Origin of the sequence: Streptomyces sp. NPDC092370 (assembly GCF_044755265.1) — a bacterium.
In the GTDB taxonomy this organism is placed as follows: Bacteria; Actinomycetota; Actinomycetes; order Streptomycetales; family Streptomycetaceae; genus Streptomyces.
Genome location: NZ_JBIVQO010000007.1, coordinates 373,207 through 430,877 on the forward strand (window position 1 = coordinate 373,207; position 57,671 = coordinate 430,877).

The 57,671-nt window shown below is 71.6% G+C and carries 45 protein-coding genes and 5 pseudogenes (2 of these 50 only partly in view); 32 read left to right on the top strand and 18 right to left on the bottom strand.

The window, feature by feature from the left end; translation table 11 throughout:
- Positions 1–48: the end of an NAD(P)-dependent oxidoreductase gene (locus ACIQHQ_RS23160; RefSeq protein WP_402614353.1), read on the top strand. It extends 843 nt beyond the left edge of the window; 48 of the gene's 891 nt are visible here — the last part of the coding sequence; the start codon falls outside the window, past its left edge; its stop codon occupies positions 46–48.
- A 215-nt stretch (positions 49–263) separates the two neighbouring features.
- Here ACIQHQ_RS23160 and ACIQHQ_RS23165 read toward each other — a convergent pair whose 3' ends face one another.
- Positions 264–797: an ATP-binding protein gene (locus ACIQHQ_RS23165; RefSeq protein ID WP_402614355.1), complete on the bottom strand. Its 534-nt coding sequence runs from the start codon at positions 795–797 to the stop codon at positions 264–266.
- 183 nt (positions 798–980) lie between these two features.
- Positions 981–1,304, bottom strand: a complete 324-nt coding sequence (locus ACIQHQ_RS23170; RefSeq protein WP_402614358.1) for a hypothetical protein — start codon at positions 1,302–1,304, stop codon at positions 981–983.
- Between the two features lie 508 nt (positions 1,305–1,812).
- Between ACIQHQ_RS23170 and ACIQHQ_RS23175 the strand changes: the two genes are divergently transcribed.
- Positions 1,813–2,937 carry a PLP-dependent cysteine synthase family protein gene (locus ACIQHQ_RS23175; protein WP_402614360.1) on the top strand — a complete coding sequence of 375 codons (1,125 nt, stop codon included), beginning with the start codon at positions 1,813–1,815 and terminating at the stop codon, positions 2,935–2,937.
- 10 nt (positions 2,938–2,947) lie between these two features.
- Here the strand turns inward: ACIQHQ_RS23175 and ACIQHQ_RS23180 are convergent.
- Together ACIQHQ_RS23180 and ACIQHQ_RS23185 are read right to left on the bottom strand one after the other, a co-directional pair.
- Positions 2,948–3,414 (bottom strand): annotated as a pseudogene (locus tag ACIQHQ_RS23180) (SRPBCC family protein).
- A 64-nt stretch (positions 3,415–3,478) separates the two neighbouring features.
- On the bottom strand, positions 3,479–4,309 hold the full coding sequence (locus ACIQHQ_RS23185) for a DeoR/GlpR family DNA-binding transcription regulator (protein WP_402614363.1): 831 nt from the start codon (positions 4,307–4,309) through the stop codon (positions 3,479–3,481).
- 288 nt (positions 4,310–4,597) lie between these two features.
- Here ACIQHQ_RS23185 and ACIQHQ_RS23190 point away from each other — a divergent pair, with 288 nt between their 5' ends.
- On the top strand, positions 4,598–6,946 hold the full coding sequence (locus ACIQHQ_RS23190) for a hypothetical protein (protein ID WP_402614366.1): 2,349 nt from the start codon (positions 4,598–4,600) through the stop codon (positions 6,944–6,946).
- 7 nt (positions 6,947–6,953) lie between these two features.
- On the opposite strand, the gene ACIQHQ_RS23195 is transcribed toward ACIQHQ_RS23190, so the two are convergent.
- The 4 genes from ACIQHQ_RS23195 to ACIQHQ_RS23210 form a co-directional block, all read right to left on the bottom strand.
- Positions 6,954–9,389, bottom strand: a complete 2,436-nt coding sequence (locus ACIQHQ_RS23195; RefSeq protein WP_402614368.1) for a right-handed parallel beta-helix repeat-containing protein — start codon at positions 9,387–9,389, stop codon at positions 6,954–6,956.
- A 228-nt stretch (positions 9,390–9,617) separates the two neighbouring features.
- Positions 9,618–10,223, bottom strand: a complete 606-nt coding sequence (locus ACIQHQ_RS23200) for a hypothetical protein (protein ID WP_402614371.1) — start codon at positions 10,221–10,223, stop codon at positions 9,618–9,620.
- 110 nt (positions 10,224–10,333) lie between these two features.
- The gene (locus tag ACIQHQ_RS23205) at positions 10,334–11,215 is read right to left on the bottom strand and encodes an MOSC domain-containing protein (RefSeq protein ID WP_402614374.1); all 882 of its coding nucleotides are present in this window, start codon (positions 11,213–11,215) and stop codon (positions 10,334–10,336) included.
- 45 nt (positions 11,216–11,260) lie between these two features.
- Complete coding sequence (locus ACIQHQ_RS23210) at positions 11,261–11,689, bottom strand: DUF6643 family protein (protein ID WP_402614377.1); 429 nt, start codon at positions 11,687–11,689, stop codon at positions 11,261–11,263.
- A gap of 295 nt (positions 11,690–11,984) precedes the next feature.
- On the opposite strand from ACIQHQ_RS23210, the gene ACIQHQ_RS23215 reads away from it, so the two are divergent.
- The gene (locus ACIQHQ_RS23215; RefSeq protein WP_402614546.1) at positions 11,985–13,268 is read left to right on the top strand and encodes a TerD family protein; all 1,284 of its coding nucleotides are present in this window, start codon (positions 11,985–11,987) and stop codon (positions 13,266–13,268) included.
- Positions 13,269–13,284: 16 nt separating this feature from the next.
- On the opposite strand, the gene ACIQHQ_RS23220 is transcribed toward ACIQHQ_RS23215, so the two are convergent.
- Entirely contained in the window at positions 13,285–14,475 is a 1,191-nt protein-coding gene (locus tag ACIQHQ_RS23220; RefSeq protein WP_402614380.1) for a glycosyltransferase, read from the bottom strand.
- Positions 14,476–14,514: 39 nt separating this feature from the next.
- Here ACIQHQ_RS23220 and ACIQHQ_RS23225 point away from each other — a divergent pair, with 39 nt between their 5' ends.
- Entirely contained in the window at positions 14,515–15,300 is a 786-nt protein-coding gene (locus tag ACIQHQ_RS23225) for a glutamate racemase (RefSeq protein WP_402614383.1), read from the top strand.
- 114 nt (positions 15,301–15,414) lie between these two features.
- Entirely contained in the window at positions 15,415–15,969 is a 555-nt protein-coding gene (locus ACIQHQ_RS23230; protein ID WP_402614386.1) for a hypothetical protein, read from the top strand.
- A gap of 186 nt (positions 15,970–16,155) precedes the next feature.
- Here the strand turns inward: ACIQHQ_RS23230 and ACIQHQ_RS23235 are convergent, their stop codons facing one another.
- Positions 16,156–17,223 (bottom strand): O-antigen ligase family protein, encoded by a 1,068-nt coding sequence (locus ACIQHQ_RS23235; protein WP_402614389.1) that lies wholly within the window; start codon positions 17,221–17,223, stop codon positions 16,156–16,158.
- Between the two features lie 212 nt (positions 17,224–17,435).
- Between ACIQHQ_RS23235 and lnt the strand changes: the two genes are divergently transcribed.
- From lnt to ACIQHQ_RS23255, 4 genes are all read left to right on the top strand, one after another.
- Complete coding sequence (gene lnt / locus ACIQHQ_RS23240) at positions 17,436–19,052, top strand: apolipoprotein N-acyltransferase (RefSeq protein WP_402614392.1); 1,617 nt, start codon at positions 17,436–17,438, stop codon at positions 19,050–19,052.
- A 68-nt stretch (positions 19,053–19,120) separates the two neighbouring features.
- Positions 19,121–19,600 carry an NUDIX hydrolase gene (locus ACIQHQ_RS23245; protein WP_402614395.1) on the top strand — a complete coding sequence of 160 codons (480 nt, stop codon included), beginning with the start codon at positions 19,121–19,123 and terminating at the stop codon, positions 19,598–19,600.
- A gap of 54 nt (positions 19,601–19,654) precedes the next feature.
- Positions 19,655–20,455, top strand: a complete 801-nt coding sequence (locus tag ACIQHQ_RS23250; protein ID WP_402614398.1) for a 3-hydroxybutyrate dehydrogenase — start codon at positions 19,655–19,657, stop codon at positions 20,453–20,455.
- Between the two features lie 75 nt (positions 20,456–20,530).
- Entirely contained in the window at positions 20,531–22,435 is a 1,905-nt protein-coding gene (locus tag ACIQHQ_RS23255) for a helix-turn-helix domain-containing protein (protein WP_402614401.1), read from the top strand.
- Positions 22,436–22,481: 46 nt separating this feature from the next.
- Here ACIQHQ_RS23255 and ACIQHQ_RS23260 read toward each other — a convergent pair.
- Positions 22,482–22,788, bottom strand: a pseudogene (locus ACIQHQ_RS23260) (MFS transporter); the annotation flags it as partial.
- Positions 22,789–23,009: 221 nt separating this feature from the next.
- Between ACIQHQ_RS23260 and ACIQHQ_RS23265 the strand changes: the two are divergent.
- The 7 genes and pseudogenes from ACIQHQ_RS23265 (at position 23,010) to ACIQHQ_RS23295 (ending at position 29,314) form a co-directional block, all read left to right on the top strand.
- Positions 23,010–24,095, top strand: a complete 1,086-nt coding sequence (locus tag ACIQHQ_RS23265; protein ID WP_402614404.1) for an S-(hydroxymethyl)mycothiol dehydrogenase — start codon at positions 23,010–23,012, stop codon at positions 24,093–24,095.
- Positions 24,095–24,730, top strand: a complete 636-nt coding sequence (locus ACIQHQ_RS23270; RefSeq protein ID WP_402614407.1) for an MBL fold metallo-hydrolase — start codon at positions 24,095–24,097, stop codon at positions 24,728–24,730. Before ACIQHQ_RS23265 ends, ACIQHQ_RS23270 begins: the two co-directional genes overlap by 1 nt.
- A 102-nt stretch (positions 24,731–24,832) precedes the next feature.
- Positions 24,833–25,327: pseudogene (locus ACIQHQ_RS23275) on the top strand (chorismate-binding protein).
- A gap of 120 nt (positions 25,328–25,447) precedes the next feature.
- Entirely contained in the window at positions 25,448–26,359 is a 912-nt protein-coding gene (gene folP, locus ACIQHQ_RS23280; RefSeq protein ID WP_402614410.1) for a dihydropteroate synthase, read from the top strand.
- A gap of 169 nt (positions 26,360–26,528) precedes the next feature.
- Positions 26,529–26,891, top strand: coding sequence for a bifunctional 3-phenylpropionate/cinnamic acid dioxygenase ferredoxin subunit (locus ACIQHQ_RS23285; protein WP_402614412.1), 363 nt, complete (start codon positions 26,529–26,531; stop codon positions 26,889–26,891).
- Positions 26,888–28,051 (top strand): NAD(P)/FAD-dependent oxidoreductase, encoded by a 1,164-nt coding sequence (locus tag ACIQHQ_RS23290; RefSeq protein WP_402614416.1) that lies wholly within the window; start codon positions 26,888–26,890, stop codon positions 28,049–28,051. The genes ACIQHQ_RS23285 and ACIQHQ_RS23290 overlap by 4 nt, the downstream gene beginning before the upstream one ends.
- 132 nt (positions 28,052–28,183) lie before the next feature.
- Complete coding sequence (locus tag ACIQHQ_RS23295) at positions 28,184–29,314, top strand: aromatic ring-hydroxylating dioxygenase subunit alpha (RefSeq protein WP_402614419.1); 1,131 nt, start codon at positions 28,184–28,186, stop codon at positions 29,312–29,314.
- Positions 29,315–29,378: 64 nt separating this feature from the next.
- Here ACIQHQ_RS23295 and ACIQHQ_RS23300 read toward each other — a convergent pair whose 3' ends face one another.
- Positions 29,379–30,125, bottom strand: a complete 747-nt coding sequence (locus tag ACIQHQ_RS23300) for an IclR family transcriptional regulator (protein WP_402614549.1) — start codon at positions 30,123–30,125, stop codon at positions 29,379–29,381.
- Positions 30,126–30,334: 209 nt separating this feature from the next.
- On the opposite strand from ACIQHQ_RS23300, the gene betA reads away from it, so the two are divergent.
- From betA to ACIQHQ_RS23355, 11 genes are all read left to right on the top strand, one after another.
- Positions 30,335–31,993: a choline dehydrogenase gene (gene betA, locus ACIQHQ_RS23305; RefSeq protein ID WP_402614422.1), complete on the top strand. Its 1,659-nt coding sequence runs from the start codon at positions 30,335–30,337 to the stop codon at positions 31,991–31,993.
- A gap of 197 nt (positions 31,994–32,190) precedes the next feature.
- The gene (locus ACIQHQ_RS23310; protein WP_402614425.1) at positions 32,191–33,660 is read left to right on the top strand and encodes an aldehyde dehydrogenase family protein; all 1,470 of its coding nucleotides are present in this window, start codon (positions 32,191–32,193) and stop codon (positions 33,658–33,660) included.
- Between the two features lie 20 nt (positions 33,661–33,680).
- A complete protein-coding gene (locus tag ACIQHQ_RS23315; RefSeq protein ID WP_402614427.1) occupies positions 33,681–34,769 on the top strand; it encodes a glycine betaine/L-proline ABC transporter ATP-binding protein in 1,089 nt (362 codons plus the stop codon).
- The gene (locus tag ACIQHQ_RS23320; RefSeq protein WP_402614430.1) at positions 34,769–36,769 is read left to right on the top strand and encodes an ABC transporter permease; all 2,001 of its coding nucleotides are present in this window, start codon (positions 34,769–34,771) and stop codon (positions 36,767–36,769) included. The genes ACIQHQ_RS23315 and ACIQHQ_RS23320 overlap by 1 nt, the downstream gene beginning before the upstream one ends.
- A gap of 13 nt (positions 36,770–36,782) precedes the next feature.
- Positions 36,783–37,745 carry an ABC transporter substrate-binding protein gene (locus tag ACIQHQ_RS23325; protein ID WP_402614433.1) on the top strand — a complete coding sequence of 321 codons (963 nt, stop codon included), beginning with the start codon at positions 36,783–36,785 and terminating at the stop codon, positions 37,743–37,745.
- A gap of 226 nt (positions 37,746–37,971) precedes the next feature.
- Positions 37,972–40,410, top strand: a complete 2,439-nt coding sequence (locus ACIQHQ_RS23330) for an FAD-dependent oxidoreductase (protein WP_402614436.1) — start codon at positions 37,972–37,974, stop codon at positions 40,408–40,410.
- 114 nt (positions 40,411–40,524) lie between these two features.
- A complete protein-coding gene (locus tag ACIQHQ_RS23335; protein WP_402614439.1) occupies positions 40,525–41,385 on the top strand; it encodes a bifunctional methylenetetrahydrofolate dehydrogenase/methenyltetrahydrofolate cyclohydrolase in 861 nt (286 codons plus the stop codon).
- Positions 41,382–42,665, top strand: coding sequence for a serine hydroxymethyltransferase (gene glyA / locus ACIQHQ_RS23340; RefSeq protein WP_402614442.1), 1,284 nt, complete (start codon positions 41,382–41,384; stop codon positions 42,663–42,665). Before ACIQHQ_RS23335 ends, glyA begins: the two co-directional genes overlap by 4 nt.
- The gene (locus ACIQHQ_RS23345; RefSeq protein WP_402614444.1) at positions 42,662–43,894 is read left to right on the top strand and encodes a sarcosine oxidase subunit beta family protein; all 1,233 of its coding nucleotides are present in this window, start codon (positions 42,662–42,664) and stop codon (positions 43,892–43,894) included. The genes glyA and ACIQHQ_RS23345 overlap by 4 nt, the downstream gene beginning before the upstream one ends.
- Positions 43,895–43,914: 20 nt before the next feature.
- Complete coding sequence (locus tag ACIQHQ_RS23350; RefSeq protein WP_402614447.1) at positions 43,915–47,217, top strand: sarcosine oxidase subunit alpha family protein; 3,303 nt, start codon at positions 43,915–43,917, stop codon at positions 47,215–47,217.
- Positions 47,210–47,815, top strand: a complete 606-nt coding sequence (locus tag ACIQHQ_RS23355) for a sarcosine oxidase subunit gamma (RefSeq protein WP_402614449.1) — start codon at positions 47,210–47,212, stop codon at positions 47,813–47,815. The genes ACIQHQ_RS23350 and ACIQHQ_RS23355 overlap by 8 nt, the downstream gene beginning before the upstream one ends.
- 106 nt (positions 47,816–47,921) lie before the next feature.
- On the opposite strand, the gene ACIQHQ_RS23360 is transcribed toward ACIQHQ_RS23355, so the two are convergent.
- Positions 47,922–48,713 carry an IclR family transcriptional regulator gene (locus ACIQHQ_RS23360; protein WP_402614451.1) on the bottom strand — a complete coding sequence of 264 codons (792 nt, stop codon included), beginning with the start codon at positions 48,711–48,713 and terminating at the stop codon, positions 47,922–47,924.
- Between the two features lie 55 nt (positions 48,714–48,768).
- Complete coding sequence (gene purU / locus ACIQHQ_RS23365) at positions 48,769–49,641, bottom strand: formyltetrahydrofolate deformylase (RefSeq protein ID WP_402614455.1); 873 nt, start codon at positions 49,639–49,641, stop codon at positions 48,769–48,771.
- Positions 49,642–49,832: 191 nt separating this feature from the next.
- Between purU and ACIQHQ_RS23370 the strand changes: the two genes are divergently transcribed.
- Complete coding sequence (locus ACIQHQ_RS23370; protein ID WP_402614458.1) at positions 49,833–50,975, top strand: aromatic ring-hydroxylating dioxygenase subunit alpha; 1,143 nt, start codon at positions 49,833–49,835, stop codon at positions 50,973–50,975.
- Positions 50,976–50,978: 3 nt separating this feature from the next.
- A pseudogene (locus ACIQHQ_RS23375) lies at positions 50,979–53,271 on the top strand (FdhF/YdeP family oxidoreductase).
- A 79-nt stretch (positions 53,272–53,350) separates the two neighbouring features.
- On the opposite strand, the pseudogene ACIQHQ_RS23380 reads toward ACIQHQ_RS23375, so the two are convergent.
- Positions 53,351–53,798, bottom strand: a pseudogene (locus tag ACIQHQ_RS23380) (glycosyltransferase); the annotation flags it as partial.
- A 71-nt stretch (positions 53,799–53,869) separates the two neighbouring features.
- Complete coding sequence (locus ACIQHQ_RS23385; protein WP_402614460.1) at positions 53,870–55,252, bottom strand: L-serine ammonia-lyase; 1,383 nt, start codon at positions 55,250–55,252, stop codon at positions 53,870–53,872.
- Between the two features lie 232 nt (positions 55,253–55,484).
- On the opposite strand from ACIQHQ_RS23385, the gene ACIQHQ_RS23390 reads away from it, so the two are divergent.
- A complete protein-coding gene (locus tag ACIQHQ_RS23390) occupies positions 55,485–55,676 on the top strand; it encodes a hypothetical protein (RefSeq protein ID WP_402614463.1) in 192 nt (63 codons plus the stop codon).
- A 67-nt stretch (positions 55,677–55,743) separates the two neighbouring features.
- On the opposite strand, the gene ACIQHQ_RS23395 is transcribed toward ACIQHQ_RS23390, so the two are convergent.
- Positions 55,744–56,586, bottom strand: a complete 843-nt coding sequence (locus ACIQHQ_RS23395) for a class I SAM-dependent methyltransferase (protein ID WP_402614466.1) — start codon at positions 56,584–56,586, stop codon at positions 55,744–55,746.
- Between the two features lie 128 nt (positions 56,587–56,714).
- Between ACIQHQ_RS23395 and ACIQHQ_RS23400 the strand changes: the two genes are divergently transcribed.
- Entirely contained in the window at positions 56,715–57,329 is a 615-nt protein-coding gene (locus tag ACIQHQ_RS23400; RefSeq protein WP_402614468.1) for a TetR/AcrR family transcriptional regulator, read from the top strand.
- Positions 57,330–57,345: 16 nt separating this feature from the next.
- Here the strand turns inward: ACIQHQ_RS23400 and ACIQHQ_RS23405 are convergent, their stop codons facing one another.
- Positions 57,346–57,671: the 3' portion of a helix-turn-helix transcriptional regulator gene (locus ACIQHQ_RS23405; protein ID WP_402614470.1), read on the bottom strand. It continues 4 nt past the right edge of the window; the window shows 326 of its 330 coding nt (coding positions 5–330); its start codon lies beyond the right edge, outside the window; its stop codon occupies positions 57,346–57,348.

A 57,671-nucleotide genomic window follows, 5' to 3' on the forward strand; every position in this document is an offset into this window, starting at 1 on the left:
ATGGTGGCGGCCTACTTCGCCAGCTTCGGCGAGAAGCCCCACTCCTAGGAGGTTCCCCAGATCGTGAAGCCCTCGGGCTCCGGCAATTGGCCGTCGTGGCCCTCGTCGGGCTCACGGCCGGTCCTCGCGGGACTGCGCCCGGCCCGGCGCGCGGCACGCCGGGACGTGCTGCGCGCCGTCGCCACGGAGTGACGTGCGCCCCGGGGACGCACCCGGTGGCGCAGATGCCCGGAACCTACGGAGGGACGGTGGTCACCGCCCGGTCAACCGGCAACGGCGGACCGGGCGGGAGCATGGTCGGGCAGGAGCCCGTCGGTGGAAGCCCCGACCTCGGCGAACCTGCGCGCGGGCTTCTCCTGGACCGTGCGCCGCGACCGGAGCGACGGCGCCGTCACCACGGGAGGGGACGTCGGCAGCGTGAACCACACGACCTTGCCGGACTCGCCGTCCGGCCGGACGCCCCAGCTCTCGCTCATGGCGGCCACCATCGCGAGCCCGCGCCCGCAGGTCGCCAGCGGATCGGCGTCGTCGACCACGGGCATCCGTGGATCGCCGTCGCGCACCGAGACGGTGAGCCGGTCGAGCAGCAGCTCTATCTCCACGGTGCACGTCTTGTCGGGCCGGGCGTGCCGGTGGACGTTGGACAACAGCTCCGTCACGCCGAGCGAGGCCCGGTCGATCAGGGGGTCGAGATGCCAGTAGCGCAACTGCGCAGATACGATTCTGCGGACCTGGCCGATCCGCGACGGCAGGGCTTGGAGCTCCACCGTGCAGTGCCTGCTTGGGTAGCTGATCACGGCTGCGACTCCCCGACGTGAGGTCCGGAAGAACACGGAGTTCGGATCCAGCAGGGCGCCTGCGTGACGCTGCCGCCTGCTGTCGTGGCCGGCGGGCTGGTTCGCAGCGTTATCGCCGGTAAACCCAGAGTGACGTGAGACCAGGGTGGCGCAGGGGATGAGGTACCGCAACTCGCGGACATCTCAGTCGCCACGCCCCGACGCCCGGCGCACGGCTTCGATGAAACGCCGCGCGGCCGGCGGGCCCGGCTCCCCCGGGGCGGGGTCGTGGTCGCCCAGGGTGAGCAGGTACCGATTGCCGTTGAGATCCGCCGTGGCTCGGTCATCGGGGCCGAACCATGGCCTGGAGGCGCGTACGGCCTGTACCGGCGCGCTGTCGATCTCACTGCCGTAGCTGGTCAGCAGCTCGAGTCGGCCGTCACTGATCCGGACCTGCCCGGCCCGGGTGAGTGACCGCAGCCGCTTCCCTATCCGCACACCCGTGGCCCTGAACTCCGGCTCTCCCATGCCACCCGCCCCCTGGTGCGTCTCGGTGTACCGGCCCGCCGCGCGCGATGCCCGGTACGCGCTCGTGTCCTGATCCAGTGTGCCCCCTCCGGAACCCGCGGTCCCCTCGAGGGTGGTACGTCCTGCCCGGCCCGAACCTCGGCCCGGCCGTACGGTGTTGACCGTCGAACCCCCGCCGCGGGGGCGAGGTGCCCGTGCCCGGAAGGCGGCTCCGGACGGTGCGTCGTGCCCCCGGAGGTCACCCGCCGGGGCCTTGGTCCCGCCGTGCAGTCTGCCCCTGCCCGGCGGCGAGCACCAGTGCCCGCGAGCCCCTCGCCGGGGGCGCCCGCAGCACGCCCGCCCATGCGCCCCCCGGTCTGCGCGCCCCCTTGCACCGGCCCTGCCCCTGGGGGCGCTTTGGGGGGCTCAAAGATACGTTTATGCAGGTGAGAAGCGTGCACAAGGTGTCTATGATCGGAGGTGTCGGCCGCGCGGCGCGTCGACGGCGCGCAGCGTTAGGAGCCCCCTCGTGAGCACTCCCCAGCAGACCCGGACCGGCGTGACCCTCGACGTCGACCACAGCGATGCCGCCTACCGGGCGTGGCTCAAAGAAGCCGTCCGCAGAGTCCAGGCCGACGCCAACCGCTCGGCCGACACACATCTGCTCCGGTTCCCCCTGCCCGAGCGGTGGGGCATCGATCTGTACCTGAAGGACGAGTCGACCCACCCCACCGGCAGCCTCAAGCACCGCCTCGCCCGCTCCCTCTTCCTCTATGGCCTCTGCAATGGCTGGATCCGGCCGGACCGCCCCGTCATCGAGGCCTCCAGCGGCTCGACGGCCGTCTCCGAGGCGTACTTCGCGAAGCTGATCGGCGTGCCCTTCATCGCCGTCATGCCGCGCACGACGAGCGCCGAGAAGATCCGCCTCATCGAGTTCCACTCAGGCCGATGTCACTTCGTGGACGACCCCCGCACGATGTACGAGGAGTCGGCCCGCCTCGCGGCCGAGACCGGCGGCCACTACATGGACCAGTTCACCTACGCCGAGCGGGCCACGGACTGGCGCGGGAACAACAACATCGCCGAATCCATCTTCCGCCAGCTGCGCCTGGAGCGGTTCCCCGAACCGGCGTGGATCGTCGCCACGGCGGGCACCGGCGGCACCTCCGCGACCCTCGCGCGCTACGTCCACTACATGCAGTGCGACACCCGCGTCTGCGTGGCCGACCCCGAGAACTCGTGCTTCTTCGAGGGCTGGACCACCGGCGATCCGGACGTCACCTGCGACTGCGGCTCCCGTATCGAGGGCATCGGCCGGCCCCGGATGGAACCGAGCTTCGTGCCCGGCGCCATCGACCGGATGATGAAGGTCCCCGACGCGGCCAGCGTCGCCGCCGTACGGGCCCTGGAGGGCGCCATCGGCCGCAAGGCGGGCGGCTCGACCGGTACGGGGCTGTGGAGCGCGCTGAAGATCGTCGCGGAGATGGTGTCCGAGGGGCGGCAGGGCAGCGTCGTGACCCTGCTGTGCGACCCGGGGGACCGGTATCTCGACAAGTACTACTCGGACGCCTGGCTGGCGGCCCAGGGGCTGGACATCGAGCCGTACACGGCCGCGATCGACTCGTTGCTGAAGACGGGCGTCTGGCGCGACTGAGTCCGGGCCATCAGGAGCCCAGCCGCCGGTCCAGTGCCGTCATGGCGTCCCGGAACGCGCGCGCCTGGCCCCCACGCACCGCTCTCCACGGCCAGCCGGCAGGCCGCAGTCCCGTCGCTGGCGAACGTCCACCGCACCCCGGGTGCCGCCGACCGGCGTGAGCCGCCTTCCTCGGCCATCGCCCGCATGCCCGGCACGTTGGTGACGTCGACGCGATGGGCGTACACCTCGGGCGCCTCCGCCGCGGTGGTCGACTCGCGGAACCGGAATCCGCCGGTGAGCGTGATGTCGCGCCCCCGTGCCCGCGTCGACCGGGCGGGCGGCCGTCACCTGTGGGAACCACTCGGTCCAGCCGGGCACGCTCGCGAGCGCGTCGTAGACCTGTTCCACCGGAGCCAGGACCCCTCGGGCGCAAACGTACCGAACGGGCGCGATCCCGACGAAGTCGAGCCCCACCGGGCGCAGTCGGCGAGCCATGGGCGAAGCCCTCCTGGACGGGAGCGGTCGAGACCGTGGAGCGTCCCCCCTGGCCGGCGCCCCGTCAGGTGTCTGTATCGCCCTCGGGCTCCCCGGCCACCACCAGGCGCCGCAGGTGCTCGGCGACCACCCCGCGCGCCTCCTCCGGAAGACCGGCGTCCGTGACCAGCGTGTCGATCCGCTCCAGCGAGGCGAACGAACTCAGGCCCACCTTGCCCCACTTGGTGTGGTCCGCGACCACGACCACACGACGCGCGGACTGGACGAGCCGCCGGTTCGTCTCGGCCTCCGCGAGGTTCGGCGTCGACAGGCCGGCCTCGACCGATATGCCGTGCACCCCGAGGAACAGCAGATCGAAGTGGAGCGCCGCGATCGCCTGGTCGGCCACCGGGCCCACCAGCGAGTCGGAGGGCGTGCGCACCCCGCCCGTCAGTACGACCGTGGCCGCACCCTGCCGCGGGCCCGAGGTGCGCTGTGCCGCGTGGAACACGTCGGCGACCCGCACCGAGTTGGTGACCACCGTGAGGTCCGGGACGTCCAGCAGCTGGTGCGCCAGCGCGAAGGTCGTCGTTCCGCCCGACAGGGCGATCGCCGCGCCCGGCGCGACCAGTTTGGCCGCGGCGCGCGCGATGTCCTCCTTGGCGGTCAGCTCCAGGCCGGACTTGGCCTCGAAGCCCGGTTCGTGCGTACTCGCCTCGACCACCGGCACCGCGCCGCCGTGCACCTTCTCCAGCACGCCCTGGCGGGCGAGCGCGTCGAGGTCGCGGCGGACCGTCATGTCCGACACGCCGAGCTTGCGGGTCAGCTCGTTGACCCGGACACCGCCCCGGCGGCGGACCTCGTCGAGGATCAGGGATCTCCGCTGCTCCGCGAGGAGGTTCTGATTCTCGCTCACGTACGCTCCGGTCCTTTCGCCTCAATGCCGTCCGACACATCCCGCACCGGCTTCGACTGGGACATTCTTCCTGGCTCCGGTGCGAGGACGTCCCATCCTCGCATGTCGAGGAGTGGGGCACGCCACCGACTGCTCGTCGCGCACACGTCACCGGTGCCTCATGCGTCGCCGCGGTTCATCACGGATCGGTGAGATTCCGTGACAGGAGGTGTGCGCCGCCGCGGAAGTGGAGATCCTTGTGCCCGCACGGACGGAGCCGACGGCGTGTCACGGGGGAAGTGCGTATCAGTGGAACGTACGCGGGAACATGCGTCGACCGGCGGACCGGACGGTCCCGCCGCGCGGCCCGGCGAAACCGGGACCGCACTGGAACTCCTGGTCCACGGCGTGGGCGGCACCACACCGCAGGAGATGCTCAACGATCCGCGCACGGTGCGGATCACCGGCGACGACATCGCGGCCGTCTTCCGGCGTGCCGACGACGTCGACGCCGAGCACAGCCCCGACGAGCGCCGCCGCGACGGACCGGTGCCCGAGGCGTACGTCTGGTGCAACCTCACCTCGGGCAACGGCACCCGCGCCCTGTGGTTGCTGCTGCTGCCCTTCATGGTCGTCAACCTCGCCCACTGGATGCGCCCCACCGCCCACGGCCGCCGCCGCACCGTGCGCCTGTACGGCCTCCTGGTGCGGCTCGCCGGGCTCACACTGACGGTGCTGCTCGTCGCCGCGGCCTGCGAGGTCGCCCTCGACCTGGCGGCCTGGCAGTGCGCGGGCACCACCGCCTGCGCCGACCGCCACACCTGGCTGGGCTTCCTCTCGCCCACCGTCTCGGACGGCGGCTGGTGGAGCGCCCCGGGCCGCAGGCTCGCCCTCGCCGCGGCCGTCCCCACCGCCCTGACCGTCCTGCTGTGGTACCTGTCCCGACGGACGTGGAGCGACTACGAGTCCCAGCAGCCCATCGAGCGCGCCCCCGAGCCCGAAGGGGACGGCGGCCCGACGGCACTCGGCCGGCCCGGGTTCTGGTACGGACGCCGGCTGGTGGCGCGCCTGCGTGCCGCGCACACCGCCGCCGGCCTGATCACGGTCGCCGCCGCGGTCGGCAGCGCCGCCGCCCGCCACGACCGCCGGCCCGGCGGCCCCGCCGTCCTCGACACCCTGGGGCTGATCCTGGAAGCGGCCCTCGCGGCCTGCGCGGTGGCCGTGGTGTGGGTGGTGTGCCGCCGGGGGCGCAGCGAGAAACGGCTGGACCGGGAGCTCGACGAGCGCTTCGTACGACGTCTGCCGCTCGCCGCGCTCGTCCTGCTCGCCCTCGCCCTGCTGTACGCCGGATGGGAGCGCCCCGGGTGGGCGTCGCACGGCAGGCTGCCGGGTGACGCGACCTTCGGCGGGATCGCCCTGATCCAGGGTTTGCTCGTGATCGTCCTCGGTGTCGTCGCCCACGTTCTGCACCGCACCGACCCCGACCGGCGGGCGGTGCTGCGGGGCCTGGGCGGACCGGCCGTGGCGATGCTGGCCTGCGCACTGGGCGGGGTGATGTCCGGCGGCGTGTCCCAGCGCGTGTCCGACTGGCTGGACGGCACCGGAGCGTCGATCGAGGGCCCGCCGGTCCTGCTGACCTGGCAGGCGTCCGTGATCCCGCCGTTGCTCGTCGTCCTGCTGGGGCTCATCGGCTGGCTTGGCCATCGTGCCTGGCAACTCGCCCGGGCCGAGCGGATCGCCGTGGCACTCGACTACCCGGACGAGGACCTGGACCCCGCCCGCACCCGCCGTATCGCCTACACCCGGGCGATGGCCGCGCTCACCGACCGGGGACCCCGCATCATCGCCGTCACCTCCGGTGTCACGCTGCTGCTCGGCGCCGGAGCCCTGGTGGGTGCCCTGGTCACCGACGAAACCCCGGGCAAGGCCGCGCAGGGCACCTACCCCGTCGTCCACGGCGCCGCCGAGACCGCCCAGGCGCTCGGCTCCTGGCTCATCGGGCTCGGCTTCATACTCTTCGTCACCTGGGGCCGGCGCGCCTACAAGGACGCCGCGGCCCGCCGCACCATCGGCATCCTGTGGGACGTCGGCACCTTCTGGCCGCGCGCCTCCCACCCCTTCGCCCCGCCCTGCTACGCCGAGCGCGCGGTGCCCGACCTGACCTGGCGGATAGCGACCTGGACCCGTGTCACCGGCGGACGGCTGGTCCTCTCCGGCCACTCGCAGGGCAGCGTGCTCGCCGCCGCCGCAGCCTGGCAACTCGCCCCGTCCGCCCGCAAACGGGTCGCACTGCTCACCTACGGCTCACCTCTGGAGCGCCTCTACGGCCGCTGGTTCCCGGCCCACTTCGGACCCGCCGCGCTCAGCTCCCTGCACCGGGACGTCGACTGCTGGCGGAACCTGTACCGGCTGACCGATCCCATCGGCGGCCCGGTGCGTCTGCCCGGCGACCGCGGCCCCCAGGTCGACCACGCCCCCCTGATGGACCCGCTCGCCTACGGCCGCACCGATCTCCTGCCGCTGCCCGCGCCGATCCTCGGTCACTCCGACTACCAGGCCGATCCGGCCTTCGCCGAGGAACGCCGCAAGCTGCTGGCCCGGCTGCGGCCGGACGTCCCCGAGGTGCCCCGTCCCCGGCCCGAGCCGCCCGCCGCCTGAGGGGGTTTCAGAGGAGCTCGGGCAGATCCTCGGCGTAGAGCAGCGTCAGGTCGTCCGTGCTCGGCTCCGCGACCTGGGCGACCCGGCTCGCGTGCCGCTCGACCATGGCCTCGAAGGTCTGCCGCGCGGTACGGCCGTTGCCGAACGCCGGGCCCTTGGGGAGCACCGTGAAGTACTTCCGCAGGGCCTCCGCCGCGCCCGGCGCGAGCCGGTACTCGTGCTCCTCGGCCTGCTGCTCCACGATCCGCAGCAGGTCGTCGGGGCCGTAGTCGCTGAAGGTGATGGTGCGTGAGAAGCGGGAGGCCACCCCAGGGTTGACCGACAGGAAGCGCTCCATCTCCGCCGTATAGCCCGCGACGATCACCACGACCGCGTCCCGATGGTCCTCCATCAGCTTCACCAGGGTGTCGATGGCCTCCTTACCGAAGTCGCGGCCCGCGTCCTGCGGGGACAGCGCGTAGGCCTCGTCGATGAACAGCACGCCGCCGCGCGCCTTCTCGAAGGCCTCCTGGGTGCGGATCGCCGTCGAGCCGATGTGCTCGCCGACCAGGTCGACACGGGACACCTCGACCAGATGGCCCTTCTCCAGCACGCCGAGAGAGGCGAGGATCTCGCCGTAGAGCCGCGCGACGGTCGTCTTGCCGGTGCCGGGGGAGCCCGTGAAGACCAGGTGCCGCTTGACGGAAGCCGCCTTCAGACCCGCCTGCTGCCGGCGCCGGCCGACCTCGATCATGTCCGTGAGGGCGCGCACCTCGCGCTTGACGCTCTCCAGGCCCACCAGGGCGTCCAGTTCACCCAGGACATCCTTGGAGGAGCGGGCCGGTTGCCCGGGCTCGGCGACCGGCGCCGGGGGCTCCGGTTCGGCGCGCTGCCCCGGGACCGCGCCCAGCAGGCCCGGGGAGTGGCTCACCGTCTCCAAGGCCGTCTCCCGCGCCGCGGGCGTGCGCGGCCCACCGCTCTCGTCGCTCGTGCAGTCCTCGACCAGCGGGCTCGCTTTGGACGCCGCGTCCGCACCGCCGTCCGCGAACTCGTAGCCCCCGCGCGCGCACCGCTCCGTACGGCACTTCCGCAACGTCGTACGGCTGCCGTCGATCACATGGAAGCCGTAGCCGCCACTGCCCGTGACCCGGCAGTTCAGGAAGCTGCCTCGGCCACCGGCCGACACGTAGACACCGGCCTCCGCCGGGGAGTCGATCGTGCAGCGCTCCACCGTGGGATCGGCGCCCTTGGTGACGATCACGCCGGTCTGGGTGCCGTCCACCGTGCAGTTGCTGAGCGTGCCGCCGCTGCCGTGATCGCGGAACCAGGCACCCGTCGCCGCGTCCCGGATCCGGCAGTCGTCGAGCTGCGCGGTCGCGCCGTCGCTCACCGACACGGCCGTGTTGCGCACCTGTGAGAGGTCGGTGTCGACGACGTCCGCGCGCGAACCGCGGTCCAGGACGAACAGCGCGTCCGGCACGTCGTGCACCCGGCACGAGTCGAGCACCACCGTCGCCCCGTCGCTCACCCACACCGCCGGGTAGTCGCCCGTGCTGTCGAAGATCTCACACTGGTTGGCGTCCACGCGCGTGCCCGGGTCCCACACCGACAGGCCGTTGCGCCCGAACTGCCGCACCGTGGTGCGGGTCAGCGTGAGAACGGAACGGGAGCGCAGGTCGACCGCGTTCTCCGGAATGTCGTGGATGCGGCAGTCGGCGAGCGTCAGTACGGCGTCCGTGTCGAGCGTGATCCCGTCGGCCGTCGTGCGGTGCACATCGCAGTCGGTGAGGTGCGCGGTGGCCCGCCCGGTGATCTGCACACCGCTGCCCCGCACTTCGTAGATCTCGCAGCCCACCGCTTCCAGCGCCGAGTTCTCCCCGGTCGCCGACAGGCCCGAGCCCGAGGTGTGGTGGATCCGGCAGCGCTCCAGGCGGGGGTGGGCACCGCCACGCACCGCCACGCCCGCCTGGCCGGCCGCGACGACCTCGCACTCCTCGAACACCCCGCCCGCGCCGTCGAGTACGGCGATGCCGATGCCCGCCGGGTTGTCGACCGCGCAGCGCCGCACCGTGGGCCGTGCGCTCCCGCGGACCTCGATCCCGGCCGCCGAGCGGGTCACGACCCGCACGTCCCGCAGCTCCGGGGTGCCCTCCTCCACCAGCACGGCGGGTGCGGCCGCGTCCTGGCCCTCCACATGGAGGTCCTGCACCACCGCCGAGGCACGCACGGTCAGCGGCACTCCGTCCACGGGCGCGATCCGCACGGAACCGGGGGAGCCCTCGGGACCCCGCAGGGTCACCGCGCGCTGCAGGACGAGGTTCTCCCGGTAGGTGCCGGGGGCGACGGTGAGGACGTCTCCGTCGGCCGCGGCCTCCAGGGCGGCGGCAAGCGATGCGTACTCACCCGTGCGGCGCCGCCACCGTGACGTGCCGGTGTGCGTCACCTGGACCGTGCCCTGTGCCATGGTGTAGCTGTGCCCCCACCTCGGTCGTACTGATGGCTCGTCCGCCCTCGGGGCGCTACGGCCGGGGTCGCGACCGCGACCGAGCCCGGCCATGGGGGCCCGGGCGCGCACGCGGCACCGACACCGGCGCGTCCCTGGGGCTCGCTCGCGCGCGGGTTGTGCCGAACGGTTCGGCCGGACCACCGTAGCGTGCGCGCGGGTGGTGGGTTGACCAGAGCCGGAAGGCCGTCAGCTGCCGGCGCCCGTCCTGCCCCAGTCCGGGCCCGCCCTGTCCCATGCCTGGTCCCAACGGGCGTACCGGCGGCGGACCATGCGCCAGACGATCAGCCGTCTGCCGCCCTCGATGAGGCCGCCCGTCGCCAGGGCCGCGCCGAAGCCGGCGAGGACCGCGTGCGTCGAGGCCGTCGCGGAGTCGAGCGGGCGGGTCACCATCCGGCCGTGCCGGTCGGTCCATATGCGGAACTCGTCGCCCTGCCGCGGGTCCTTCAGGCTCACCAGGACGGGCCCCTGGTGCGGGGAGCCGTCCGGCGCGGTCCAGTCGGCGAGGACGCGGTTGCGCAGATCTCGGCCCGACGAGGTCTCCGGGTCGGCGTCCAGCGGGGAGCGGTCCAACTTGCGCACCACGGTGGCCGTCACCGGATGCCGTGCCTCGTGCTGTGCCCGGACGGAGCGCTGCAGCGCGTCCTGCGCGGCTCCTCCGACGAGGGAGCCCACCACCGGGGCGGCCAGCAGGATCAGCAGCAGGGCGGCCAGAGCCACCCAGGCTTCGGCCAGGTCGGTGGCGCGGCGCAGTGGATTGCGCCGCCAGCGCCAGAGTCCGCTGATCGCTCGCACCGCCTGCACCCCCTTCCGCGCTCCGTGATACCTCCCGGCGGAGCCGTCCGCGCGCGGACCTCTCGAAGAGAGAGCGACATCACCTCTCCCCAGCGCCTCTCACGCATTTCTCACACAAGCCCAACGCCCGGGTCGGCGGCGCGGTTCCCGCGGCGGTCGGAGCGCTGTTCGAGGACCCTGACCGGGTCACCCACCCGGATCGTGCCCCGGGTGAGGGGTACCAGGTTCTGCCCGAAGACCAGCTTGCCGCCGAGCCGTCGGTGGCGCCCCAGGCTGAACAGGGGCTCGCGGCCGCGCTCTCCGGTGACCTGGTCGGTGGTGGTGACCACGCACCGGCCGCAGGGCTTGGCCACGCGGAAGTGCACCTCCCCGACGGCGAGACGCGACCAGTCGTCCTCGGCCCACGCGGGGGTGCCCGCCACGACCAGGTTCGGCCGGAAGCGGTTCATGGGCAGCGGGCCCTCGTCGGCGTACTCGCCCCGCGCGATGAGGGAGTTGAGGGCGTCGAGCGAGGCCGTCGTGGTGAGCAGCAGCGGAAAACCGTCGGCGAAGGAGACGGTCTCACCAGGCCGCGCGAACTCCGGTGCGACGGGCCGGCGCGTGGCCGGCTCGTCCATGTACGCCAGGCGCGCGTCGATGCCGAGGAAGGAGCTGACCCAGGCGTGCGCGGCCTCGTCCTCGGCCGGGACGGCCTCGACCTTGTCGCGGAAGATCTCCACCGTCACGGTGACGAGGGGCCGGGGGACGGGCACCGTCAGCGGCAGCATGCCGGGCGCGGACAGCCGGACGGCGCCACCGGGCAGCAGCTCGGCGGCGGCGAGCGCGAGGCGCGGCAGCAGGCGTTGTGTGACGACCTTTCCCCCGTCGTCGATCAGCACCCAACGCCGGTCACCGGCCAGCCCCCAGGGCTCCACGACGGCCTCCCGGGGCGCCGGGCCCCGGACCGCCTTGACCGGATGGAGGTGAAGCGAGTGCAGGTGCGCGTTCCCCATGGGGCCATCGTGCCAGCCGGCGCCGACAGCCCCCCGGGGGGCGGCTCAGTACCCGCGGTACTGCTGGCTGTTGTACGGGTCCTGGTAGGCGGCCGGGGCCGGCCGGGGAGCCGCGGGGCGCATCGCCTCGTAGCCGGCGGGGGCCGCCGGACGCGGCTGCTGCGGCTGAGGGCCGGGGTAGCCGCGCGGAGCGGTGGCCTGCTGCGGGATGTACGCCGCGGGCGCCTGTTGCAGTGGTGCGGGCTGCTGCGCCTGCGGATAGCCGTAGAGGGGCTGGGAAGGAGCTGCCGGAAGGGCGGGCAGCGCCGACGGGAGGGCGGGCAGGTTGCCACCCGGCATGTCGTACTGAGCGGGGACCCGGATCGGGGCGATCTGCGGGGTGCCCCGCTCGGCGACGAGCTTGTCGTAGATCGGGGTGTCCGGGAAGGAGGCGGAGTAGTAGCCGCCGCCATAGGTGGAGCGGGGGGAGGTCATGGCAATAAGTTAAGCCCACGATGTGCTGGTTGGGGAGACCGATAAGAGGGTTGTTTTCCGTGTTCGCAGTGACCCGGGATCCCCAATGCGAGCGAACTCGGCAAAAAGGGGCGGCGAACGAGGGCTTGATCGTGTAATTGCCGAGTTCCGGGCGGGTTACCGGCGGTGGCGCTCGGGCTTCCGGTCGCTCATGCATGGGACTTCGCCGCGGCAAGGAATAGGTTGTGCGGACGGAGCCGGACGGACGGCCGGGGCGGGCCTGGCGCGGTGACACTCGATGGGGGCGGACATGCAAATGCTGAAAGGTTCAAATACTCCGGTGCCCGCCGCGGCGCTGCGGGTGGAATTGGGATGGCGGACCGGCCCCGGAGTGCCGGACGCCGACGCCTCCGCTTTGCTGCTGGTAAGCGGAAAGGTCCGCTCGGACGCGGACTTCGTCTTCTACAACCAGCCCGCGCACTCCTCCGGTGCCATCCGGCACGAGGGCAAGCGCACCGCCGGCGGCAGGGTGACCGACACGCTCCTCGTCGACCTCGCGCGCGTGGAGCCCGCGATCGAGACGGTCGTCCTGGCCGCCTCGTCCGACGGCGGCCCCTTCGGGCAGGTCCCCGACCTGTACATCGAGGTCCAGGACGCCGCCCAGGGCACGGCGGTGGCCCGTTTCGACAACCCGGGCGCCACCACCGAAACCGCTTTCGTGCTGGGCGAGTTCTACCGCCGCCAGGGCGCCTGGAAGTTCCGCGCCGTCGGCCAGGGCTACAGCAGCGGACTCGAAGGGCTGGCGACGGACTACGGCATCACGGTGGACGAACCGCAGCAGGCGGCCCCGGCACCGGCCATGGCTCCGGCGCCTCCCCCCGCCACACCGTCCGCCGCGCACACGCCCCCGCCGGCGCCCCGGCCCGCGGCCCCGCCCCCGCCCGCCGCGCCGCCCGCGCCCGTCCGCCTCACCAAGGTGACGCTCACCAAGGCGGCCCCTTCCGTTTCGCTCACGAAGCAGGGCGGAACCTCCGGCACGCTGCACGTGAACCTCAACTGGCAGGTGCGCAAGCAGTTCTCGGGGTGGAGCAGCAAGCTCGCACGCCCGACCGCCATGCACGCCGACCTCGACCTCGACCTGTGCGCGCTGTACGAACTCGACGACGGCAGCAAGGGCGTCGTACAGGCCCTCGGCAACAGCTTCGGGGCGCTGCACCAGCCGCCGTACATCCACCTCGACGGCGACGACCGCACCGGCGCCGTGTCGACGGGTGAGAACCTCACCGTCAACCTCGACCACAAGGAGGCGTTCCGGCGGATCCTCGTCTTCGTCACCATCTACGAAGGCGCCCGCTCCTTCGCCGACCTGAACGCGTCGGTGACGCTCCAGCCCCAGTTCGGGGCGCCGATCGAGTTCTCCCTCGACGAGTGCACGGTCCCCTCGCTCGTGTGCGCGCTCGCCCTGATCACCAACAGCGGCGGCGATCTGGTCGTCCAGCGGGAGGCGCGCTACCTGGTGCCCGACCGTGGGGTGAGCCCGCAGCGGACCGTCGACCACGCCTACGGGTGGGGCATGAACTGGACCCCCGGCCGGAAGTGACCGAGCCCGGCCGCCGTCAGCCCTCGTCGGGCACGGCGTCCGGACGGGCGTAGGTGCGGCCCTTCCAGGCCGCACCGCGCCCCCGGTAGTGCTGCACCGCCGAGTCGACCGTCATGAGGAGATAGAGGAACGCGGTGAACGGCAGCAGGGGAGCGAGCCACAACGGCTGCCGGTAGTGACGGAGCATCGGGACGTACGTCCCCGCCATGACGAGCCATGCGAGACCGCCGAGGACCGCCGCCGGGGTGCTGCCGGCGGCGAGGCCGGCCAGGACGGCCACGGGCGGGACCAGGTACACCAGCGCCAGCCCGGCGACCGCCCCGGCCAGCAGCAGGGGGCTGTGCCGCAACTGGGCGTACGCGCTGCGCGAGACCATGCGCCACAGGTCGTGCAGCCGCGGATAGGGCCGCACGCTGTCCACCCGCTCGGCGAGCCCCAGCCAGACGCGCCCGCCGCCGCGCTTGACGGCCCGGGCGAGCGCCACGTCGTCGATCACGGCGTGCCGGATCGCGTCCGGGATCCGCGCCCTCTCGGCCGCATCCGCCCGCAGCAGGACGCAGCCCCCGGCCGCGGCCGCCGTCCGGCCCTCCTTGCCGATCCGGCGGAAGGGGTAGAGCTGCGCGAAGAAGTAGACGAACGCCGGCACGACGAGCCGCTCCCACACGCTCTCCACCCGCAGCCGGGCCATCTGGGAGACGACGTCGAACCCTCCCGAACGCGCCGCCGTCACCAGTTCCCGCAGACTGTCCGGCGCGTGCGCGATGTCGGCGTCGGTCAGGAGGAGGTACTCGGGCTCACGCGCGCGTGCCAGGCCGATGCCGTGGCGCACCGCCCACAGCTTGCCGGTCCAGCCCGCCGGAGGCTCGCCCGGCGAGCCCACGGTCAGCGGCAGCCCACCGTGCCGGCGCGCCAGCTCACGCGCCAGATCACCGGTGCCGTCCGAACTGCCGTCGTCGACGAGGAAGATCTCCGCCCGGCCGGGATAGTCCTGGACGAGCAGCGACGGCAGCGCGGCGGGCAGCACGGCCGCCTCGTCGCGCGCGGGGACGACGACGCACACGGTCGGCCACGCGTCCGGCTCCTCGCGCGAAGGCAGTCGCACATCGGTGCGCCAGAAGAAGCCCTGGCACAGCAGCAGCCACAGCCAGGCGAGCAGTGATCCAGCGGCAGTCCACACAACGGCGCTCACGCGCGCAGTCTGCCCCACCGGACCTGTCCGGGACCGCTCATCGTCTATCGTGATCGGGTGAAGATCGCGCTCATGGACTCCGGAATCGGTCTGCTGGCGGCCACCGCCGCGGTACGGCGGCTGCGCCCCGACGCCGATCTCGTGCTCTCCCTCGACCCCGACGGCATGCCGTGGGGCCCGCGCACCCCGCAGGACCTGACCCGGCGTGCCCTGGCCGTCGCCGAAGCCGCCGCCGCGCGCCGCCCCGACGCCCTGATCGTCGGGTGCAACACCGCGACCGTGCACGCGCTCACCGCCCTGCGTGCCCGCCTCGAACCGGGACTCCCGGTCGTCGGCACCGTCCCGGCGATCAAACCGGCCGCGGCCGGTGGCGGGCACCTCGCCATCTGGGCCACCCCGGCCACCACCGGCAGCCCCTACCAGCGGGACCTGATCCAAAACTTCGCCGGCGGCGTGCCCGTCACCGAGGTGCCGTGCTGGGGGCTCGCCGAGGCCGTGGAACACGCGGACGAGGCGGCGATCGACGCGGCCGTGTCCGCGGCCGCCGCCCTCACCCCGGACGAGGTGACGACCGTCGTGCTGGGCTGCACCCACTACGAACTGGTCGCCGAGCGCATCCGGACCGCCGTCCAGCGTCCCGGCCGGCCGCCGCTCGTGCTGCACGGCTCGGCGGGTGCCGTGGCCGCCCAGGCCCTGCGCCGGCTCGGCGAGCAGCCCGCGCCCGGAGCCACACCGCACGGCACGCTCACCGTGCTGCTCAGCGGACGCGAGGGCGCGTTGCCCGCCCCCGCGCTGGCGTACGCCGAGGGGCGCCTGCTGCAGGCGGTCACGCCCGCCGGCTGACCAAAACCCGTCACCGACGGTCATCGTCGCCCCGGGGCAGCCCGACGCCCGGCCGGCGCAGTCACGCTCCGCCACGAGATACCAGCGGAGGGAATCCTGAGTACCCTCAAAGACATGAGGGACCACCGCCACGGCGAGAACGCCCCCCACCCGCACTCGGACGTGTGGACCGGCCGTGCCACCAACCGGGTGCAGTGGCTGCTGGCGCTCGTGGGCGCCGCCTGCATGGCGCTGGGCATCGAGCTGGCCGTCGACTCGGCCTGGAAGTCCGGCATCGCCCCGCTCGTCATGGCCGTCGTCGGGTGCATCGCCGCCGGGCTGCTGGTCCTCTTCGGAACCCTCGCCTTCGTACACGTCGCCCTGCGGGTCGACCAGGAGCACCTCGAAGTGCGCTGCGGCCACATCGGCGTGCCCCGCCGCCGTATCCCGCTCTCCCAGGTGGTCGGCGCGACCTACATCTCCCACGTCACCCCCCGCCACTGGGGCGGCTGGGGTTACCGGTGGCGGCCCGAGAAGGGCACCGCGGTGGTCGTACGGCGGGGGGAGGGCGTCGAGCTGGAGCTGTGGGACGGGCACACCTTCACGATCACCGTGGACGACGCGGAGGCGGCCGTGCGGGTGATCGAGGCACGCCTGCGGCCCACCAAGCCGGGCGCCCCCGCGCACTGAGTCACCGGGCGCTCGTCACCGGCGGTGCCTGCGGCCCACCAAGCCGGGCGCCCCCGCGCACTGAGTCACCGGGCACTCGTCACCGGCGGTGATCGACGGCGGTGATCACCGACTGTGACCGCCGGGTCGCGGCACGGCCGTCGTCGGAGACCGGATGCCGGCCGGTCGGCACGCGGCGGTGCGCCGTCACCACGCAGCGGTGCGGTTCGCCCCGCGCGCGGGTGTCTGCGCAGCGCGGCTCGACGGTTCCAGGGGGCGCGCCGTGGCCATGCCCGCCAGCAGACCCGCTCCCATCGACACCGCGGTGAAGCTCAGCGCGTTGCCGATCGCGGCGATGGCGGCGAGCGCCGTCAGGGCCGCGCCCGCGGTGAGCGCCACGGGGGTCGGACGCGGGCCGCGCCACAGTGCGTACAAAATCCAGCAGAACGCCGCCGCCAGCAGGAGCACACCGACGGTGCCCTGTTCGGCCGCCTGCTGCAGGGGTGCCGAGTGGGGCTTGCCGTCGGACAGCAGTGACTGGGCGGATGTCGCGCTCAGCTCCCCGAAGCGGCCGGGGCCGGCTCCCAGGGCGGTGTCCTCGCCCACCAGTTGCCACGCCTCACGCCACAGCCGGACGCGGCGCGGCGTCAGCCGCCCCTCCAGCGCGGCCACGAGGCCGCCCGGCACGGCACGCGCGGCGATCGCCCAGATCACACCGGCCACCAGGGCCGCGATGGCCGCCAGTACGGCCATCGCGGCGCCCCGGTGACGGGTGCGGCCGGCGACCAGCGAGCACAACAGCACCGCGAGACAGGTCACGAAGCCACCGGTCGAGCCGAGCACGGCCGCCAGGGCCGCGATCGCGGCGGCCAGCAGCCGCAGGGCGAACCGCACGGCCGGGACCGGCGCGGCCCAGGCCGCGCAGCAGGCGGCACCGGCCGACAGCGTCAGTACGGCGGCGGTCCCCCCGGCATGCCCCAGGGGCGCGGCGATCTGCGGGCCCGGAGCGAGGTGCGGAACGGCCACGGTCAGCGCGATCCCGGCCAGCGCTCCGGCCAAGGGTGCTCCGACCGGCAGCAGCGCCCCGCTGATCCGCCCGGCGGCATACCCGGCGGCCACGGCCAGCACCGCCAGAAGCACCCCCTCGGGCCTGCCGTCGTGCACGGCCGCCGTGATCAGTGACCAGCCGGCGCAGGCCCCCAGCACCACGACACCGGCCGCGTCGGAAACGATTCGTCTCTCGCCGTCCGCGTCCGTCCCGGATGAGGACGTCACCCCTTTGGAACCCACCCGCCCGCCCCCCGGCGCCCCGTGCCCCGACCTGTGAAGACCTCGGCCGGAACGGGCCCGACGGGCCGTACGACTGAGGCTTGGCACACCGTAACGGCTGGTGAAGAGTTTGGGGATGTGCCGTGACGAAATGAACAGGGAGTCCGCCCCGCACACCGCGCTGTCCGCCCCGAGGTCACGCGCCTTAGACTCCGGGAGTGACCGTCACAGCAACCTCCGTCGGCGAGTCGGACCAGCTGGAGCCGCGGATCGCGCCCGCGGCGCGGACCTGGGCCGAGCGGCTCGTGCGTCTCCTTCCGGCCGCCGCAGCCGCGCTCTCCGGCCTGCTCCTCTACGTCTCCTTCCCGCCCCGCACACTGTGGTGGCTGGCCCTGCCGGCCTTGGCCGTCTTCGGCTGGGTGCTGCGTGGCCGCGGCTGGAAGGCGGCACTGGGCCTCGGCTACCTCTTCGGCCTCGGCTTCCTGCTGCCGCTGCTGGTGTGGACCGGAGTGGAGGTGGGGCCGGGACCGTGGCTCGCCCTGGTGGCGATCGAGGCCCTCTTCATCGCCGTGGTCGGCGTGGGTGTGGCGGCGGTGTCGAAGCTGCCCGCTTGGCCGGTGTGGGCGGCCGCCGTGTGGATCGCCGGCGAGGCGGCACGCGCGCGTGCGCCCTTCAGTGGCTTCCCCTGGGGAAAGATCGCGTTCGGGCAGGCGGACGGCGTGTTCCTGCCGCTCGCCGCGGTGGGCGGCACCCCGGTGCTCGGCTTCGCGGTGGTCCTGAGCGGCTTCGGACTGTACGAAGCCGCCCGGTCGGCCGTGCGGTGGCGGCGGACCGGTGAGGTGCGGCGCGCAGCGGCGGCCGTGGGCCTGTTGAGCCTTGCCGTCCCGGTCGTGGGCGCCGTCGCGGCCCGGCCGCTGGTCAGCGACACGGCCCAGGCCGGCACCGCCACCGTCGCGCTGATCCAGGGCAACGTGCCCCGCGCCGGCCTCGACTTCAACTCCCAGCGACGCGCCGTCCTCGACTACCACGCGCGCGAGACGGAACGCCTGGCCGCCGAGGTCAGGGCCGACAAGGCCGAGCGGCCCGACTTCGTGCTGTGGCCGGAGAACTCCTCCGACATCGACCCCTTCGCCAACCTCGACGCCCGCGCCGTCATCGAGACCGCGGCCCGGTCCATCGGCGTACCCATCTCGGTCGGTGGCGTCGTCGAGCGGGACGGCCGGCTGTACAACGAGCAGATCCTGTGGGACCCGGCGAAGGGCCCCGTCGACATCTACGACAAGCGCCAGATCCAGCCGTTCGGCGAGTACCTGCCGCTGCGCTCGGTCGTCGGCGCGATCAACAAGAACTGGACCGCGATGGTCCGCCAGGACTTCAGCCGCGGCACAGAACCGGGCGTGTTCACCATGGGCGGCGCCAAGGTCGGACTCGTCACCTGCTATGAGGCCGCCTTCGACTGGACCGTGCGCTCCGAGGTCACCGACGGCGCCCAGATGATCTCCGTGCCCAGCAACAACGCCACCTTCGACCGCAGCGAGATGACCTACCAGCAGCTCGCCATGTCCCGCGTGCGCGCGGTCGAGCACAGCCGGACCGTCACGGTGCCGGTGACCAGCGGTGTCAGCGCGATCATCATGCCGGACGGGAGGGTCACCCAGAAGACCGGCATGTTCGTCGCCGACTCCCTGGTGCAGAAGGTGCCGCTGCGGTCCTCGCAGACCCCCGCCACCCGGCTCGGCATCCTCCCGGAGATCGCCCTCGTGCTGGTCGCGGCCGGCGGACTCGGCTGGGCCGTCGCCACCGGGCTGCGCGGACGACGCGCCGGTGACGTGTAGCCGTACGCCGGTCGGACGCCACCTGAAGCGCGCCGAGCCGCCGAAAGGGGCCCATTAGGGTCGACGGCATGGCTACTCCCGACTTCATCCGCACCCTGCGTGCCTCCGCCGGTCATCAGCTGCTCTGGCTCCCCGGGGTCACCGCCCTCGTCTTCGACGACGAGGGCAGAGTGCTGCTCAACCGCCGGGCCGACACCCGCAAGTGGTCCGTGATCGGCGGCATCCCGGACCCGGGGGAGCAGCCCGCGGCCTGCGCGGTGCGGGAGGTCCACGAGGAGACGGCCGTGCGCTGCGTTGCCGAAAGGGTCGTCGTCGTCCAGGCCCTGGACCCGGTCACGTACGAGAACGGCGACACCTGCCAGTACATGGACATCACTTTCCGCTGCCGGGCCGTCGGCGGTGAGGCGCGGGTCAACGACGACGAGTCGCTGGACGTGGCCTGGTTCGACGTCGACGCCCTGCCCGAGCTGAACGAGTTCGGGCTGCTCCGGATCAAGCAGGCCCTGACGGACGCCCCCACATGGTTCGACCCCACTGCCTTGGGCTGAACTATGGGGCCTGACCATATGGGGCGGGGCAGGGGTGCTGCCTAGGGTCGAACCATGACCGCGCCCCGTGCCCATCTGGCCCCCCACGCCTCCCCGCTCGACCTGGGCGGACGCACCGCGCTCGTCACCGGCGCCGCCGGCGGCATCGGCCGAGCCTGCGCACTGCGGCTCGCGGCCGCCGGGGCCGAGGTGAGAGCCGTCGACCGGGACGCCACGGGCCTCGAGGCACTGGCCGAACGGGGGCGCGGCCTCGCCGGCACGGTGGAGCCGCACGTCCTCGACCTCACCGACCTGGACGCCGCCGAACTCGCCGCCGCGGGCACGGACGTCCTGGTCAACAACGCCGGGATCCAACTGGTGTGCCCCATCGAGGAGTTCCCGCCCGACGTGTTCCACACGGTGCTCACCGTGATGCTGGAAGCGCCGTTCCGGCTCATCCGCGGGGCCCTGCCCCACATGTACGGGCAGGGGTGGGGCCGCATCGTGAACGTGTCGTCCGTCCATGGGCTGCGCGCCTCGGCCTACAAGTCGGCCTATGTGGCCGCCAAACATGGTCTGGAGGGATTGTCCAAGACCACCGCCCTCGAAGGCGCGCCCCACGGAGTCACGTCGAACTGTGTGAACCCCGCCTATGTGCGCACGCCCCTGGTCGAGAAGCAGCTCGCCGACCAGGCGCAGGCGCACGGCATCCCCGAGGAGCGGGTCCTGACCGAGGTGCTGCTGCAGGACAGCGCCGTCAAGCGGCTCATCGAACCGGAGGAGGTCGCCGAGGCGGTGGCGTATCTGTGCGGTCCGCAGGCGTCCTTCGTGAGCGGCACCTCGCTCGTGCTCGACGGTGGCTGGACCGCCCACTGAGCCGCCGCTTCCGTGGCCCCGGGGAGTTGTCCACAGGGCTGACGGGACGGCCCGGTCATGGTGAATCCTGTGAGCATGTCCAGCGATCATGTGCAGTCCGCCGAGATGCCGTTCCTCGAGCTCCTGGCCAGGGGCGCGTCGGCCGAGGCCTACGAGCAGCCGGAGCTGCTCGCGCGTGCCGAGGGGCGCCCGGCGGAGTGGATCGCCGCGCTCCGGCAGGCCAAGCCGCTCGCCCTGCGCGTGCGCGCCGAGCTGGAGGGGCGGCGTCGGCGCGAGGCCGAGCTGTCCGCGCTGTTCGAGACCGCCCACGACCTCGCAGGGCTGCGCGACCTCGACGCCGTACTCCAGGCGATCGTGCAGCGCGCCCGTTCACTGCTGGGCACGGACGTCGCCTACCTCAGCCTGCACGACACCGAGCGCGGCGACACCTACATGCGGGTCACCGAGGGCTCCGTCGCGGCCCGGTTCCAGCAGCTGCGGCTGGGCATGGGGGAGGGGCTGGGCGGCCTGGTCGCCCAGACCGCGCGCCCCTATGTCACCGACGACTACTTCAAGGACGACCGTTTCCAGCACACGCTCACCATCGACGCGGGCGTGCGGGACGAGGGGCTGGTGGCCATCCTGGGGGTGCCGCTGACGCTCGGGCACCACGTCATCGGCGTGCTCTTCGCCGCGGACCGCCGCGCCCGGGTCTTCGAGCGGGAGCAGATCGCCCTGCTCGGTTCGTTCGCCGCCCTCGCCGCGGCCGCCATCGACACCGCCAACCTGCTCGCCGAGACCCGGTCGGCGCTCGCAGGCCTGGAGCGGGCCAACGAGATCATCCGGGACCGCAGCGGCGCCATCGAACGCGCGTCCGACGTGCACGACCGGCTGGCCGCACTCGTCCTGCGCGGCGGCGGGGTGCACGACGTGGCCGTCGCGGTCTCCGAGATCCTCGACGGCACGGTCCGGTTCGCCGAGCCCACCGCCGCCCCCGCCGGGGCGCTGGAGACGTCCCGCGCGGAGGGCCACGCGGTGCGGTACGAGGACGACTGGATCGCGGCCGTCACCGCCGGCGGTGAACTGCTCGGCGCACTGGTGCTGCGCGGCCACCCGGGACTCGACCCCGTCGACCAGCGCACCCTGGAGCGTGCCGCCATGGTCACCTCCCTGCTGCTCCTGGCCCGCAGATCCGCGGCGGAGGCCGAACAGCGCGTGCGCGGCGAGCTGCTGGACGACCTGCTCGACGCCCGCGACCGCGATCCGCGCCTGCTGCGGGAGCGTGCGGCCCGCCTCCACGCCGACCTCGACGCGCTCCATGTGGTGCTGGCCGCACAGCCGGAGGGCGGCGCGGCCGATGCCGACCAGGAGGCGGACGCCCGCAGACGCCTGGCAGCGGCCGCCTCCCACCTGGCCGCCACCCGGCACGGCCTGTCCGCCGCGCGTGACGGGGGCACCGTCCTGCTGCTGCCCCTCGGCCCCGGGGACACGGCGACCGGCCTGGCCCGCCGCGCCGCCCGGCACCTGGGCACCGCCGTCCACGCACCGGTCACCGTCGGCGCCTCCGCACCCGCCGACGACCTCGCCCTCCGCCCGGAGACCGTGGCCACGGCCTACGCGGAGGCCCGGCGCTGCCTCGAAGCCCTGCGCGTCCTCGGCCGTTGCGGCGACGGGGCCGCCGCCGAGGACTTCGGCTTCCTGGGACTGCTCCTGGCCGGCGACCGGGACATTCCGGGATTCGTCGACCGCACCATCGGCCCGGTCGTCGCCTACGACCGGCGACGCGGCACGGAACTGCTGCGCACCCTCGACGCGTACTTCGCGTGCGGCATGAGCCCCGCCCGCACCAAGGACGAGCTGCACGTCCATGTGAACACGGTCGCCCAGCGCCTGGACCGTGTCGGCCGCCTCCTCGGCGACGACTGGCAGAGCCCGGCCCGCGCCCTGGAGATCCAGCTCGCCCTGCGCCTGCAGCGGTTGTCGGCGCCGGCACAGCACTGACCCCTTTACGCCCGGACGTACGCGGGCCGCAGAACGCGGTTCCAGGTCAGACGGTGCGGGCGTCCTCCACGGTGGCGCTCGTCCGGTCGGCTCCCGGCTCGATGGCCGGAGCGACATCGGCCCGGTCTCGGTGACGGGTCTCCTCGCCAGCCCCACCGCTACGACCGTGAGCACGGCGGCGATGACGTACAGGGCGATCGGCGTGGAGCTGCCGCAGTCGGCCAACAGGGCGGTGGCGATCAGCGTCGCGGGCGCGCCCGCCGCGACCGAGGCGAACGGGGCGCCGATCGAGGCGCCGGAGGAGCGCATCCGCGTCGCGGACATCTCGGAGAAGACGCCGCCTGCGGTGCGTGCGTCTCGTGAGGGGCGCATCCCCGGAGGGCCCGAAGGGTGCGGTCGCTCCTGCGCGCCTTTGGTGAGCCCCCTTCGTTCCGGCGGAGCCGGCCCAGCCGACCGGTTGGTGTCAACCTCTTGACCCTCGGCGTGCTTCTCCACGATGCTCGGTTGCGTATAGCGGTGCGTGTATCGAATGAGGCAACGCACTCGCGAGGGTATCCCGCTTGAGGAGCAGCTCATGGCTCACGAGGTTCGTGCCGTCGTCGCCCGGAAGAAGGGCGCACCGGTCTCCGTGGAAACGATCGTCGTCCCGGATCCGGGTCCGGGTGAGGCGCTGGTCAAGGTCGAGGCCTGCGGCGTCTGTCATACCGATCTCCACTACCGCGAGGGCGGGATCAACGACGACTTCCCCTTCCTTCTGGGACACGAGGCGGCAGGTCGCGTCGAGGCGGTCGGAGAGGGAGTCACCGGCGTGGAGCCCGGCGACTTCGTCATCCTCAACTGGCGTGCGGTGTGCGGCCAGTGCCGGGCTTGCAGCAAGGGCAAACCCTGGTACTGCTTCGCCACCCACAACGCCACACAACCGATGACGCTGCTCGACGGGACCCCGCTCTCACCGGCACTCGGCATCGGCGCCTTCGCGGAGAAGACGCTCGTCGCCGCCGGGCAGTGCACCAAGGTGGACCCGGCGGCCCCGGCGGCGGCAGCCGGACTCCTCGGGTGCGGCGTCATGGCGGGCTTCGGCGCGGCCGTGAACACCGGCACCGTCGGCCGGGGCGATTCCGTCGCCGTCATCGGTTGCGGCGGCGTCGGCATGGCCGCCGTCGCGGGGGCGAGGCTGGCCGGGGCGAGCAAGGTCATCGCCGTCGACATCGACCAGCGCAAGCTGGACCGGGCCATCGCCATGGGGGCCACCCACACGGTCGACGGGGCCAAGGGCGACGTCGTCGAAGCGGTGCGCGAGCTGACGGGCGGCTTCGGCGTGGACGTCGTCGTGGAGGCGGTCGGCCGTCCCGAGACGTACCGGCAGGCCTTCTACGCCCGCGATCTGGCCGGCACCGTGGTGCTGGTCGGCGTGCCCACCCCGGAGATGAAGGTGGAACTGCCCCTGCTCGACGTCTTCGGGCGGGGCGGCTCGCTGAAGTCCAGCTGGTACGGCGACTGCCTGCCCTCGCGCGACTTCCCGGCCCTCATCGACCTGTACCTGGGGGGCCGCTTCGACCTGGACGCCTTCGTCTCCGAGACCATCGGCCTCGGCGATGTGGAGGAGGCGTTCGAGAAGATGCACCGCGGCGACGTGCTGCGCTCGGTGGTGGTGCTGTGATGGCCGGCGCACCGCGCATCGAACACCTCGTCACCAGCGGGACCTTCAGTCTCGACGGCGGTACCTGGGACGTCGACAACAACGTCTGGATCATCGGTGACGACGACGAGGTGGTCGTCATCGACGCGGCGCACGACTCCGACGCCGTCCTGGAAGCCGTCGGGGACCGCCGCCTGTCGGCCGTCGTGTGCACCCACGCCCATGACGATCACGTGCGCGCCGCACCGGACGTCGCTCTGGCCACTGGCTCGTCCATCCTCCTGCACCCCGACGACGAGGTGCTGTGGAAGATGGTGCACCCCGCCCGACGGCCCGACGGCCCACTCGTCGACGGCGACGAACTCATGGTGGCGGGCATCGGCCTGCGTGTGCTCCACACGCCCGGACACGCTCCGGGTGCCGTGTGCCTGTACGCCCCCGAACTGGGTGCGCTGTTCAGCGGTGACACGCTGTTCGCCGGAGGACCCGGCGCGACCGGGCGCTCGTACAGCGACTTCGGCACGATCATCGGCTCCATCGGTGACCGACTGCTGACCCTCCCGGGCGAGACGGTCGTGCACACCGGACACGGCCGGACGACGACGGTCGAGGCGGAGGCGCCGCACCTGGAGGAGTGGGCCGCCCGCGGCTGGTGACAGGGCGCCCCTGGGCGGCCGGGGCGATCGCGTGCCCGCGTGTCTGCGCGGGTGAGGTCCGCGAAGGAGAGCCCGCCCCGGCCGAAGCGCCCGCGTGCCCGCGTGGACCTGGTCGGCAACGACCTGGGGCGGGTCTGCGCCACCGGAGCCGTGACCGTTCCGGCCCTGTGCGCCGTCGAGCGGCACCCGGGCCTGGTGCATCTCGTCTCCAGCGTGCGCGGGGAACTGGCGCAGGGCGTGGGCCGTCCGAGCCGACGGCCGGGTCTTTCCGTCCGGGTTCCGTGACCGGCCCCGCCCAAATCCAGCGCCATGCGCATCATCGACGCCATGGAGACCGTGCCCCGCGGCCCCTACTGCGGTGCCGTCGGCTGGGTCGACGCCGACCGGGGGACCGGTGAACTGGCCGTGGGCATCCGCACCTTCTGGATCGGCCGTGACACCCCGGCGGGGCCGGTGCCGTGCTTCGGTAGGGGCGCCGGCATCACCTGGGGGTCCGACCCCGTGCGGGAGTGGGACGAGACCGAAGTGAAGGCCTCTCGGCTGCTCACTCCGGCGTCGAGGCCGCATGGCCGGGCCGAGGCCTTCCACCTCCCTTGACAGTGCCGCGCGGCCGTCCTCACACTCGTTGCTCACATCGCACGTTGTTCCTCTATATGCAACGAGGTCTGGTCTCATGGTGATTCCCGGGCACCCCCTCGCCGACCCACCCCGAGTCGCGTGAGTACCGCCGCCCGGCCCGGCCGGGTCGCTTCGGTCCTCCATCCGCGAGGTCTTCCCCGCCTCGACCGGGCCCTGGTGATGGGCATCGTGAACGTCACGCCCGACTCGTTCTCCGACGGCGGGCGGTGGTTCGCCCCGGAACGGGCCGTCGCGCACGGCCTCGCGCTGCTCGACGAGGGCGCGGACATCCTGGACGTGGGTGGCGAGTCGACCCGGCCCGGCGCCGCGCGCCCCGCCGTCGGGGAGGAACTGCGACGCGTGCTGCCGGTCGTCCGCGAACTCGTCGCGGCGGGCGCGACGGTCAGCGTCGACACCATGCGGGCCGAGGTCGCCGCCCGTGCCATGGAGGCCGGCGCCGCCCTGGTCAACGACGTCTCCGGCGGGCTCGCCGACCCTGGGATGCTCCCGCTGATGGCGCGGGCCGGTACGCCCTACGTGCTCATGCACTGGCGCGGGCACTCCACGGGGATGCAGACGAACGCCGTGTACGACGACGTCGTCACCGACGTGGTCGACGCGTTGCGGGCGAGAGTCGACGCGGCCCTGCGCGCCGGGGTCCCGGTGGACTGTCTCATCGTCGACCCGGGGCTCGGGTTCGCCAAGCGCGCCGAGCACAACTGGCGGCTGCTCGGACGTCTCCGGGAGGTCGCCGCGCTCGGCCGGCCGGTCCTGGTGGGTGCGGCGCGGAAGTCCTTTCTGGGCCATCTGCTGGCGGACCCGGAGACGGGGCGGCCCCGGCCGGCGCACCTGCGGGACGCGGCCACCTCGGCGGTGTCGGTCCTGGCCGCCGCGCAGGGCGCCTGGTGTGTGCGCGTCCATGACGTCGCCTCGACGGCCGACGCGGTGCGGGTGACCGCTCGGTGGGGCCTCGAAGCCGCGGCGGCGCCGCTGCCGATGCCCCGGCTTTGAGAGGTGCTCCGCTCCGACCTGCGTTTCTTATGGCGCAGATTGTTGCGTATCAAGCAACAGAAAAGAGAGGTGTCGACCGTCCTGCGAACTCCTTGACAAGGATTCGCGGGCGCCCTCAAACTGACGTTGCGTTCACCGCAATCCGTTTCGCTATACGCACCGAGGTGTCATGATGATTGCCGCGTGCCGTCTCGTGGATCTGCCCCGAGGCGAGGCCCACAGGCTCGACATCGAACCGCCGGTCTCGGTGTTCCACACCGATGACGGCGAACTCTTCGCCATCGACGACACATGCACCCACCAGGACGCCTCGCTCGCCGACGGCTGGTTGGAGGGCCGCGAGGTCGAATGCCCGCTGCACGCCTCGAAGTTCAACCTCACGACCGGAGCCGTCGACGCCCCGCCGGCCAAGCTCCCGGTGCGCACGCACGAGGTCTTCGTCGAGGACGGCATGATCTACGTCCGGCTGTCCACGGCAGCCCCGAACCTTCCTCCCTGCATCGCCGCCCGGCTCGCCGGGGGCGTCGCGTGAGGACCGTGGCCGTGGTGGGCGCGTCGCTGGCCGGTCTGTCAGCGGCGCGCTCGCTGCGGAAACAGGGGTACGACGGACGGCTGGTCGTCATCGGCGACGAAACCCATCGCCCGTACGACAGGCCGCCCCTGTCCAAGGAGTTCCTGGCCGGCGGCATCGACGAGGCCGATCTCGCGCTGGAGCCTGACGGCGAGGACCTGCAAGCGGAGTGGCTCCTCGGAGCCCGCGCCGCCGGACTCGACGCCACGCCCCGCGCGGTGCGGCTCACCGACGGCAGGGAGGTGCGGGCGGACGGCATCGTCATCGCCACCGGCGCCGCCGCCCGGACCCTGCCCGGCATGGACGGACTGGCCGGTGTGCACACCCTGCGCACCCTGGACGACGCCCGCGCCCTGCGGGACGAACTGGCCCAGGGTGGACGCCTGGTCGTGATCGGCGGCGGCTTCATCGGTGCGGAGGTCGCCTCCACCGCCCGCGCCCTCGGCCTGGACGTGACCATCGTCGAGGCGGCGCCCACACCACTGGCCGGACCGCTCGGCCCGGCCATGGGGCGCATCGTCTCCGCCCTCCACGCGGACCACGGTGTACGCCTTTTGTGCGGCGTGGGCGTCAAGGGGCTGAGCGGCGAGAGGCGCGTCGACGCGGTCCTGATGGAAGACGGCCGGAGCATCCCCGCCGACATCGTGGTCGTGGGTGTCGGGGCCCGTCCCTGTGTCGAGTGGCTGGCCGGATCCGGCGTCGAACTCGACGACGGTGTCACGTGCGGTGCGGACGGCCGTACCAGCCTGGCCGGGGTGGTGGCGGTAGGCGACTGCGCCTCCTGGTACGACCCCCGCGCAGGCGCCCACCGCCGCGTCGAGCACTGGACCGGTGCCCGGGAGCGCCCGGACGCGGCCGTGGCCGCCCTGCTGTCCTGGGGCGAATCCGAACCGGGCCTGCCCCGGCCGCCGTACTTCTGGTCCGACCAGTACGGCGTGAAGATCCAGTTCGTCGGCAACGCGGCCCGTGCCGACAGCGTGACGATCGAGGAGGGCAGCGTGGACGATCGCAACGTCCTGGCCGTCTACCGGCGTGCCGGACACCCGGTCGCCGTCCTCGGGATGAACCAGCCGAAGCTGTTCATGCGCTGGCGCAAGCACCTCGCGGCCACGACGCCCTGACAGCGTCACACACCTCGCTTCCACAGCCACTGCCGCGCACCAAAGCGGCGCTGCTCCTTACTCGACGACGTCCGGTGTCACTCGTCCCGGCGCGTGCATGCCCGATCCACGACGCTCCCCGAGGAGTGCACTGTGACCTCGACCGGCCTGCCGGAAAGCCTCATCGCCACCCTTCCCGGCGCCTCCTACACGGATCCCGAGCTCTTCGCCCGGGAGCAGGAGCACATCTTCGAGACGATGTGGTTCTGCGCCGTGCGCGCCGCCGACCTCGCCAGGCCCGGTGCCTTCCGGACCGTCGAGGTGGGCCGTGAGAGCATCCTGATCACCCGCGCACGGGACAACTCCGTACGCGCCTTCCTCAATGTCTGCCGGCACCGCGGAGCCAGGCTCTGCACGGCGGAGAGCGGCGAGGTCAGGCGCGCCTTCCAATGCCCGTATCACGCCTGGACGTACGACCTGACGGGCAAACTCGTCGCGGCGCCCAACCTCACCAAGATGCCCGACATCAGCCGCACCGACTACGGCCTGGCGGCCGTGGCCACGCGGGAATGGCTCGGCTATGTATGGGTGTGCCTCGCGGAGAACCCGCCCCCCTTCGACGAGGTCGTGGGGGATGTCGTCGCGCGCCTAGGCGACACGGAGTCGATCGAGCACTACGACATCGACCACCTCGAAGTCGGTCGACGGATCGTCTACGACGTGAAGGCGAACTGGAAACTCATCGTCGAGAACTTCATGGAGTGCTATCACTGCGCGACCATCCACCCCGAGCTGACCGAGGTGCTCCCCGAGTTCGCCGACGGGTACGCCGCCCAGTACTACGTGGGACACGGCGCGGAGTTCGGCTCCGAGGTGAAGGGCTTCACCGTCGACGGCTCCGAAGGCCTGGACCGCATTCCAGGCATCACCGAGGACCAGGATCGCCGTTACTACGCGATCACCGTCCGGCCGCAGGTGTTCATCAACCTCGTGCCGGACCATGTGATCTTCCACCGGATGTACCCGGTCGCCGTGGATCGCACCATCGTCGAGTGCGACTGGCTCTACCTCAGGCACGTCGTCGAGAGCGGCAAGGACGTCAGCCGGTCGGTGGAACTCTTCGACCGGGTCAACCGGCAGGACTTCGACGCCTGCGAGCGCTGTCAGCCCGCGATGAGCTCCCGGCTGTACGCCAAGGGCGGGGTACTCGTGCCCAGCGAGCATCACATCGGCGAATTCCACACCTTCGTCCAGCAGCGGCTGGGTGTGGAGCGGCCACAGTAGCGGCGGTTCACGGGTGGGCCGGCGCCCGGTGCGCGGAGCGCCCGTCGAAGGCGGCGCGGCGGGATCAGCCCAGATAGCCCATGCGATGGCTGATCTCGTCCGCGCCCTTGACCAGCACCGGAGCGAGGTCGTGCATACGGTCCTCGGTGAGCCGGTACGCCGGTCCGGAGGCGCTGATCGCCGCGATGACCTCTCCGTCCCTGTTGCGGACCGGGGCGGCCATGGCGTGCAGCCCGACCTCGAACTCCTCCAGGGTCCAGGAGTAGCCACGCTCGAGCGCCTCGGCGAGGTTCTTCTCGAGCTTGGTCTTCGCGGTCAGGGTGTGGGGCGTCACCTTCTTCAGGCCGGCCGCCGACAACAGCGCGGCACGTTCCTTCGCCGGCATGTGGGCCAGCAGGATCTTGCCGCTGGAGGTGGCGTGCAACGGCGTCAGCTGGCCGACCCAGTTGAACGCCGTGACGGCACCCGGGCCGCGCACCTGGTACAGGTTGATCGCGTACTGCTCCTGCATCACCGCGAGGTTCACGGTCTCGCCGATCTCCTCGGCGAGCCGCTCGCAGACCGGGCGGCTCTGCTGGGTGATGTCGATGCGCCCGGTGACCGCGCCGGCGAGGCGGACGATGCCGAAACCGAGGCGGTACTTGCCGCGCTCGCCCGCCTGCTCCACCAGGCCGCGCCCCTCCAGAGCGCCCAGCAGCCGGAACGCGGTGGACTTGTGGACGTCGATCTCGGCGGCCACCTCGCTGACGCCGGCCTCGCCGCGCCGCGCCAGGATCTCCAGCACGGTGATGGCGCGGTCGACTGACTGCACCCCACCGGTCGGCGCGGTCGTCGTTTCGGTATCTGCATGGTAGTTGCTCACAACGCAACTATACGGGCGTTAAACATAGCCGGCAGCGGTGCAGGTCACGGGCTTGTCGCCCACCTCGCGGAAGTTGCGCCGTTCGCAACCTGGTGCATATAGCGGTACAGGTACTAGCATGCCGCGCATTCCGAACGGCGCGAGCGAGACGAGGCCCCATGGCTCACTTGCAGTACGACTTCGTCATCGTCGGTGGTGGATCGGCCGGCAGTGCGCTGGCCAACCGGCTCTCCGCGGACCCCGGCAACCGGGTGCTCGTTCTGGAGGCGGGCCGGCCCGACTACCCCTGGGACGTCTTCATCCACATGCCCGCGGCGCTGACCTACCCGATCGGCAGCCGGTTCTACGACTGGAAGTACGAGTCCGAACCGGAGCCCCACATGGGCGGCCGGCGCGTCTACCACGCGCGTGGCAAGGTGCTGGGCGGTTCCAGCAGCATCAACGGCATGATCTTCCAGCGCGGCAACCCCATGGACTACGAGCGCTGGGCGGCCGACCCGGGCATGAAGACCTGGGACTACGCGCACTGCCTGCCGTACTTCCGGCGGATGGAGAACTGTCTGGCCGCCGACCCGGACGACGAGTTCCGTGGCCACGACGGCCCTCTCGTCCTGGAACGCGGCCCTGGGACCAACCCGCTCTTCAAGGCCTTCCTGAAGGCCACCGAGGAGGCGGGCCACGCCCCCACCGATGACGTGAACGGCTACCGGCAGGAGGGTTTCGCCCGGTTCGACCGCAACGTCCACCGAGGTCGCCGCCTGTCGGCCTCCAAGGCCTACCTCAAGCCCGTGCGTAAGCGCCCCAACCTCACGATCCGGACGCGCGCCCTGGTCACCCGCGTCCTCTTCGAAGGCAAGCGTGCCATCGGCGTCGAGTACCGGCGTGGCCGCGGCCGACCCCAGCGGGTGTATGCCCGCGAAGTCATCCTCTGCGGGGGCGCGATCAACTCCCCGCAACTGCTCCAGCTCTCGGGCGTCGGCAACGCCGAGGAACTGCGCGCGCTCGGCATCGACGTCGTACACGATCTGCCGGGTGTCGGCGAGAACCTCCAGGACCACCTGGAGGTGTACATCCAGTACGCCTGCAAGCGACCCGTCTCCATGCAGCCGTACCTCGCGAAGTGGCGCGCCCCCTTCATCGGGCTGCAGTGGCTCTTGCGCACCGGCCCCGCCGCGACCAACCACTTCGAAGCGGGCGGCTTCGTCCGCGGCAACGAGGACGTGCCCTACCCCAACCTGATGTTCCACTTCCTGCCCATCGCGGTCCGCTACGACGGCTCCGTGCCCGCCGGCGGACACGGCTACCAGGTGCACGTCGGGCCCATGTACTCCGACGCCATCGGATCGGTGAAGATCAAGAGCAAGGACCCGGCCGAGCACCCCGCGCTGCGCTTCAACTACCTGTCCACCGAGCAGGACCGCCGCGAGTGGGTCGAGGCCGTCAGGGTCGCCCGCGAGCTGCTCAACCAGCCCGCCATGGCCCCGTACAACGCCGGGGAGATCTCGCCGGGACCCTCCGTCGAGACCGACGAGGAGATCCTCGCCTGGGTCGCCAAGGACGGCGAGACCGCGCTGCATCCGTCGTGCACCTGCAAGATGGGCACCGACGAGATGGCTGTCGTGGACCCGGCCAGTATGCGGGTGCACGGCGTGGAGGGGCTGCGGGTCGTCGACGCGTCGGTGATGCCCTACATCACCAACGGCAACATCTACGCGCCCGTCATGATGATCGCGGAAAAGGCGGCCGACCTCATCCTCGGCAAGGACCCGCTGCCGCCGTCCACCGCCGCGTATTACCGGCACCGCTCCCAGCCGTAACCAGCAGTTTTCAGACAATCGGCAGGCCCGGAGGCGATTCGTTCCGGGCCGGCCGGTGTGGCCTCCCCGCGGCTGTCTCCTTGGCGAAACCGTCATCGGTCACCCCCTTGACGTGGGGTGCGGCCTTCTACAGAGTGTTCCACCACAAGCAATACGGTGCGCGATGCGCAACGCGATTCGCTCGAAGGGCCCTCGACGTGGCAGATCTGTACGTGGATGGAAAATGGCGGGATCCCCGGGCCGGCGGCCACCGGGACATCCGCTGCCCCGCCGACGGCACGCTCTTTGTGACGGTGTCCGAAGGTACACGCCCCGACACGGAGGCGGCCATCGCCGCGGCCCGCCGGGCCTTCGACGAGGGGCCCTGGCCGCGCACCTCCGAGCGAGAGCGTGGCGCGCTCCTCCTGCGCACCGCCGACCTGATCGAACGCGACGCCGGCGCGTTCGCCCGCGCCGAATCGCTGGACACCGGCAAGCGGCTGGTGGAGAGCGAGTACGACATCGCCGACGTCGTCTCCTGCTTCCGCTACTACGGAGGACTCGGCGGCACCGACGCCGGCCGGGTGATCGACACCGGCCGTGACGACGCCGTCAGCCGCGTCGTGTACGAGCCGATCGGTGTGTGCGGACTGATCACCCCCTGGAACTACCCTTTGCTCCAGGCGAGCTGGAAGGTCGCACCCGCGCTTCTCGCGGGCAACACGATCGTGCTCAAGCCCAGTGAGCTCACCCCCTCGACGTCCATCCTGCTGATGAAGGCACTGGAGGAGGCCGGTCTCCCGGCCGGTGCCGCCAACCTCGTCCTGGGGGCCGGGCCCGAGGCGGGCGCACCGCTCGCCGAGGACCCCGCCGTCGACATGGTCTCCTTCACCGGCGGCCTGGACACCGGAAGACGCATCATGGCCACCGCGGCCGCGACCGTGAAGAAGGTGGCGCTGGAACTCGGCGGCAAGAACCCCAATGTCGTCTTCGCCGACGCCGACTTCGAGACGGCCGTGGACTTCGCGCTCACGGCCGTCTTCCTGCATTCGGGCCAGGTCTGCTCGGCCGGCGCCCGGCTGATCGTCGAGGACGCGCTGCACGACCGGTTCGTCGACGAGGTGGTCCGCCGCGCCCGGCGGATCCGGCTCGGCGGCCCCTTCGATGAGCGGGCCGAGACCGGCCCGCTCATCTCCGCGCAGCACCTGGCGAAGGTCGAGGCGTACGTCGCGGCCGGACTCGCCGAGGGCGCCGTCCTGCGCTGCGGCGGCGAACGGCCCGACGATCCGGCCCTGGCCGCCGGCCACTTCTACCCGCCCACCGTGCTCGACGAGTGCGGTCAGGACATGCGGGTGGTGCACGAGGAGTCCTTCGGGCCCGTGCTCACCGTGGAGCGCTTCACCGGCGAGGACGACGCCGTACGCATCGCCAACGACACCGAGTACGGACTCGCCGGCGCCGTCTGGACGCAGGACGCCGGGAAGGCCCAGCGGGTCGCCCGCCGGCTGCGCCACGGCACGGTGTGGATCAACGACTACCACCCCTATGTGCCGCAAGCGGAATGGGGTGGGTTCGGACACTCCGGCGTGGGCCGCGAGCTGGGCCCGACCGGCCTGGACGAGTACCGGGAACCCAAGCACATCTGGCAGAACATCCAACCCCGGCCGCAGCACTGGTTCCGCGGCTGAATGCCGAAAAGAGGTCGAACATGACCCCAGCAACGACCGAGGTGCCGCAGCGGCGCGGCACGCCCCAGGACTCGGCACCCGACCCGGTCATCTCCGTACGCGAACTGTGGAAGGTGTTCGGGCCGAAGGCGGGCCAGGTGCCGGGCTCCGAGGAGCTGCGCGGGCTCACCCGCCGCGAACTGATGGACCGCACCGGATGCACCGCCGCCGTGCGCGACGTGGACTTCGAGGTCGCGCCGGGCGAGGTGTTCGTCGTCATGGGCCTGTCCGGCTCGGGCAAGTCCACCCTGGTGCGCTGTCTGACCCGGCTCATCGAACCCACCGCAGGCGAGATCCTCTTCGAGGGCGAGAACATCCGCGACGCGGACGCGGGCCGCCTGCGCGAACTGCGCCGCAGCAAGTTCTCCATGGTCTTCCAGCACTTCGGGCTGCTGCCGCACCGCCGGGTCGTCGACAATGTGGCGTTCGGGCTGGAGATCCGCGGCATGAGCCGGGCGGAGCGCATGAGACGGGCGCTGGAGGTCGTCGAACTCGTCGGGCTCTCCGGGTACGAGAACTCCTACCCCGACCAGCTCTCCGGCGGCATGCAGCAACGCGTGGGTCTCGCCCGCGCACTGGCCGGCGATCCGGACGTACTCCTCTTCGACGAGCCGTTCTCCGCGCTCGACCCGCTGATCCGCCGTGACATGCAGAACGAGGTCGTCCGGCTGCACCACGAGGTCGGCAAGACGATGGTGTTCATCACGCACGATCTGTCGGAGGCGCTGCGGCTGGGCGACCGCATCCTCATCATGCGCGACGGCAGGATGGTCCAGTGCGGCACCGGCGACGAACTGGTCGGGGCCCCCGCCGACGACTACGTACGCGACTTCGTCAGGGACGTGCCCCGCGGTGACGTACTGACCCTGCGGTGGATCATGCGCCCGGTGGAGCCCGACGACCCGCTGGACGGTCCCGAGCTCGGCCCGGACGTCGTGGTGAAGGAGGCCACCAGGGCGGTGCTCGCGGCCGAGAAGCCGGTCAAGGTCGTGGAGGACGGCAAGCTGCTCGGCATCGTCGGCGACGAGGAGATCCTCGCGGTGGTCGCCGGGCAGGAAGGCGACGCGTGATGACCGTCGCGATCGAGAAACCGGAGAAGACCGGGGCCGTGGAGCCGCCCGTTCCCGCCCGGCACGTGCGCACGGTCAACCGCGCCGTGGTGGTGGCCGGGATCCTGCTCGTCTGGCTGGTGCTCTTCGCCGTGCTCCGCGGCAAGCAGACCCTGTCCCTGGCCGCGGCCGACCTGACCGATCTGCACCGGTGGTTCAACGAGGTCAACGACTCGATCGGAGCCAACCGCAACTCCAACCCGCTCTTCCTCTACTTCTTCAACGAGATCCGGCTGGTCATCGACACCCTGGTGACCTTCGTGCAGGATCTGATCTCGCAGCCGACCCCGGGCCGCCCGGTTCCGCAGGTCGGCTGGCTCGGTGTCGTCGGCGTCGTCGGCTACGTCTCCTGGGCCGTGGGCAACTGGCGGGTCGCGCTGCTGGCCGTGGCCGGCTTCACCTTCCTCGGCCTGCAAGGGCTCTGGCAGGAGAGCATGGACACCCTGGCGCTGACCCTCTCCGCCGTGTGCGTGGCGCTGCTGTTCGCCATCCCGCTGGGTGTGTGGGCCGGGTTGTCGGACCGGGTCAACCGGATCATGACGCCGTTCCTGGACTTCATGCAGACGATGCCCACCTTCGTCTATCTGGCGCCGCTGACCCTGTTCTTCCTGATCGGTCCCGCCTCCGCCACGATCGCCACCACCATCTACGCGGCACCACCGGCGATCCGCATCACCGCGCACGCCATCCGCTCCGTACCACAGGCCACGGTGGAGGCGGCGGACTCGATGGGCGCGACGCGGCGGCAGGCGCTGCTGAAGGTCCTGCTGCCGATGTCGAAGCGGACCGTGGTGATGGGCGTCAACCAGACCATCATGGCGGCCCTGGCCATGGTGACCATCGCGGCCCTGATCAACGCGCCCGGCCTGGGCGCGACCGTCATCCAGGCCCTGCAGTCGCTGGACGTCGGCACGGCCTTCAACGCCGGTCTGGCCATCGTCGTCCTGGCCATCGTGCTGGACCGGGTCACCACCGCGGCGAGCGGCCGGGCCGAGACGGCCCGGGGCTCGGACAGTCCCTTCCTCAAGTGGAGGCGGCAGCTGCTCACGGCAGGCGCGGTGGCGGCGGCTGTGCTGGTGTATCTGTCGCACACCTATATATGGGCGGCCGAGTTCCCCGGCGAGGGCGGCCTCGGCAGCGGCATCGCCAGGACGGCGGCCGATGCGACCACCTGGGCACAGGACAACCTGTCGGGCCTGACCAACGCCTTCCGCGACGCCCTCACCAACGGCCTGCTCAATCCGTTCCAGACCCTGCTGACCGACTCCCCGTGGTGGCTCGTCGGCGCCGCCCTCGTTGGGCTCGGCTCCGTGCTCGGCGGCCGGCGTGCCGGGGCCACCACCGTCGTGTGCGTGGGCCTGCTGGTCGGTACCGGTGTCTGGTCGGACTCCATGACGACGCTGGCGTCCACCGCGGTGGCGACGGTGCTGGTGATGCTGCTCGGCGTCGTGGTCGGGGTGTGGATGGGACGCAGCGCCCTGGTGGACCGGCTGATCCGGCCCACCCTGGACGCGGCCCAGGTCATGCCGCCGTTCGTCTATCTCGTGCCGTTCCTCGCGTTGTTCGGCGCGACACGGTTCACGGCCATCGTGGCCGCCGTCGTCTACGCGGCACCGGTCGCCATCAAGATCATCGCCGACGGGGTGCGGGCCGTGCCCGAGACCACCGTCGAGGCGGCGACGTCCACCGGGTGCAACACCTGGCAGATCATCACCAAGGTTCAACTGCCCATGTCGAAGGGCGCCCTGACCCTCGCGACCAACCAGGGCCTGATCTACGTGCTGTCGATGGTCGTCGTGGGCGGCCTGGTGGGCGCGGGTGCCCTCGGCTACGACGTCGTGGCCGGGTTCTCCCAGGGGCAGCTGTACGGCAAGGGACTGGCGGCCGGGCTGGCCATCGTCCTGCTCGGAGTCATGTTCGACCGGATCACTCAGGCAGCGGCTCGCCGCGCCGGCGCATAAGGAGCACCACACCATGGCACGACACTTCAGAGCCGGCGCGGCCGGCCTGGCCGTCCTCGGCCTCACCCTCACGGCCTGCGGCGGCGCGAAGGTCGGCGACGACAGCTCGGGCGGCTCGGGCGGCTCGGGCACGTGCGGCACCTTCAACCTCGCGATCAACCCCTGGGTGGGCTACGAGGCGAACGCGGCGGTCCTCGCCTACGTCGCCGAGCACGACCTCGGCTGCAAGGTCGAGCAGAAGGACTTGAAGGAGGAGATCGCCTGGCAGGGCTTCGGGACGGGCGAGGTCGACGCCGTCGTCGAGAACTGGGGCCACGACGACCTGAAGAAGAAGTACATCACCCAGCAGAAGACCGCCGTCGACGCGGGCCCGACCGGCAACGAGGGGCTCATCGGCTGGTACGTGCCGCCGTGGCTGGCGAAGGCGCACCCGGACATCCTGGACTGGAAGAATCTGAACAAGTACGCGTCGAAGTTCAAGACCTCCGAGTCGGGTGGCAAGGGGCAGCTCCTCGACGGCGACCCCTCGTACGTCACCAACGACGAGGCGCTGGTGAAGAACCTCAAGCTGGACTTCAAGGTGGTGTACGCGGGCAGCGAGACCGCGCTCATCCAGGCGTACCGCAACGCCGAGAAGAACAAGGAATGGCTGATCGGCTACTTCTACGAGCCGCAGTGGTTCCTGTCCGAGGTGCCGTTGAAGAAGGTCGGCCTGCCCGAGTACAAGGAAGGCTGCGACGCCGACGCGGAGAAGGTCGCCTGCGACTACCCGGTGTACAAACTCGACAAGATCGTCAGCGCCAAGTTCGCCAAGTCGGGCAGCCCGGCCTATGACCTGGTGAAGAACTTCACCTGGACGAACGACGACCAGAACACCGTCGCCAAGTACATCGCGGTGGACAAGATGGCGCCCGAGGCCGCGGCGAAGAAGTGGGTCGAGGCCAACCGCGACAAGGTCGACGCCTGGATCAAGTAGCGCGCACGACCGTCTTGGTGAACCCCGCCGAAAGGCCCGGCAGGCTGTGTCCTCAGCCTGCCGGGCCTCGTCGTTTTCCGGTGATTCCGCCCTGCCGCTCCCGGGGGTTTTTCCGGCGTCGCGGACCCCTTGACACGCCTGTCCACGGCGGGCACATTGAGTTGCGCAACCTGAACCCTGTTGCGCAGACAGCAACTGGATGGCTTTCAACGTCGGAGGTGCGGCGATGGCGGGACCCCGGGTGGTCATCATCGGAGCGGGCGTCGTGGGAGCAGCGCTCGCCGATGAGATCTCCGCGCGAGGCTGGACCGAAGTGACCGTGGTCGACCAGGGCCCGCTGCCCGCCACCGGGGGATCGTCGTCGCACGCCCCGGGTCTGGTCTTCCAGACGAACCCCTCCAAGACCATGACCGAGATGGCCCGTTACACCGTCGAGAAGTTCTGCTCACTCGACGTGGACGGTCAGCCCTGCTTCCTCCAGGTCGGCGGCCTGGAGGTGGCGACCAGCCCGGAGCGCGTCACGGAACTCCAGCGGCGACACGGCTGGCTCACCTCCTGGGGCATCGAGTCCCGGCTGCTGAGCACCGAGGAGTGCCTCGAACAGCACCCGCTCGTCAACCCGGACAAGGTCCTCGCCGGCCTCCTCGTGCCCACGGACGGCCTCGCGAAGGCGGTCCTCGCCGTCGAGGCGCAGATCCGCCGGGCTACCGAGCGCGGCGTCCGCTTCCTCGCCCGTCACGAAGTCCTCGACATCCCAAGGGCCGACGGCGAGGTGACCGGCGTCCTCACCGACCAGGGCGAGATCCCCGCCGACATCGTCGTGTGCTGCGCCGGCATCTGGGGCCCGAAGATCGCCCGCATGGCCGGCATGAACCTCCCGCTCACGCCCCTCGCCCACCAACTCGCCTGGACGGGCCCGGTACCGGCCCTGGCGGGCCAGACGCAGGAAGCGGTCCGCCCGATCCTGCGCCACCAGGACGCCGACCTCTACTACCGCGACCGCTTCGACGGCCTGGGCATCGGCTACTACGGCCACCGCCCGATGCCCATCTCGGCCGACGACATCCTCTCGGTGGACGAGGCCGACGAGATGCCGTCCGTCCTGAAGTTCACCGAGGAGGACTTCGAGGAGGCCTGGAGCGAGACCCAGTCGCTGCTCCCCGCGACCAAGGACGCCAAGGTCGAAGAGGGCATCAACGGCCTGTTCTCCTTCACCACCGACGGCCTGCCCCTGCTCGGCGAATCCCCGGACGTCAAAGGCTTCTGGGTCGCCGAGGCCGTCTGGGTCACCCACTCCGCGGGCGTCGGACGGGCCATGGCCGAATGGCTGGTCGACGGCTACTGCTCCTCGTTCGACCTGCACGAGTGCGACGTCAACCGCTTCGAACCGCACCAGCTCTCGCCCGAGTACGTGCTGGCCCGCGACTGCCGGAACTTCGTCGAGGTCTACGACATCCTCCACCCCCTCCAGCCGTCGGGAGACCCGCGCCCGATCCGCACCAGCCCGTTCCACGCACGCCAGCAGGAGCTGGGCGCCTTCTTCCTGGAGGCGAACGGCTGGGAGCGCCCCCAGTGGTACGAGGCCAACGCCGGCCTGGTCGAAGGCCGTTCCATCGCCACCCCCAACGAGTGGGCCGCGCGGTACTGGTCGCCCATCGTCGCCGCCGAAGCCCAGACCACCCGGGAGACCGTCGCGATGTACGACATGACGGCCCTCAAGCGGCTCGAGGTCAGCGGGCGCGGTGCCGGCGAGTTCCTGGAGCGGCTGTGCACCGGCAAGGTCGCCAAATCCGTCGGCTCGGTGACGTACACCCTGCTCCTCGACCACGACGGCGGCATCCGCAGTGACATCACCGTCGCCCGGCTGGCCCCCGACCTCTTCCAGGTCGGCGCCAACGGCAACCTGGACCTCGACTGGTTCACCCGCCACCTCCCCGCCGACGGCACGGTCCAGGTCCGCGACATCACCCCCGGCACCTGCTGCATCGGTCTGTGGGGCCCGCGCGCCCGCGACGTCCTCCAGCCGCTCACCGACGCCGACTTCTCGGCGAGTGGCCTGAAGTACTTCCGCGCCAAGCGTGCCCACATCGGCTCCGTCCCCGTCACCGCGATGCGTCTGTCGTACGTCGGCGAGCTCGGCTGGGAGCTCTACACCACCGCCGACCTGGGCGGGAAACTCTGGGACACCCTCTGGCGGACGGCCGAGCCGCTCGGCGGCATCGCGGCCGGCCGCGGCGCGTTCAACAGCCTCCGCCTGGAGAAGGGCTACCGCTCCTTCGGCACGGACATGACCTACGAGCACGACCCCTACGAGGCCGGAGTCGGATTCGCCGTCAAGCCCGACAAGGACGACTTCATCGGCAAGGCGGCGCTGGAGCGCCGTAAGGCCGACGTACGGCGGAGACTGACCTGCCTCACGATCGACGATCCCAAGGCCGTCGTCATGGGCAAGGAACCGGTGTACGACGGGGACCGTGCGGTGGGGTACGTCACCAGTGCGGCTTATGGCTACACGATCGGCAAGGGCATCGCCTATGCGTGGCTGCCGGTGGAACTGGCCGCTCCGGGGACCGTTGTGCACATCGGGTACTTCGACCAGTCCGTCGAGGCCGTGGTCGCCGAGGAGCCTCTGTTCGACCCGACGATGTCCCGTCTTCGTGGCTGAGTGTTCGTGTGCGGCTTCGTTGTGGATGGTCGCGCCCCGCGGCGAAGCCGCCGATCGACACAGCCCCGCGCCCCTCATGGGCGTTCAGCCACAGCTCGTCGGAAGGAACTCCAGGTGACCGCACAACTCCTTGACGGCAAGGCGACCGCCGCCATCATCCGCCGCGAACTCGCCGAGCGCGTGGCCAAGTCGGCCGCCGCGACGGGCCGCCCGCCGGGACTCGGCACCGTCCTGGTCGGCGACGACCCCGGCAGCCACGCCTACGTCGGCGGCAAGCACCGGGACTGCGCCCAGGTGGGCATCGCCTCCCTTCGGCGGGAGCTGCCCGCCGACGCCTCTCAGCAGCAGGTCGAGGAGACGATCGACGAACTCAACGCCGACCCCGCCTGCACCGGCTACATCGTCCAGCTCCCGCTGCCCCCTCACCTCGACGCGGGTGCCGTACTGGAACGCATGGACCCGGCCAAGGACGCCGACGGACTCCACCCCGTCAACCTCGGCCGGCTCGTCCTCGGCGTCGAGGCCCCGCTGCCGTGCACGCCGCGCGGCATCGTCGAACTGCTCCGCCGCCACGACGTGCCGCTCGCCGGAGCGCGGGTGTGCGTGATCGGCCGGGGCATCACCGTCGGACGGCCCATCGGACTCCTCCTCACCCGCAGGTCCGAGAACGCCACCGTCACCCTCTGCCACACCGGCACCAAGGGCCTGGCCTGGCACGTGCGCGAGGCGGACATCGTCGTCGCGGCCGCCGGTTCCCCCGGACTGATCACCAAGGACATGCTGCGCCCCGGCGCGGCCGTCCTCGATGTCGGCATCACCCGCACCGAACAAGGACTGGTGGGTGACATCCACCCGGACGCCGCCCAGGTCGCCGGATGGCGGGCCCCGATGCCCGGGGGCGTGGGCCCCATGACCCGGGCCATGCTGCTCGCCAATGTCGTCGAGGCCGCCGAGAGGAACGCGAACGCCGTATGAACGCGCTGAACACCCCCCTGGCGGAGCTGGACCCCGAGGTCCACGCCGCGCTCCGCGCCGAACTGCACCGCCAGCAGTCCACCCTGGAGATGATCGCCTCCGAGAACTTCGCGCCCTCCGCCGTGATGGAGGCCCAGGGCTCGGTCGCGACCAACAAGTACGCCGAGGGCTACCCGGGCCGCCGTTACTACGGTGGCTGCGAACACGTCGACGTCACCGAGCGGCTGGCCATCGAGCGGATCAAGTCCCTCTTCGGCGCGGGCTTCGCCAACGTCCAGCCGCACTCGGGTGCCCAGGCGAACACCGCCGTCTTCTTCGCCCTGCTCCAGCCCGGCGACACCGTCCTCGGTCTCGACCTCGCGCACGGCGGGCACCTCACGCACGGCATGCGCATCAACTACAGCGGCAAGATGCTCAACGTCGTGCCGTACCACGTGTCCGAGGCGGACAACCTCGTCGACATGGGCGAGGTCGAGCGGCTCGCCAAGGAACACCGCCCCAAGATGATCATCGCGGGCTGGTCGGCGTACCCGAGGCAGCTGGACTTCGCGGCGTTCCGCCGGATCGCCGACGACGTGGGCGCCCTGCTCATGGTCGACATGGCGCACTTCGCGGGACTCGTGGCGGCGGGCCTGCACCCCAGCCCCGTACCGCACGCCCACGTCACGACCACCACGACCCACAAGACCCTCGGCGGCCCGCGCGGTGGCGTCATCCTCACCAACGAGGCCGACCTCGCGAAGAAGATCAACTCCGCGGTGTTCCCCGGTATGCAGGGCGGCCCCCTGGAACACGTCATCGCCGCGAAGGCGGTGTCGTTCAAGGTCGCCGCGTCACCCGAGTTCGCCGAACGCCAGGCCCGGACCCTCGCCGGCTCCCGCATCCTCGCCGAACGCCTCACCCGGGCGGACGCGGCGGCGGCCGGGGTGAAGGTCCTGACCGGAGGCACGGACGTCCACCTGGTCCTGGTCGACCTGCGCGACTCGGAGCTCGACGGCCGGCAGGCCGAGGACCTGCTCCACGAGATCGGCATCACCGTCAACCGCAACGCCGTGCCCTTCGACCCGCGCCCGCCCATGGTCACCTCGGGCCTGCGCATCGGCACTCCGGCGCTGGCCACCCGCGGCTTCACCGAGACGGACTTCGCCGAGGTCGCGGACGTGATCGCGCTCGCCCTCCAGCCCGAGCCGGACGTGGCCGCCCTGAGCGCCCGCACCGAGGCCCTGGCCGCCAAGCACCCGCTCTACCCGCACCTGTCCGAGGACGGAGACGCCCGATGAGCCCCCGCACCCCCGGCGCCGAGCTCCCCGAACACCCCGACCGGCTCTGGCGCAACCCCGAGCCGAAGCGCTCGTACGACGTCGTCGTCGTGGGCGGCGGCGGCCACGGCCTGGCCACCGCCCACTACCTGGCGAAGAACCACGGCATCACCAACGTCGCCGTGCTGGAGAAGGGCTGGCTGGCGGGCGGCAACATGGCCCGCAACACCACCATCATCCGCTCCAACTACCTGTGGGACGAGAGCGCCGGCATCTACGAGCACGCGCTCAAACTGTGGGAGGGACTGGCGGACGAGCTCGACTACCCGATCCTGTTCTCCCAGCGTGGCGTACTGAACCTCGCCCACAGCCTCCAGGACGTCCGAGACAGCGTGCGCCGCGTCGAGGCCAACCGCCTCAACGGCGTGGACGCCGAGTGGCTCGACGCGGACCGCGTCAAGGAAGTCTGCCCGATCGTCAACACCTCCCCGGACGTGCGCTATCCGGTCCTGGGCGCGACCTACCAGCCGCGCGCGGGCATCGCCAAGCACGACCACGTGGCGTGGGGCCTCGCCCGCTCCGCCGACGCCGCCGGGATCGACATCATCCAGAACTGCGAGGTGACCGGCCTCGACGTCGTCGGCAACCGGGTGGTGGGAGTCCGGACCAACCGCGGCCCGATCGCGGCGGGCAAGGTCGCGCTCTGCTCGGCGGGCCACACCTCGGTCCTGGCGGCCATGGCGGGCATCGAACTCCCCGTCCAGAGCCACCCCCTGCAGGCCCTGGTGTCGGAGCTGCTGGAGCCGGTGCACCCGACGGTCGTCATGTCCAACGCGGTCCACGTGTACGTCAGCCAGGCCCACAAGGGCGAGCTGGTGATGGGCGCGGGCATCGACGCGTACAACTCCTACACCCAGCGCGGCGCCTTCCACATCATCGAAGAGCAGATGTCGGCGGCCCTGGAGCTCTTCCCGGTCTTCGCCCGCGCCCACGTCCTGCGCACCTGGGGCGGCATCGTCGACGTCAGCCCCGACGCCTCACCGATCATCGGCCTCAGCCCGGTCGACAACCTCTACCTCAACTGCGGCTGGGGGACCGGTGGTTTCAAGGCCACCCCGGGCGTCGGCTGGGTCTACGCCCACACCATCGCCCACGACACACCGCATCCGCTGAACGCCCCCTTCTCGCTCGACCGTTTCACCACCGGCGCGCTCGTCGACGAGCACGGCGCGGCCGCGGTGGCCCACTAGGACCATCAGGGAGCCGACCCATGCTGCTGATCCCCTGCCCGTGGTGCGGGCCCCGCGACGAAGCCGAGTTCCACTACGGCGGCCAGGCCCACGTGCCGTACCCGCAGGACCCGACCTCCCTCACCGACGAGGAGTGGGCCCGCTACCTCTTCTTCCGCGACAACCCGAGGGGCCCCTTCGCCGAGCGCTGGAGCCATGCGGCGGGCTGCCGCCGCTGGTTCAACGCAGTGCGGGACACATCGACGAACGAGGTTCTGACGGTCTACCGGGCGGGGGAGGAGCGTCCGGAAACGGTGGAGCTGCGCCCCGTCACCTTCCGGCCGAGTCCGGCACCACCAGCCCGTCCGGTGCTTGAGGACGAGGCCGCCCAGACCGAAGGGGGGCCCGCGGGCGCAGCAGCCCCCGGCGGAGCCGAAGGGGCGGAGACCCTGGAGGATGGTGGGGGTCCCCCCTGCTCGAGCGAAGCCGGGAGCCTGGGGGAGGGCAGGGGCGGCGGGGGCGAAACCACCCAGCCGTTCCGCCACCCCACCCGCGGCCGGATCCACCGCGACACCCCGCTCACCTTCACCTTTGACGGCACCGAATACGAGGGCTACAAGGGCGACACCCTCGCCTCCGCCCTCCTCGCCCACGGCGTCATCCAGGCCGGCACCAGCATCAAGCTGGGCCGCCCACGCGGCATCTTCTCGGCCGGCGTCGAGGAACCCAACGCGGTGGTCCAGATCGAGGCACCGTTCCCCGAGCCCATGCTCCCGGCCACCACCGTCGAGCTCTACGAGGGCCTCGTCGCGACCAGTCTCCCCGGCCAGGGCCGCCTCGCCACCGACCCGGACCCGGCCCGCTACGACGCCGTGCACACCCACTGCGACCTCCTCGTCGTGGGCGCGGGCCCGGCCGGCCTCGCCGCGGCGCAAGCCGCCGCCCGATCAGGTGCCCGCGTCATCCTCGCCGACGATCAGCCGGAACCCGGCGGCAGCCTCCTCGGCACCGGCGAACACCTCGACTGGGTGACCGGGACGACCGCCCGGCTCGACGCCGCCCCCGACGTCCAAGTCCTGCGCCGCACCACCGTCTTCGGCTACTACGACGACAACCACCTCCTCGCCGTGGAGCGCCGCACGAACCACCTCGGCGCCCAGGCCCCCGAGAACGTCTCCCGCGAACGCGTCTGGCGCATCCGCGCCCGCCGCGTCGTCCTCGCCACCGGCGCGCACGAACGCTCGCTGGCCTTCGCGGACAACGACCGCCCCGGCGTGATGCTGGCCGCCTCGGCCCGCACCTACGTCAACAAGTACGCGGTCCTGCCCGGTCGCCACGCGGTCGTCTTCACCACCAACGACAGCGCCTACGCGGCGGCCCTGGACCTCGCGGCGGCGGGCGTGGCCATCGAGGCCGTCGTCGACACCCGCACCGAGCCGGGGGAGTGGGTGACGCGCGCCCGCCAGGCCGGCATCGAGGTGCTGACGGGGCACGCCGTCACCGCCACGGAAGGCGCCCTGCGGCTCACCTCCGTGACCGTCGCCCCGTACGGACAGTTGGCGGGACAGCGGGAGTTCGCCGCCGACCTGCTTCTGGTCTCCGGCGGCTGGAACCCGGTGGCGCACCTGTTCAGCCAGGCGGGAGGCAAGCTCCGCCACGACGAGGAACTCGGCACGTTCGTCCCCGACACCTGCCGTCAGGCGGTCGAGGTCGCGGGCGCCGCGAGCGGTGTCTTCGACCTGGCCCGGGCCCTCGGGCAAGGAGCAGCCGCCGGCGCCCGCGCGATCGAGGCCGAGGGCTACACCGCGGAGGAGGTCCACCTGCCCCGGGTGGCCACGCAGCCGCAGACGCCGCCCATGCGGGTCTTCACCGTCCCGGGCCGGGAAGGCGCCCCGCGCTTCGTCGACCTGCAACGCGACGTCACCGTCGACGACCTGGGCCGGGCGACCGGTGCCGGCATGCGCTCCGTCGAGCACACCAAGCGCTACACCACGGCCGGCACGGCGAACGACCAGGGCAAGACCTCCGGCGTCCTGGCCGGCGGGGTCGTCGCCGAACTGCTCGGCGTGGACCTCTCCGCGCTCGGCACCACCACCTTCCGGCCGCCGTACACCCCGGTCTCCTTCGCCGCCCTCGCCGGCCGCGACCGTGGTGCCCTGCTCGACCCGATCCGCACCACCGCCCTGCACGAATGGCATGTCGCGCACGGCGCCCTGTTCGAGAACGTCGGCCAGTGGAAGCGGCCCTGGTACTACCCGCGGGACGGCGAGGACATGGAGACGGCCGTCCTGCGCGAGTGCGCCGCCGCCCGCGAGGGCGTCGCCTTCATGGACGCCTCCACCCTCGGCAAGATCGACGTCCAGGGCCCGGACGCCGGCGCCTTCCTCGACCTGCTCTACACCAACATGATGAGCACCCTGAAGGTCGGCATGATCCGCTACGGCGTGATGTGCCGCCCGGACGGGATGGTCTTCGACGACGGCACGGTGATCCGCCTCGACCAGGACCGCTACCTGGTCACCACCACGACGGGCAACGCCGCCGCCGTACTGGACTGGATGGAGGAGTGGCTCCAGACGGAGTGGCCCGAACTGCGTGTCCACTGCACATCGGTGACCGAGCAGTGGGCCACCGTCGCCCTGGTCGGCCCGCGCTCCCGAGAAGTCCTCGGTTCGCTGGCGCCCCGACTCGCCATCGCCAACGAGGACTTCCCGTTCATGGCGTGGCGCGAGACGGCCGTCGCCGGCATCGACGCGCGCGTGTGCCGGATCAGCTTCTCCGGCGAACTCGCCTACGAGATCAACGTGTCACCGTGGGAGGCCCTCGCCCTGTGGGAGGCGCTGCACGACGCCGGCGCCCCGTACGGCATCACCCCGTACGGCACGGAGACCATGCACGTCCTGCGCGCGGAGAAGGGCTACCCGATCGTCGGCCAGGACACCGACGGCACCGTGACGCCGCAGGACCTCGGCATGAGCTGGGTGGTGTCGAAGAAGAAGCGGGACTTCATCGGCAAGCGGTCCCACGCCCGTGCCGACACCGCCCGCCCGGACCGCAAGCACCTGGTCGGGCTGCTTCCGGACGAGCCGGGCATGTTCCTCCCGGAAGGCACGCATCTGGTCGCAGACAGCGTGCTGCCCGCGCCGCCCGTCCCGATGCTCGGCCACGTCACGTCCAGTTACCGCAGCGCGGCCCTCGGCCGGTCCTTCGCCCTCGCGCTGGTCAAGGGCGGCCGGGACCGCATCGGTGAGCGACTCTATGCCCCCGTGGGCGACCGGCTGGTCCCGGTGACCGTCGCGAGCCCCGTCCTCTACGACCCCGAGGGAGCCCGCCGAGATGGCTGACACCGCCGTTACCACCGTGCTCCGCAGCCCCCTGTCGCATGCCGCCGACCGGCTGGCCGGCGCGACGCGCACCTCCGGGGGCGCCATCCGGCTGGCGGAACTGCCCTTCCTGACCCAGATCAATGTGCGTCTCGACCCCAAGGGGCCGGCGGCGGACGCCGTGGGGCCGGCACTGGGCCTCCCACTTCCCGTCGAACCCGGCACCGTCGTCCGCGCCGGGGAGCTGACCGCGCTGTGGCTCGGCCCCGACGAATGGCTGCTGGTGGGCCCGCCGGGCGGTCAGCAGGGCCTGGAGAGCCGGATCCGTGAGGCCGCGGGCGACGAGCCCGTGTCCGTCATCGACGTCTCGGCTCAGCGCACGACGCTCCTCGTCGCGGGTCCCCGGGCCCGCGACGTGCTGGCCCACGGCTGCTCGCTGGACCTTCACCCCCGGGTCTTCGGCCCGGGGCGCTGCGCCCAGACGAACCTGGGCCGCACCCAGGTCGTCCTGGTCGCCCGTGACGACCCCGGTGCCGGGTTCTGGGTGCTGGTCCGCTCGTCCTTCGCCGGCTACCTGACGGACTGGCTGCTGGACGCGGCTGCGGAGTGGACGGGCTGACGCGGGCACATGCACGCGGCGGTCGGTGATCCGGACACCGGATCACCGACCGCCGCATGTCGTGAGGTACCTGCCCTGTCAGCGACCGAGTGGGGCCTTGCGGGCCTCAGCCCGCATAGCCGAGACGGCGGCTGAGCTCGTCCGCTCCCGAGACCAGCAGCGGCGCGAGTTCGTGCATCCGCTCCACGGTGAGCCGGAAGGCCGGCCCCGAGGCGCTGAGGGCGGCGACGACCTCGCCGTCTTCCGAACGTACGGGAGCGGAGAGGGCGTTGAGACCCTCCTCGTACTCCTCCACCGTGATGGCGTAGCCCTGCTCGCGGGCTTGGGCCAGGTCCGCCTCCAGTTTCTTCCTGGAGGTCACCGTGCGCGGTGTCAGACGGGGGAGGCCGGCTTCGGCGAGGAGCTCGTCGCGGGCCTCGCGGTCGAGGTGGGCCAAGAGGACCTTGCCGCTCGACGTGCAGTGCAGCGGCGTCAGCCGTCCCACCCAGTTCTGCGCGGCGATGGCCGACGAGCCCTGCACCTGGTAGAGGTTGATCGCGTGCTGGGACTCGAGGACGGCGATGTTCAGCGTCTCGCCCACATCGTCGACCAGACGCTCGCAGATCCCGCGCCCGTGTCTGGTGACGGCGATGCGGCCCGTCACGGCGCCGGCCAGGCGCACGACCCCGAAGCCGAGGCGGTACTTTCCGCGTTCGCTCTCCTGCTCGACCATCCCATGCGCTTCCAGCGCGCCGAGCAGACGGAAGGCGGTGGACTTGTGGACGTCGATCGCCGCGGCCACCTCACTCACGCCCGCCTCGCCGTGCTGGGCGAGGATCTCCAGCACGGCGACAGCACGGTCAACGGATTGCACTCCGCCACTGGGAGCGCCTGCGGACTCAGCGCCGTAGTTGCTCATGGCGAAACCCTAGGTGAAGTGGTCAACAGGCGTGAGGGGGCGGAGGTCATTTTCCTCAGCGGAAGACGACCGTACGGTTGCCGTTGACCATGATGCGGCTCTGGCTGTGCCATTCCACCGCCCGCGCCAGGACCTGCGCCTCGACGTCGCGTCCCAGGGCGACCATGCTGTCGGGCCCCTGTGAGTGGTTCACACGGATGACGTCCTGCTCGATGATGGGCCCCTCGTCGAGGTCCGGCGTGACGTAGTGGGCCGTCGCTCCGACGAGCTTGACGCCGCGGTCGTGCGCCTGGACATAGGGGCGGGCGCCCTTGAAGCTCGGCAGGAAGGAGTGGTGGATGTTGATCGCCCGGCCCTCGAGCTGCTTGCACAGGTCGTTCGACAGGATCTGCATGTAGCGGGCGAGAACCACCAGGTCGATGTCCAGCTCGTCGACGAGCTCCAGCAGCCGCGCCTCCGCCTCGGGCTTCGTATCCCGTGTGACGGGCACGTGGTGGAACGGGATCCCGTAGCTCTCGGCGAGCGGCTCGAAGTCCCGGTGGTTGGAGACGATCGCCGGCACCTCGATGTTCAGCGCGCCGGTGCGCCAGCGGAAGAGCAGGTCGTTCAGGCAGTGCCCGAACTTCGACACCATGATCAGCGTGCGCGTCGGAGTCGACGCCTCGTACAGCTGCCAGGTGATCCGGTACGCCTCCGCGACCTGGGCGAAGCCGGACTTCAGGCCCTCCAGTGACATGCCCGGGTCCGAGACGTCGAAGTGCACCCGCATGAAGAAGCGGTCCTGCAGCCGGTCGTCGAACTGCTGGCTCTCCTGGATGTTCCCGGAGTGCTGCACCAGGAAGCCGGTGACGGCGTGGACGAGGCCCGAGCGGTCGGGACACGACAGGGTGAGGACGAACTCGCGGCCGGTTGTGGGTCCAAGAGACACGGAGCCCTCCCAGAGAGGTGCGTATTGTGCAACAGCCTGACTGATACGCAACATGGTCCTGGCTGTGGCGGTCTGCGGTCAAGGGCTTGACAGTGCTTCGGGTGGACTGCACCGTGAGTTGCGTAGCAAGAAGCTCGTTGCACATGAGGCAACCACTCGCCCGCCCGAGGCGCTGCACTCCGAGGTGAACCATGACTACGACCGGCCTGCCGGAGAGCCTGATCGCGACCCTCCCCGGTGACCACTACACGGACCCGGAGATCTTCCGCCTGGAGCAGGAACACATCTTTGAGTCCATGTGGTTCTGCGCGGCACGCTCGTCGGAACTGTCGAAGCCGGGCGCCTTCCGGACCGTGGACGTCGGACGGGAGAGTGTCCTGCTGACCCGGTCGCGGGACAACTCCGTCCGGGCCTTCTTCAACGTGTGCCGGCACCGGGGCGCGAAGCTGTGCACGCAGGAGTCCGGCGAGGTGAAGCGGGCCTTCCAGTGTCCGTATCACGCCTGGACGTACGACCTGAACGGCAAGCTCGTCGCGGCCCCGAACCTGACCAAGATGCCGGACGTCGGCCGCACCGAGTACGGCCTGGCGAGCGTGGCGGTACGCGAGTGGCTGGGCTATGTGTGGGTCTGCCTGGCCGAGAACCCGCCCTCGTTCGAGCAGTCGGTGATCGCGGACGTGGTCGCGCGCCTGGGTGACGTGGAGTGCATCGAGCGGTACGACGTCGAGAGCCTGGAGGTCGGCCGGCGGATCGTCTACGACGTCAAGGCCAACTGGAAGCTCATCATCGAGAACTTCATGGAGTGCTACCACTGCGCGACCATCCACCCCGAGCTCACCGAGGTCCTCCCGGAGTTCGCCGACGGCTACGCGGCGCAGTTCTACGTGGGGCACGGCGCGGAGTTCGGCCCGGACGTCCAAGGCTTCACCGTGGACGGCTCTGAGGGTCTGGACCGTATCCCCACGGTCACCGAGGAGCAGGACCGCCGGTACTACGCGATCACGGTGCGCCCGCAGGTGTTCATCAACCTGGTCCCCGACCACGTGATCCTCCACCGGATGTTCCCGGTGGCGGTCGACCGCACGATCGTGGAGTGCGACTGGCTGTACCTGAAGGGCGTGGTGGCAAGCGGCCGGGACGTGAGCCGGTCGGTCGAGCTGTTCGACCGCGTCAACCGGCAGGACTTCGACGCCTGTGAGCGCTGCCAGCCCGCGATGAGCTCCCGGCTGTACGCCAAGGGCGGTGTCCTGGTGCCCAGCGAACACCACATCGGCGAGTTCCACGACTGGGTACAGGACCGCCTCGGCACCCGCGCGAACCTCGCGGAGCGCTAGGCGATGACCCGCAAGGCACCTGCCGAGGACCCCGGTGACTCCCGTCTGCGGGTGGGCCCGCCGAAGGACCACGCCGCGGGCGTTCCCGCGGTCACGTCCTCGCTGCGCCACGCCCACGCGCAGATGGGCGTCCGCCGCAGTCTGCTGACCCTGCTGAGCGTCAACCAGAAGACGGGGTTCGACTGTCCGGGCTGCGCCTGGCCCGAGCCCGAGCACCGGCATCGTGCCGAGTTCTGCGAACGGCGCCAAAGCGGTGGCCGAGGAGGCGACCCTGCGCCGGGTCGGCCCCGGCTTCTTCGCCGAGCACACCCTGGCGGAGCTGACCGCACGCAGCGACTACTGGCTCGGTCAGCAGGGCCGCCTCACCCACCCCATGTACCGCCCCGCGGGCGGCGACCGGTACCGGCAGATCTCCTGGGACGAGGCGTTCGCCGTCATCGCCCGGGAGCTGGGTGCTCTCGACTCACCCGACCAGGCCGCCTTCTACACCTCCGGCCGGGCGAGCAACGAGGCCGCCTTCGTCTACCAGCTGTTCGTCCGGCTCCTCGGCACCAACAACCTGCCGGACTGCTCGAACATGTGCCACGAGTCGAGCGGCTCCGCCCTGACCGAGACCATCGGCATCGGCAAGGGCAGCGTCCGGCTGGAGGACCTGTACGAGGCCGATCTGATCCTCGTCGTGGGGCAGAACCCGGGCACCAACCACCCCCGCATGCTCTCGGCGCTCGAGACCGCCAAGGACAAGGGGGCCCGCGTCATCTCGGTCAACCCCCTCCCCGAAGCGGGCCTGTTGCGGTTCAAGAACCCCCAGAGGCCTTCCGGCGTCCTGGGGGCGGGCACCCGGCTCTCCGACCTGTTCCTGCAGATCAGGCTCGGCGGCGACCAGGCCCTCTTCCAGGCCTTCAACCGCATGCTCCTGGAGGCGGAGGACGACGCCCCCGGCACGGTCGTCGACCATGACTTCATCACCGCGCACACCCACGGCTTCGCGGAGTTCGCCGACCGGGCACGCAAGACGTCCTGGGACGACGTCCTGGAGGCGACCGGCCTGTCGGCTCGGGAGATCCGGGAGGCGTTCCAGGAGGTACTGTCCGCCCGGAAGATCGTCGTGTGCTGGGCCATGGGCCTCACCCAACACCGCCACTCGGTGCCGACCATCCGCGAGGTCGTCAACTTCCTGCTGCTGCGCGGCAACATCGGCCGCCCCGGCGCCGGCCTGTGCCCCGTGCGCGGGCACTCCAACGTCCAGGGCGACCGGACCATGGGCATCCACGAGAAGCCGGACGCGGCCTTCCTCGACGCGCTCGGCGCGGAGTTCGGCTTCGTGCCGCCGCGCCACCACGGCCACGACGCGGTGGAGACCATCCGGGCCATGCGGGACGGCCGGGTACGGGTCTTCGTGGCGCTCGGCGGCAACTTCGTCTCCGCCGCTCCGGACACAGAAGTGACCGAGCAAGCTCTGCGCAACTGCGAGCTCACTGTGCAGATCTCCACCAAGCTCAACCGTTCCCACGCGGTGGCCGGCCGGCAGGCGCTCATCCTGCCCTGCCTGGGCCGCACCGAAGCCGACCGGCGGCCCGGCGGGGAGCAGCGGGTGACGGTGGAGGACTCCATGGGCATGGTGCACCTCTCGCGCGGCCGGCTGGCGCCGGCCTCCGGCACCCTGCTGAGCGAGGTCGCGATCATCTGCCGGATGGCGAACGCGGCTCTCGACCGTGGCGGTCCGCAGGTGCCCTGGACCGACTTCGAAGCGGACTACGACCGCATCCGGGACAGCATCGCCCGGGTGATTCCCGGCTTCGAGGACTTCAACGCCCGGGTGCGCCGGCCGGGCGGCTTCGCCCTGCCCCACCCGCCACGCGACGAGAGGCGCTTCCCCACCAGGACCGGACTGGCCAACTTCACCGTCAACCAACTCGACGTGCTGCGCGTCCCGCAGGGGCGGCTGCTCCTCCAGACCCTCCGTTCGCACGACCAGTACAACACCACCATCTACGGCCTGGACGACCGCTACCGGGGCATCCGCCAGGGCCGCAGGGTGCTCTTCGTCCACCCGGACGACCTCGCCGCGCACGGCCTGACCGACGGCGATCCGGTCGACATCGTCAGCGAGTTCTCCGACGGGGTCGAGCGCCGGGCACCGGCCTTCCGGGCGGTCGCCTATCCCACCCCGCGCGGCTGCTGCGCCGCCTACTTCCCCGAGACCAACGTCCTCGTACCGCTGGACTCCACCGCGGAGGTCAGCAACACGCCGACATCCAAGTCCATCGTGGTCCGGCTGGAGGCGGCGTACTGACCGGCGGTCCGGCCGGTCACGCTCAGGAGGAACGGGACTCGACCGGTCAGGCATGTTCACGCCTGACGGACTCGATCGGTCAGGCACGCCCCCGCATCGTCGCCGCGTACACGTCCGCCGTGGACGTGGCGGCCGCGTCCCAGCCGAACGACTCGGCGCGCCGAGCGGCGGCCGCGCCCATCCGGGCCGAGAGCGCCGGGTCGTCGGCGAAGCGGCGCAGCTCCCGCGCGTAGTCCGCCGGCCTGTGCCCCGGCACCAGGACGCCGCTCACTCCGTCCCGAACGGCCACCGGCAGGCCGCCGACCGCGGCCGCGATTCACCGGCGTGCCGCAGGCCTGCGCCTCGGCGGCCACCAGACCGAAGGACTCGCTGTAGGACGGCACGACCAGCACGGTCGCCGCCCGGTACCGGTCCGCGAGCTCCGCCTGCGCCGTCGGCGGACGAAACACCACCCCATCACCGATGCCGAGCCGGGCGGTGAGCTCGTGCGACTCCTCCGGCCCGGCCGGGCCGCTGCCGCTCGGCCCGGATGCGCGGTACGCGCCGTCGCTCGGTGACCCGTCCCACGCACATTCCCCGGATCTCGGCTGCCGCGTCGTCAGCACTCGATGACGTTGACCGCGAGCCCGCCGCGGGCCGTCTCCTTGTACTTGACCTTCATGTCGGCGCCCGTGTCCTTCATGGTCTTGATGACCTTGTCCAGGGAAACGTGGTGGCGGCCGTCGCCCCGCAGGGCCATCCGGGCCGCGGTGACGGCCTTGACCGCCGCCATGCCGTTGCGCTCGATGCACGGGATCTGCACCAGGCCGCCGACCGGGTCGCAGGTCAGACCCAGGTTGTGTTCCATGCCGATCTCGGCGGCGTTCTCCACTTGTTCGGGCGAGCCGCCGAGCACCTCCGCGAGGCCGCCGGCGGCCATGGAACAGGCGGCGCCGACCTCGCCCTGGCAGCCGACCTCGGCGCCCGAGATCGAGGCGTTCTCCTTGAACAGCAGGCCGATGGCGCCGGCCGCCAGCAGGAACCGCACCACCGCCTCGTCGTCGGCTCCGTGCACGAAGTTGACGTAGTAGTGCAGGACCGCCGGGATGATGCCGGCCGCGCCGTTCGTCGGGGCGGTGACCACCCGGCCGCCGGCCGCGTTCTCCTCGTTGACCGCCATGGCGTAGAGGGTCACCCACTCCAGCGCCCGCCCCGCCGGGTCGCCGTCGGCCCGCAGCGCCTTGGCCACGGCGGTGGCCCGGCGGCGGACCCTGAGCCCGCCCGGCAGGATCCCCTCACAGGACAGGCCCCGTGCCACGCACTCCCGCATCACCCGCCAGATCTCCAGCAGCCCCGCGCGGATCTCCTCCTCGGTCCGCCAGGCCCGCTCGTTCTCCAGCATCAGCGCCGAGATCGACAGACCCGTCTCCCGCGTCAGGCGCAGCAGCTCGTCGCCGCTGCCGAACGGGTACTTCACCACCGTGTCGTCGACCTTGACCCGGTCCGCGCCGACGGCGTCCTCGTCGACGACGAACCCGCCACCGACCGAGTAGTAGGTGGCCTCCAGCAAGGACTGTCCCTCGGCGTCGTACGCGAACAGCGTCATGCCATTGGCGTGGTACGGCAGGGAACGGCGGCGGTGCAGGACCAACTGCCGCTCCGCGTCGAAGCGGATCTCGTGGGCCTTACCGAGCTCGCGGCCCAGCAGACGCAGCCTTCCCGTCGCCCTGATCCGCTCGACGTCACCCTCGGCCACGCCGACGTCCACCGTGTGCGGCTCGTTGCCTTCAAGACCGAGCAGGACGGCCTTGGGTGTGCCGTGACCGTGGCCGGTGGCACCCAGCGAACCGAAGAGCTCGGCTCGTACCGACGCCGTCCGCGCGAGCAGATCCTCCTTCTCCAGCCTGACGGCGAACATGCGGGCGGCCCGCATGGGACCGACCGTGTGCGAACTGGAGGGGCCTATGCCGACGGAGAAGAGGTCGAAGACGGAGATGGCCACGCTCGGGCTCCCTTGTCTGCGCGTGGATGTGGCGGGAGGTGCGAGCGAGACCCCTCGATCGCGGACGCGTCGTTTCTGATGGAGCAACCAGCATCTCTGTGCGCAACAGCCTTTCTTCTGGGTCCCAGGTTGTCAAGACGCCCGCCGCGCGACCAGGTGCGTGCCGTCGTCCCGGTGCGGAGGGGATGCCGGACGGGCCCGGCCGGCACCCGCATCACCGCACCGCGGACGGATGTCTCCTGGGATCCCCGCGCGCCGCAGCCATGACGACGTCCGCACGGGCACCACCACCTTGTTCGTGGCCCTGGAAGTCGCAACGGAGAAGGTGATCTGCTCCCCGCACCAGCGGCACCAGGTCGTCGAGTTCAGGGAGTTCCTGGCCAAGGCGGCAAGGAGGATCCCTCAGGTTTCGATGTGCACCTGAGCATGTCCGGGTGGCGCTGGCGTGCCCGGGATTGGCCTCTTCCCGGGCAAGTCGGCGCCGCATCGGGTCAGCCGTCCGCCGTGACCAGCCACGTCGTGCTGCGCAGCCGCACCGTGCCGTCCGCCGCCACGTGGTCGCGCAGATGGTCCGTCAGGGTGCGGCGGGCCCGGGCCCGAGCAGAGGCGTCTACCTGCTCCAGCAGGTGCCGGCCGGGGCCCGTGCGCAGCAGGAACTCCGCCGCGTCCTCGGCTCCGTGTCCCCACACCCCGTCGCTCTGCGCCTCGTGGACGGCGACACCGGTGAAGCCGGCCGCGCCGAGGACGTCAGCGACCCGCTCCGGAGCGGCCAGGGAGAACATGCCGGGCAGCCCCGGTCTCCCGAAGTCGCCGACCGGCAGGATGTGGCGCAGGGACGCCATCGCCGTCACCCAGCCGTTGCGTCCGGCATCGGACGGGCAGACGAACGCCAGCCGCCCGCCGGGCCGCAGCGCCCGGCGGATGTTGCCGAAGGCGGTCACGGGATCGGCGAAGAACATCACTCCGAAGCGGCTGATCGCCGCGTCGAAGGCGGCCGCCTCGAAGGGATGCACCTGGGCGTCGCCCTGGGTGAAGGAGACGTTGCCGATGCCCTCGCGCTGCGCGCGGGCCCGCCCTTCGGCCAGCATCGGGGCGGAAAGGTCGAGGCCGACAGCGTGCCCTCGGGGGGCCCGGCGCGCGGCGAGGCGAGTGGTCTGGCCCGAGCCGCATCCGATGTCCAGGACCCGGTCGTCCGGGGTGATGCCGACGGCGTCGAGCAGGGGCTCGTTGAACCCCTCGTTCACGGCGTTCCAGCGGTCCTGATGGCGTGCCCAGTGGGCGCCTTCGGGACCGTTCCACGCCTGCTCCTGATCGGTGTTCACGACGTGCGGCACGGCGCCTCCTGGTGGTGGACGGCAGAGTATGGGCATGTGCCCATACAGTATGGGCGCATGCCCATACTGGCAATCCCCGCTACGATCTGACGCGTCATGCCCCTTGAGGCGGAACGGGAGAACGCCCCATGTCACCGCGCGGAGTGGCGACGCCGGACGTACGCGAGCGGCTGTTCGCGGCCGCCGAGCGCGTCGTGGAGAGGGAGGGTCCCGGCGCGCTCACCAGCCGGTCCGTCACCGCGGAGGCGGACTGTGCGAAAGGGCTGCTGCACGCGCACTTCGCCGGGTTCGACGAGTTCGTGGCAGAGCTCTGTCTCGACCGGTTCGCGCGGGCGGCGGCGAAGGCGCAAGCCCTGTCGGAGCTCGCCGGGCAGGGCTCCGTGGCGCACCACGTCGAAGCCGTCGCCCTCGCCTTGTTCGACTCCGCCGGTCTCGCGATATCGGGCCTCGCGATGACCCGCCCCGCGGCCGCACAGCACATCCGCACGGCCCTGGCGGCCGGGGCGCCGGGCTTCACCGCGATCCAGGACGCCATCACCCGCTACCTGCTGGACGAACAGGAGCTCGGCCGGGTGGCGCGGACCGTCGCCCCGCAGAGTGTGGCCCTCGCCGTCGTCGGCACGGCGCACCACCTCCTGATGACCAGCTGGCCGGGCGCTCCCGACCCGCGGTCCTCCATGCGGAGCCTGGTGGCCATGCTGGTGGAGGGCCCGGGGCCCTCCCGTGAGCCGGGAACGGAATGAAAGCCCTACGCGGCGGTCACCGGCCGACGGGCTTCCTCGTGCGGTCGGTCTCGTCCTGCACGAGCAGGGAGAGCAGCGCAGCCACGGAGAGACCCGCTTCGGCCGGGTGGCGCAGCACCTTGTCCGGTTCGATGGTGTAGGTGTTCGTGCGCCCGTCCCGGGTGTGAGACAGGTAACCGTCCTGCTCGAGATCGGCGATGATCCGCGCGACGGCGCGCTCCGTGAGCCGGCAGCGGGCGGCGATGTCACGGATGCGGACGTTCGGATTGTCTGCGATGACGGCCAGGACGCGAGCGTGGCTGGTGATGAACGTCCATCCGGTGTGGGATTCGGGCACTCCTA

Bases quoted from the DNA above. Each gene is read 5' to 3' on its own strand.
- ACIQHQ_RS23170 (WP_402614358.1), bottom strand. From the start codon at position 1,304: ATGGGAGAGCCGGAGTTCAGGGCCACGGGTGTGCGGATAGGGAAGCGG.
- ACIQHQ_RS23195 (WP_402614368.1), bottom strand. From the start codon at position 9,389: ATGGCACAGGGCACGGTCCAGGTGACGCACACCGGCACGTCACGGTGG.
- ACIQHQ_RS23205 (WP_402614374.1), bottom strand. From the start codon at position 11,215: ATGGGGAACGCGCACCTGCACTCGCTTCACCTCCATCCGGTCAAGGCG.
- ACIQHQ_RS23210 (WP_402614377.1), bottom strand. From the start codon at position 11,689: ATGACCTCCCCCCGCTCCACCTATGGCGGCGGCTACTACTCCGCCTCC.
- ACIQHQ_RS23215 (WP_402614546.1), top strand. From the start codon at position 11,985: ATGCTGAAAGGTTCAAATACTCCGGTGCCCGCCGCGGCGCTGCGGGTG.
- ACIQHQ_RS23230 (WP_402614386.1), top strand. From the start codon at position 15,415: ATGAGGGACCACCGCCACGGCGAGAACGCCCCCCACCCGCACTCGGAC.
- ACIQHQ_RS23245 (WP_402614395.1), top strand. From the start codon at position 19,121: ATGGCTACTCCCGACTTCATCCGCACCCTGCGTGCCTCCGCCGGTCAT.
- ACIQHQ_RS23250 (WP_402614398.1), top strand. From the start codon at position 19,655: ATGACCGCGCCCCGTGCCCATCTGGCCCCCCACGCCTCCCCGCTCGAC.
- ACIQHQ_RS23255 (WP_402614401.1), top strand. From the start codon at position 20,531: ATGTCCAGCGATCATGTGCAGTCCGCCGAGATGCCGTTCCTCGAGCTC.
- ACIQHQ_RS23265 (WP_402614404.1), top strand. From the start codon at position 23,010: ATGGCTCACGAGGTTCGTGCCGTCGTCGCCCGGAAGAAGGGCGCACCG.
- ACIQHQ_RS23270 (WP_402614407.1), top strand. From the start codon at position 24,095: ATGGCCGGCGCACCGCGCATCGAACACCTCGTCACCAGCGGGACCTTC.
- ACIQHQ_RS23285 (WP_402614412.1), top strand. From the start codon at position 26,529: ATGATGATTGCCGCGTGCCGTCTCGTGGATCTGCCCCGAGGCGAGGCC.
- betA (WP_402614422.1), top strand. From the start codon at position 30,335: ATGGCTCACTTGCAGTACGACTTCGTCATCGTCGGTGGTGGATCGGCC.
- ACIQHQ_RS23315 (WP_402614427.1), top strand. From the start codon at position 33,681: ATGACCCCAGCAACGACCGAGGTGCCGCAGCGGCGCGGCACGCCCCAG.
- ACIQHQ_RS23320 (WP_402614430.1), top strand. From the start codon at position 34,769: ATGACCGTCGCGATCGAGAAACCGGAGAAGACCGGGGCCGTGGAGCCG.
- ACIQHQ_RS23325 (WP_402614433.1), top strand. From the start codon at position 36,783: ATGGCACGACACTTCAGAGCCGGCGCGGCCGGCCTGGCCGTCCTCGGC.
- ACIQHQ_RS23330 (WP_402614436.1), top strand. From the start codon at position 37,972: ATGGCGGGACCCCGGGTGGTCATCATCGGAGCGGGCGTCGTGGGAGCA.
- glyA (WP_402614442.1), top strand. From the start codon at position 41,382: ATGAACGCGCTGAACACCCCCCTGGCGGAGCTGGACCCCGAGGTCCAC.
- ACIQHQ_RS23345 (WP_402614444.1), top strand. From the start codon at position 42,662: ATGAGCCCCCGCACCCCCGGCGCCGAGCTCCCCGAACACCCCGACCGG.
- ACIQHQ_RS23350 (WP_402614447.1), top strand. From the start codon at position 43,915: ATGCTGCTGATCCCCTGCCCGTGGTGCGGGCCCCGCGACGAAGCCGAG.
- ACIQHQ_RS23355 (WP_402614449.1), top strand. From the start codon at position 47,210: ATGGCTGACACCGCCGTTACCACCGTGCTCCGCAGCCCCCTGTCGCAT.
- ACIQHQ_RS23360 (WP_402614451.1), bottom strand. From the start codon at position 48,713: ATGAGCAACTACGGCGCTGAGTCCGCAGGCGCTCCCAGTGGCGGAGTG.
- ACIQHQ_RS23370 (WP_402614458.1), top strand. From the start codon at position 49,833: ATGACTACGACCGGCCTGCCGGAGAGCCTGATCGCGACCCTCCCCGGT.
- ACIQHQ_RS23390 (WP_402614463.1), top strand. From the start codon at position 55,485: ATGTCTCCTGGGATCCCCGCGCGCCGCAGCCATGACGACGTCCGCACG.
- ACIQHQ_RS23400 (WP_402614468.1), top strand. From the start codon at position 56,715: ATGTCACCGCGCGGAGTGGCGACGCCGGACGTACGCGAGCGGCTGTTC.